This window comes from Streptomyces sp. 150FB (genome assembly GCF_000818195.1).
Taxonomy (GTDB): Bacteria; Actinomycetota; Actinomycetes; order Streptomycetales; family Streptomycetaceae; genus Streptomyces.
In genome coordinates, this window is sequence record NZ_JTHL01000001.1 from 4,638,614 (window position 1) to 4,692,162 (window position 53,549).

Annotated in this window: 51 protein-coding genes, 1 tRNA gene and 2 pseudogenes; 30 read left to right on the plus strand and 24 right to left on the minus strand. The window is 70.3% G+C overall.

Going from position 1 to position 53,549, the window contains the following annotated elements; translation table 11 throughout:
• Positions 1–89 precede the first annotated feature (89 nt).
• The 5 genes and pseudogenes from QR77_RS19830 to QR77_RS47825 all read left to right on the plus strand — a co-directional run bounded on the left by QR77_RS19830 (position 90) and on the right by QR77_RS47825 (position 2,940).
• Positions 90–589 (plus strand): annotated as a pseudogene (locus tag QR77_RS19830) (methylated-DNA--[protein]-cysteine S-methyltransferase).
• Positions 590–652: 63 nt separating this feature from the next.
• Positions 653–1,213: a sigma-70 family RNA polymerase sigma factor gene (locus tag QR77_RS19835; protein ID WP_201778816.1), complete on the plus strand. Its 561-nt coding sequence runs from the start codon at positions 653–655 to the stop codon at positions 1,211–1,213.
• On the plus strand, positions 1,210–1,854 hold the full coding sequence (locus tag QR77_RS19840; RefSeq protein ID WP_078876906.1) for a methylated-DNA--[protein]-cysteine S-methyltransferase: 645 nt from the start codon (positions 1,210–1,212) through the stop codon (positions 1,852–1,854). The genes QR77_RS19835 and QR77_RS19840 overlap by 4 nt, the downstream gene beginning before the upstream one ends.
• A 142-nt stretch (positions 1,855–1,996) precedes the next feature.
• Positions 1,997–2,209 carry an EF-hand domain-containing protein gene (locus QR77_RS19845; RefSeq protein WP_040023335.1) on the plus strand — a complete coding sequence of 71 codons (213 nt, stop codon included), beginning with the start codon at positions 1,997–1,999 and terminating at the stop codon, positions 2,207–2,209.
• Positions 2,210–2,421: 212 nt separating this feature from the next.
• On the plus strand, positions 2,422–2,940 hold the full coding sequence (locus tag QR77_RS47825) for a DUF6344 domain-containing protein (RefSeq protein WP_063798053.1): 519 nt from the start codon (positions 2,422–2,424) through the stop codon (positions 2,938–2,940).
• Between the two features lie 58 nt (positions 2,941–2,998).
• Here the strand turns inward: QR77_RS47825 and QR77_RS19855 are convergent, their stop codons facing one another.
• Positions 2,999–3,709, minus strand: a complete 711-nt coding sequence (locus tag QR77_RS19855; protein ID WP_040023337.1) for a DUF5324 family protein — start codon at positions 3,707–3,709, stop codon at positions 2,999–3,001.
• Between the two features lie 370 nt (positions 3,710–4,079).
• Here QR77_RS19855 and QR77_RS19860 point away from each other — a divergent pair, with 370 nt between their 5' ends.
• Positions 4,080–4,607 carry a peptidylprolyl isomerase gene (locus QR77_RS19860; protein WP_040023339.1) on the plus strand — a complete coding sequence of 176 codons (528 nt, stop codon included), beginning with the start codon at positions 4,080–4,082 and terminating at the stop codon, positions 4,605–4,607.
• Positions 4,608–4,844: 237 nt separating this feature from the next.
• Positions 4,845–5,747 carry a rhomboid family intramembrane serine protease gene (locus tag QR77_RS19865; protein WP_040023340.1) on the plus strand — a complete coding sequence of 301 codons (903 nt, stop codon included), beginning with the start codon at positions 4,845–4,847 and terminating at the stop codon, positions 5,745–5,747.
• Between the two features lie 289 nt (positions 5,748–6,036).
• Here QR77_RS19865 and crgA read toward each other — a convergent pair whose 3' ends face one another.
• On the minus strand, positions 6,037–6,294 hold the full coding sequence (gene crgA / locus QR77_RS19870) for a cell division protein CrgA (RefSeq protein WP_040023342.1): 258 nt from the start codon (positions 6,292–6,294) through the stop codon (positions 6,037–6,039).
• Between the two features lie 252 nt (positions 6,295–6,546).
• Between crgA and QR77_RS19875 the strand changes: the two genes are divergently transcribed.
• From QR77_RS19875 to QR77_RS19895, 5 genes are all read left to right on the plus strand, one after another.
• Positions 6,547–7,251 (plus strand): DUF881 domain-containing protein, encoded by a 705-nt coding sequence (locus QR77_RS19875; RefSeq protein ID WP_107069095.1) that lies wholly within the window; start codon positions 6,547–6,549, stop codon positions 7,249–7,251.
• 144 nt (positions 7,252–7,395) lie between these two features.
• On the plus strand, positions 7,396–7,578 hold the full coding sequence (locus QR77_RS19880) for a hypothetical protein (protein WP_040023345.1): 183 nt from the start codon (positions 7,396–7,398) through the stop codon (positions 7,576–7,578).
• A complete protein-coding gene (locus QR77_RS19885; protein WP_040023347.1) occupies positions 7,575–8,213 on the plus strand; it encodes an aminodeoxychorismate/anthranilate synthase component II in 639 nt (212 codons plus the stop codon). The genes QR77_RS19880 and QR77_RS19885 overlap by 4 nt, the downstream gene beginning before the upstream one ends.
• Positions 8,210–9,610 carry a class E sortase gene (locus QR77_RS19890; protein ID WP_040023349.1) on the plus strand — a complete coding sequence of 467 codons (1,401 nt, stop codon included), beginning with the start codon at positions 8,210–8,212 and terminating at the stop codon, positions 9,608–9,610. Before QR77_RS19885 ends, QR77_RS19890 begins: the two co-directional genes overlap by 4 nt.
• A 32-nt stretch (positions 9,611–9,642) precedes the next feature.
• Positions 9,643–10,404, plus strand: a complete 762-nt coding sequence (locus tag QR77_RS19895) for a class E sortase (protein ID WP_078876907.1) — start codon at positions 9,643–9,645, stop codon at positions 10,402–10,404.
• 55 nt (positions 10,405–10,459) lie between these two features.
• Here the strand turns inward: QR77_RS19895 and QR77_RS19900 are convergent, their stop codons facing one another.
• From QR77_RS19900 to QR77_RS19930, 7 genes are all read right to left on the minus strand, one after another.
• Complete coding sequence (locus tag QR77_RS19900; protein ID WP_040023353.1) at positions 10,460–11,527, minus strand: restriction endonuclease; 1,068 nt, start codon at positions 11,525–11,527, stop codon at positions 10,460–10,462.
• Between the two features lie 251 nt (positions 11,528–11,778).
• The gene (pknB, locus tag QR77_RS19905; RefSeq protein WP_040023356.1) at positions 11,779–13,824 is read right to left on the minus strand and encodes a Stk1 family PASTA domain-containing Ser/Thr kinase; all 2,046 of its coding nucleotides are present in this window, start codon (positions 13,822–13,824) and stop codon (positions 11,779–11,781) included.
• A gap of 167 nt (positions 13,825–13,991) precedes the next feature.
• On the minus strand, positions 13,992–15,458 hold the full coding sequence (locus QR77_RS19910; RefSeq protein ID WP_040023358.1) for a penicillin-binding transpeptidase domain-containing protein: 1,467 nt from the start codon (positions 15,456–15,458) through the stop codon (positions 13,992–13,994).
• Positions 15,459–15,573: 115 nt separating this feature from the next.
• Positions 15,574–17,010, minus strand: coding sequence for an FtsW/RodA/SpoVE family cell cycle protein (locus QR77_RS19915; protein ID WP_040023360.1), 1,437 nt, complete (start codon positions 17,008–17,010; stop codon positions 15,574–15,576).
• A 27-nt stretch (positions 17,011–17,037) separates the two neighbouring features.
• Entirely contained in the window at positions 17,038–18,555 is a 1,518-nt protein-coding gene (locus QR77_RS19920; RefSeq protein ID WP_040023361.1) for a PP2C family serine/threonine-protein phosphatase, read from the minus strand.
• A 138-nt stretch (positions 18,556–18,693) separates the two neighbouring features.
• A complete protein-coding gene (locus QR77_RS19925; RefSeq protein WP_040023362.1) occupies positions 18,694–19,209 on the minus strand; it encodes an FHA domain-containing protein in 516 nt (171 codons plus the stop codon).
• Positions 19,210–19,219: 10 nt separating this feature from the next.
• Positions 19,220–20,035, minus strand: coding sequence for a DUF3662 and FHA domain-containing protein (locus QR77_RS19930; RefSeq protein WP_040023363.1), 816 nt, complete (start codon positions 20,033–20,035; stop codon positions 19,220–19,222).
• A gap of 330 nt (positions 20,036–20,365) precedes the next feature.
• On the opposite strand from QR77_RS19930, the gene QR77_RS19935 reads away from it, so the two are divergent.
• Positions 20,366–20,452, plus strand: a tRNA-Leu gene (locus tag QR77_RS19935).
• A 258-nt stretch (positions 20,453–20,710) separates the two neighbouring features.
• Here QR77_RS19935 and QR77_RS19940 read toward each other — a convergent pair.
• Both QR77_RS19940 and QR77_RS19945 read right to left on the minus strand, forming a co-directional pair.
• The gene (locus QR77_RS19940; protein ID WP_040023365.1) at positions 20,711–21,985 is read right to left on the minus strand and encodes an LAETG motif-containing sortase-dependent surface protein; all 1,275 of its coding nucleotides are present in this window, start codon (positions 21,983–21,985) and stop codon (positions 20,711–20,713) included.
• Positions 21,986–22,176: 191 nt separating this feature from the next.
• A complete protein-coding gene (locus tag QR77_RS19945) occupies positions 22,177–22,791 on the minus strand; it encodes an NAD(P)H-dependent oxidoreductase (protein WP_040023367.1) in 615 nt (204 codons plus the stop codon).
• Between the two features lie 118 nt (positions 22,792–22,909).
• Here QR77_RS19945 and QR77_RS19950 point away from each other — a divergent pair, with 118 nt between their 5' ends.
• The 4 genes from QR77_RS19950 (at position 22,910) to QR77_RS19965 (ending at position 26,399) form a co-directional block, all read left to right on the plus strand.
• Complete coding sequence (locus QR77_RS19950; RefSeq protein ID WP_040023369.1) at positions 22,910–23,275, plus strand: helix-turn-helix domain-containing protein; 366 nt, start codon at positions 22,910–22,912, stop codon at positions 23,273–23,275.
• A gap of 154 nt (positions 23,276–23,429) precedes the next feature.
• Positions 23,430–24,965 carry a DUF2252 domain-containing protein gene (locus QR77_RS19955; RefSeq protein WP_040023370.1) on the plus strand — a complete coding sequence of 512 codons (1,536 nt, stop codon included), beginning with the start codon at positions 23,430–23,432 and terminating at the stop codon, positions 24,963–24,965.
• Between the two features lie 60 nt (positions 24,966–25,025).
• Positions 25,026–25,967 carry a J domain-containing protein gene (locus QR77_RS19960; RefSeq protein WP_040023371.1) on the plus strand — a complete coding sequence of 314 codons (942 nt, stop codon included), beginning with the start codon at positions 25,026–25,028 and terminating at the stop codon, positions 25,965–25,967.
• A gap of 90 nt (positions 25,968–26,057) precedes the next feature.
• Positions 26,058–26,399, plus strand: a complete 342-nt coding sequence (locus tag QR77_RS19965; RefSeq protein WP_040028304.1) for a rhodanese-like domain-containing protein — start codon at positions 26,058–26,060, stop codon at positions 26,397–26,399.
• A 27-nt stretch (positions 26,400–26,426) separates the two neighbouring features.
• On the opposite strand, the gene paaE is transcribed toward QR77_RS19965, so the two are convergent.
• From paaE to paaA, 5 genes are read right to left on the minus strand one after another with little or no spacing between them, the layout of a single operon-like run.
• Complete coding sequence (gene paaE / locus QR77_RS19970) at positions 26,427–27,497, minus strand: 1,2-phenylacetyl-CoA epoxidase subunit PaaE (protein WP_040023373.1); 1,071 nt, start codon at positions 27,495–27,497, stop codon at positions 26,427–26,429.
• Positions 27,498–28,061: a 1,2-phenylacetyl-CoA epoxidase subunit PaaD gene (gene paaD, locus QR77_RS19975; protein WP_078876909.1), complete on the minus strand. Its 564-nt coding sequence runs from the start codon at positions 28,059–28,061 to the stop codon at positions 27,498–27,500.
• Positions 28,055–28,759, minus strand: coding sequence for a 1,2-phenylacetyl-CoA epoxidase subunit PaaC (gene paaC, locus QR77_RS19980; protein WP_040023375.1), 705 nt, complete (start codon positions 28,757–28,759; stop codon positions 28,055–28,057). The genes paaD and paaC overlap by 7 nt, the downstream gene beginning before the upstream one ends.
• On the minus strand, positions 28,756–29,055 hold the full coding sequence (gene paaB, locus QR77_RS19985) for a 1,2-phenylacetyl-CoA epoxidase subunit PaaB (RefSeq protein WP_040023377.1): 300 nt from the start codon (positions 29,053–29,055) through the stop codon (positions 28,756–28,758). The genes paaC and paaB overlap by 4 nt, the downstream gene beginning before the upstream one ends.
• Entirely contained in the window at positions 29,052–29,915 is an 864-nt protein-coding gene (paaA, locus tag QR77_RS19990) for a 1,2-phenylacetyl-CoA epoxidase subunit PaaA (protein ID WP_347359822.1), read from the minus strand. Before paaA ends, paaB begins: the two co-directional genes overlap by 4 nt.
• Before the next feature lie 245 nt (positions 29,916–30,160).
• Here paaA and QR77_RS19995 point away from each other — a divergent pair, with 245 nt between their 5' ends.
• The 3 genes from QR77_RS19995 (at position 30,161) to QR77_RS20005 (ending at position 32,879) form a co-directional block, all read left to right on the plus strand.
• Positions 30,161–30,922 (plus strand): DUF5819 family protein, encoded by a 762-nt coding sequence (locus QR77_RS19995; protein ID WP_040023390.1) that lies wholly within the window; start codon positions 30,161–30,163, stop codon positions 30,920–30,922.
• Positions 30,919–32,142, plus strand: coding sequence for an HTTM domain-containing protein (locus tag QR77_RS20000; protein WP_040023392.1), 1,224 nt, complete (start codon positions 30,919–30,921; stop codon positions 32,140–32,142). Before QR77_RS19995 ends, QR77_RS20000 begins: the two co-directional genes overlap by 4 nt.
• A gap of 125 nt (positions 32,143–32,267) precedes the next feature.
• On the plus strand, positions 32,268–32,879 hold the full coding sequence (locus QR77_RS20005; protein ID WP_107069096.1) for a TrmH family RNA methyltransferase: 612 nt from the start codon (positions 32,268–32,270) through the stop codon (positions 32,877–32,879).
• Between the two features lie 62 nt (positions 32,880–32,941).
• On the opposite strand, the gene paaN is transcribed toward QR77_RS20005, so the two are convergent.
• Complete coding sequence (gene paaN / locus QR77_RS20010) at positions 32,942–34,633, minus strand: phenylacetic acid degradation protein PaaN (protein WP_040023398.1); 1,692 nt, start codon at positions 34,631–34,633, stop codon at positions 32,942–32,944.
• A gap of 169 nt (positions 34,634–34,802) precedes the next feature.
• Between paaN and QR77_RS20015 the strand changes: the two genes are divergently transcribed.
• From QR77_RS20015 to QR77_RS20025, 3 genes are read left to right on the plus strand one after another with little or no spacing between them, the layout of a single operon-like run.
• Positions 34,803–36,326: a 3-hydroxyacyl-CoA dehydrogenase gene (locus tag QR77_RS20015; protein WP_040023400.1), complete on the plus strand. Its 1,524-nt coding sequence runs from the start codon at positions 34,803–34,805 to the stop codon at positions 36,324–36,326.
• Positions 36,323–36,922: a TetR/AcrR family transcriptional regulator gene (locus QR77_RS20020; protein ID WP_040023402.1), complete on the plus strand. Its 600-nt coding sequence runs from the start codon at positions 36,323–36,325 to the stop codon at positions 36,920–36,922. The genes QR77_RS20015 and QR77_RS20020 overlap by 4 nt, the downstream gene beginning before the upstream one ends.
• 18 nt (positions 36,923–36,940) lie before the next feature.
• Complete coding sequence (locus QR77_RS20025; protein WP_040023404.1) at positions 36,941–37,912, plus strand: helix-turn-helix domain-containing protein; 972 nt, start codon at positions 36,941–36,943, stop codon at positions 37,910–37,912.
• A 267-nt stretch (positions 37,913–38,179) separates the two neighbouring features.
• Here the strand turns inward: QR77_RS20025 and QR77_RS20030 are convergent, their stop codons facing one another.
• The gene (locus tag QR77_RS20030; protein ID WP_040023405.1) at positions 38,180–38,707 is read right to left on the minus strand and encodes an Lrp/AsnC family transcriptional regulator; all 528 of its coding nucleotides are present in this window, start codon (positions 38,705–38,707) and stop codon (positions 38,180–38,182) included.
• A 189-nt stretch (positions 38,708–38,896) separates the two neighbouring features.
• Here QR77_RS20030 and pdhA point away from each other — a divergent pair, with 189 nt between their 5' ends.
• The 6 genes from pdhA to QR77_RS20060 all read left to right on the plus strand — a co-directional run bounded on the left by pdhA (position 38,897) and on the right by QR77_RS20060 (position 46,048).
• Positions 38,897–40,066: a pyruvate dehydrogenase (acetyl-transferring) E1 component subunit alpha gene (pdhA, locus tag QR77_RS20035; protein WP_040023406.1), complete on the plus strand. Its 1,170-nt coding sequence runs from the start codon at positions 38,897–38,899 to the stop codon at positions 40,064–40,066.
• Positions 40,063–41,067 (plus strand): alpha-ketoacid dehydrogenase subunit beta, encoded by a 1,005-nt coding sequence (locus QR77_RS20040; protein WP_040023407.1) that lies wholly within the window; start codon positions 40,063–40,065, stop codon positions 41,065–41,067. Before pdhA ends, QR77_RS20040 begins: the two co-directional genes overlap by 4 nt.
• Entirely contained in the window at positions 41,067–42,446 is a 1,380-nt protein-coding gene (locus QR77_RS20045; protein WP_040023408.1) for a dihydrolipoamide acetyltransferase family protein, read from the plus strand. Before QR77_RS20040 ends, QR77_RS20045 begins: the two co-directional genes overlap by 1 nt.
• 154 nt (positions 42,447–42,600) lie before the next feature.
• A complete protein-coding gene (locus QR77_RS20050) occupies positions 42,601–43,491 on the plus strand; it encodes an NTP transferase domain-containing protein (protein WP_040023410.1) in 891 nt (296 codons plus the stop codon).
• The gene (locus QR77_RS20055; protein ID WP_052488909.1) at positions 43,488–44,978 is read left to right on the plus strand and encodes a molybdopterin molybdotransferase MoeA; all 1,491 of its coding nucleotides are present in this window, start codon (positions 43,488–43,490) and stop codon (positions 44,976–44,978) included. Before QR77_RS20050 ends, QR77_RS20055 begins: the two co-directional genes overlap by 4 nt.
• Complete coding sequence (locus QR77_RS20060) at positions 44,975–46,048, plus strand: potassium channel family protein (RefSeq protein WP_052488910.1); 1,074 nt, start codon at positions 44,975–44,977, stop codon at positions 46,046–46,048. The genes QR77_RS20055 and QR77_RS20060 overlap by 4 nt, the downstream gene beginning before the upstream one ends.
• Before the next feature lie 49 nt (positions 46,049–46,097).
• Here the strand turns inward: QR77_RS20060 and QR77_RS20065 are convergent, their stop codons facing one another.
• The 4 genes from QR77_RS20065 to QR77_RS20080 all read right to left on the minus strand — a co-directional run bounded on the left by QR77_RS20065 (position 46,098) and on the right by QR77_RS20080 (position 50,246).
• Positions 46,098–47,060, minus strand: a complete 963-nt coding sequence (locus QR77_RS20065) for a ribose-phosphate pyrophosphokinase (RefSeq protein ID WP_040023413.1) — start codon at positions 47,058–47,060, stop codon at positions 46,098–46,100.
• A gap of 128 nt (positions 47,061–47,188) precedes the next feature.
• The gene (locus tag QR77_RS20070) at positions 47,189–48,982 is read right to left on the minus strand and encodes an ABC transporter permease (RefSeq protein ID WP_040023414.1); all 1,794 of its coding nucleotides are present in this window, start codon (positions 48,980–48,982) and stop codon (positions 47,189–47,191) included.
• 5 nt (positions 48,983–48,987) lie between these two features.
• A complete protein-coding gene (locus QR77_RS20075; protein ID WP_040023416.1) occupies positions 48,988–49,725 on the minus strand; it encodes an ABC transporter ATP-binding protein in 738 nt (245 codons plus the stop codon).
• Positions 49,722–50,246, minus strand: coding sequence for a PadR family transcriptional regulator (locus QR77_RS20080; protein ID WP_040023417.1), 525 nt, complete (start codon positions 50,244–50,246; stop codon positions 49,722–49,724). The genes QR77_RS20075 and QR77_RS20080 overlap by 4 nt, the downstream gene beginning before the upstream one ends.
• A gap of 209 nt (positions 50,247–50,455) precedes the next feature.
• Here QR77_RS20080 and QR77_RS20085 point away from each other — a divergent pair, with 209 nt between their 5' ends.
• Positions 50,456–51,445, plus strand: coding sequence for an NAD(P)H-quinone oxidoreductase (locus tag QR77_RS20085; RefSeq protein ID WP_040023418.1), 990 nt, complete (start codon positions 50,456–50,458; stop codon positions 51,443–51,445).
• 106 nt (positions 51,446–51,551) lie between these two features.
• Here QR77_RS20085 and QR77_RS20090 read toward each other — a convergent pair whose 3' ends face one another.
• Both QR77_RS20090 and QR77_RS20095 read right to left on the minus strand, forming a co-directional pair.
• Positions 51,552–52,103 (minus strand): proteasome activator, encoded by a 552-nt coding sequence (locus QR77_RS20090; protein WP_063798054.1) that lies wholly within the window; start codon positions 52,101–52,103, stop codon positions 51,552–51,554.
• A 101-nt stretch (positions 52,104–52,204) separates the two neighbouring features.
• A pseudogene (locus QR77_RS20095) lies at positions 52,205–53,549 on the minus strand (ABC transporter permease); the annotation flags it as partial.

Consider the following 53,549-nt stretch of genomic DNA (forward strand, 5'->3'; position numbering starts at 1 on the left):
CGCGGCGGCTCACGTTCCGGGCCGCTCGCGCGTCTACCCGGTGAAGGGGCGGTCGTCAGCGGACCGCCGGATCTGAGAGGAGCGCGGTCGTGAGGACGCATACGGTCATCGATTCACCCGTGGGGGACCTCACCGTGGTCGCCGAGGACGGCGCGCTGGTGGGCCTGTACTTCGAGGGACACAAGCGGCAGCCGGCGGTGGAGACGTTCGGCGTCCGTACAGATGAGGGCTTCGGGGAGGTACGGCAGCAGCTCAAGGAGTACTTCGCCGGTGAGCGGCGCGACTTCGACCTGCCGCTCGCCCCGCAGGGCAACGACTTCCAGCGCCGCGGGTGTGGGATCTGCTGGCGGCGATCCCGTACGGCGAGACCCGCTCGTACGGCGACCTCGCCCGTCAGCTCGGGGACCCGGCACTGGCGCAGGCCGTCGGCGCGGCCAACGCGCTCAACCCCCTGTCCGTCGTCGTGGCGTGCCACCGGGTCGTGGCCGCCGACGGCAACCTGCGGGGGTACGCGGGCGGGCTGGAGCGGAAGCGTTACCTGCTGGACCTCGAAGAGCCCGCCGCCGAGAGCGCGGCGCGACTGTTCTGAGGTGGCGTCCGACGTTTCCCGGGCCGCGTCTCACGTTTCGCGCGGCCCGATCGTTTACCTGATGTGAGCAAGCCATTGTTCGAACAGATCGTGAGCGACCACGGGCCCATGGTGCTCCGCGTCGTACGGGCCGTAGTGGGGCCGCACGACGCGGAGGACGCCTGGTCGGAGACGTTCCTCGCGGCGCTGAAGGCGTATCCGGACCTGCCCTCCGACGCCAATGTCGAGGCATGGCTCGTGACCATCGCGCACCGTAAGGCCATCGATGTCACGCGGGCCGACGCGCGCCGTCCGACGCCCACCGACGATCTTCCGGAACGGCCGAGCCGCATCGGCCGGCCGCAGGACTGGGATCCGGATCTGTGGAAGGCGCTCAAGGCGCTTCCCGAGCGCCAGCGCCAGACGGTCGCCTACCACTACCTGGCCGGGCTGCCCTACAAGGAGATCGCCGCCCTGACCGGCGGAAGTACGGACGCGGCGCGCAGAGCCGCCGCCGACGGGATCAGGACGCTGCGCGGCACGTACCCCCGCGGGGACGACGAAGAACACCCCGCGGGACAAGCCGGGAGCAGGGACAACGGCGTGCCGAACGCCATGAACACGATGGGAGGGTCCGGACGATGATCAGTACGTCCGATTTCAACTCCGATTCCACCTCTGATTTCGACAGCGAACGGCTGTTCGCGGCGCTGCCCGAGCAGGACGAGCCGGCTCTGGAACGCCTGCGCGCCCGCCTGGCCACCGAGGCGCACGACGCGGGACTGCTCGACATCGCCTACCGCACCCTGGACACCCCGGTCGGCCCGCTGTTGCTCGCCGCGACGGGGAAGGGTCTGGTCAGGGTCGCCTTCGCGGTGCAGGACCACTCCGCGGTGCTCCGGCAACTGTCGGACACGATCAGCCCCCGGATTCTGCGCGCCCCCGCCCGGCTGGACGAGGTGAGCAGGCAGCTCGACGAGTACTTCGCCGGTCGGCGCCGTCAGTTCGACGTCCCGCTGGACTGGCGTCTGTCGAAGGGCTTCCGCCGCGAGGTCCTGGCCCACCTCCCCGACATCGGCTACGGGAACACGGCGAGTTACGCGCAGGTCGCCGCCGCATCGGGGAGCCCCAGAGCCGTACGGGCCGTGGGCACGGCGTGTGCGACGAATCCGCTGCCGCTCGTGGTGCCGTGCCATCGGGTGGTGCGTTCCGACGGGTCGATGGGGCGGTACGCCGGCGGGGCCGACGCCAAACATCTGCTGCTCGACCTGGAGACGGCCGCCTGACAGCCGGATAGCAGCCGCCTGACCGCCGGATGACGGTCGGTCACCGCACCGAGGGGGCCCGGATCGGGGCCCGGGGGCCCGACGGTACGGTGACCGGCGTCACGAACCACCCATCCGAGGCAACAGGCGACAGGGGATACACATGGCGGACATCGAGGCACTGCGGGCGGCGTTCGACCAGTTCGATCTGGACAAGGACGGCGCGATCACCGCGACCGAATTCCGGAGCGTGCTGGCGGGGCTGGGCGACACGACCATGTCGGAATCGCAGGCGCAGGCGCTGCTCGACGGCGCCGACAGCGACGGCGACGGCCGGATGACCTGGGACGAGTTCCTGGCGCTGCGCAGCCGCTGAGCGGGCTGATCGACGGCCGGACCACTCGCTTCCGACCGCGTCCGCCGGGCAGCTTTCGCCCCGTACTGATCGGGTTTGTCCACTGCGGTTGGACCGTACGAGTGGTGTTCATCCGAAGAACTGCGCGCGTGCGGCGTTGGTCCCTCGGTTCTCGGGATGCGTACACATCATGAGGAAGGTATGTAGATCGCTCAACCCGAAAGCGAGGGGTCATGGCCGCCTTGAAGGTCAAGAAACTGTGGACCGTTTTCATCACCGCGTTCTTCGCGGTGCTCGCCTCACTGGGGCTCACCACCCCGGCCGGGGCCACCGGCAGTGTCGTGCGCCGGCCCGCCGAGCAGCCGGCCGGCGGGTCCGCTGCCGCACCGGTCGTCCGTCCCCGGGCGGCCGAGACAGCACATGTACGGGCGGCACTGCCACGGCAGGTCCAGCGCGACCGCTCGCTGCCGCCGACCATCAAGCAGCGCATCCGCGCCGAGGCGCACGGATCCTCACCGTCCGTCCGCCGCATGCCGGTCGACACATCCGCCGGTGGCGCAACCGACAGCGGAGACGCCGGGAACATCGCCGACATCAGGCCCGCCGCGACCACCAGTGCGGGAACGGCCGCGGGTAGCGGTACGGGTGCGGACAGAGGTGCGCGTACGGATAGAGGTGTGCGGACGGATAGAGGTGCGCGTACGGCGATCGGCGCTTCCCGCGCCGCCGACGCCGCGCTCACCGCAGCGTGAAGCGCCGGGGTTTCTCAACTCACCCGGCGCCCCACGCACGCACGGCCGAAGCCGTTGATCAGGGACGGTCGTCCCGGTCCGAACCTCCAGGACCTGACTTCCCCGGCCCCGAGTCCCCCTGCTTCGCCCGCGCATCCGGATCCAGCGGATCGAGAGCGGCGTCATGGCTGCCGTCGACGGACGTCAGCGAACCGCGCTCCGAGACCTCGGTAGCGGCGGGCGGCTCCACCAGCCAATCCGGATTCGCCTGCTTGTCCCACCACTTCCAGGCGGCGAAAGTGCCGCCGGCGACCAGACCGAGGACCGCCAGACCCTTGGCGAGCCGTCCGGCCCTGGCCCGCCGTTCATGCCTTCTCACCAGCTTCTGCACCTGTTTGGCCGTGATCCCACCGCGCAGTGCGGCCAGCGCCGCGGCCGAACGCGCCGCGGCTTCCTCGGCCACCGGCTGTGCGACCGCCCGCACCTGCTCCACCCGGGGCACCGTGTAGTCCGCCGCCTGACGGGCGGCCTTACGGGTGCTGACGGCGGCGCGGTGTGCGACGTCATCGACCTTTGGGGGCACATGGGGCGCCACATAGGCGCCGTACTGAACACGGGCCTGCTGAGCGGCCTTGGTCATCGTCGGGGCGAGCTTCACGCGCGCCTCGTGGGCGTACTGAGCTGCCTGCTCCTTGGCTGTTCCGGCGTAAGGTGCCACCGCTTCCGCGGCGTGCTGCACGCTTTCCTTGGCCGAACCGGTAGCGGCGCGCACGCTGTCCATGCGGGTCACAGGATCATCCTCCTCGGTGGCGTTCCGTATTTCGCCTATCCACCCTTTTCGAGATCATGCCTGTTGGGCTCGGCCTCGGCATGCGTTACTGGCATACGGGTCATGGACGGCGACTTGCCCGTCTGGCCTGTTCTTGTCGTCTGTTCCGGGGGTTTCCGCTCCCTGTCTGTTCGCTTCCTGTTCGCTGTCCGCCCTCTGCGTGTGTCCACCGCGAGCGGCTTTGACACCTCTGAACACCCGGTGAGCATTCGCGTACCCCAAAACGTACCCAAAGTGGTCGTACGACCCGTCGAAGGGCACTGCCCGGAGAGCCGGTCCGCCTTCCGTGCGAGGATCGTGAGAGTCAGAGAAGACTTACGGAAGGCAGATTGTGGCCGAGCAGCTTTATGCCACCCTGAAGACCAACCAAGGCGACATCGAGATCCGGCTCCTGCCGAACCACGCGCCGAAGACGGTCAAGAACTTCGTGGAACTCGCCCAGGGCGAGCGCGAGTGGACCAACCCGAGCACGGGCCAGAAGACCAAGGACCGCCTGTACGACGGCACGGTGTTCCACCGTGTCATCGGCGGCTTCATGATCCAGGGCGGAGACCCCCTGGGGAACGGCACCGGTGGTCCGGGCTACAAGTTCGAGGACGAGTTCCACCCGGACCTCGCCTTCGACAAGCCCTACCTGCTGGCGATGGCGAACGCGGGCCCCGGCACCAACGGCTCGCAGTTCTTCATCACCGTCTCGCCGACCTCCTGGCTGACCCGCAAGCACACCATCTTCGGTGAGGTCAGCAGCGAGACGGGCAAGAAGGTCGTGGACGCCATCATCGCGACGAAGACGGACCCGGGCACCGACCGGCCGCTGCAGGACGTCGTGATCGAGTCGGTCGTCATCGAGAATCGCTGATCCTCGGAATCGATCGATCAGAAGCGATCGGTGCCGATCGGTTTTTCGGCAGAACCGGCATACCGGCAGTATCGGCACCATACGGATCCCCGCTCAGGGGAACCATCCCGCCCTGCCCATCCGTAGTGGTTACATACCGGATGGGCGGGGCGGTGCGCTTCGCGCCGCCTGCCCGCCCGCCGCTTGCCGTACCCGCCGCACCCGCCGTCACGAGGGACAGAAGGACCGAGGGGACCGATGGACCAGCCACCCGGGGGCCATGAAGGCCAGGATCAGCCCGTCGTAGCCGAGGGGCAGGCCGCGTGCTACCGCCATCCGGGGCGTGAGGCCGGCGTCCGCTGCACCCGCTGCGAGCGCCCCATCTGCCCCGCCTGCATGGTCGACGCGTCCGTCGGATTCCAGTGCCCCGAGTGCGTACGGCAGGGGTCGGGTACGGGACACGCCCCCTCGGCCAACCGCCCGCGTACGCTCGCCGGCGGCTCGATCGCGGCGGACCCCCGGCTGGTCACCAAGATCCTGCTGGGTCTCAACGTCGCGGTCTTCATCCTCGTCAGCGTGGTCGGCGACCGGCTGGTCAACGACCTGCTTCTGGTCGGGCACGCCTCCGACGGGCGCGGGAGCCTCATCGGCGTCGCCGACGGCCAGTACTACCGGCTGCTCACGTCGATGTTCCTGCACCAGCAGGTGTGGCACATCGCCTTCAACATGATCAGCCTCTGGATGCTCGGCGGCCCGCTGGAAGCGGCGCTCGGCCGGGCCCGCTATCTCACGCTCTACCTGATCTCGGGGCTCGCCGGCGGCGCCCTCACGTATCTGATCGCCAGCCCGCTCCAGGGCTCGCTCGGTGCTTCGGGCGCGATCTTCGGCCTCTTCGGCGCCACAGCGGTTGTCGTCCGCAAGCTCAACTACGACATGCGGCCGGTCATCGCCCTGCTGGTGATCAACCTGATCATCACCTTCGCCTGGGCGGGCATCGCCTGGCAGGCGCACGTCGGCGGTCTGGTCGCGGGCACGATCGTCGCCATAGGCATGGTCTACGCGCCGCGCGAGCGCCGGACCCTGGCGCTGTACGGGGTCAGCGGGCTGATGCTGCTGGTGACGGCCGTACTGGTCGTCATCAGGACGTCGAACCTGAGCTGAAGCGGGGCGGAGCGGCCACCCCCCTTTAAAGTTGTCCACAGAGTGTGCCGGATCTTGTGCATGCTGTGGGGAACATCAGTGCCCCTTGTCGTCAATGTGGGTTTGACCAGCGGCGACAAGGGGCGTGCGCTTCATCAGAACGGCGGATGCAGTCACACCGGCGTCAACATCCCCTGAAGTTATCCACAGATCGTCTGACCTTTTCCCCTGCTGTGGACAGCGCTGTGGATAACTTCAGGGCAGAGCTTGACGGCCGAGGCCCGGACGGGCTAGATCGGGGTGCTCCGGGCTACTTCCACTGGGTGGAGACGCCGAAGCCGGCGGCGATGAAGCCGAAGCCGACCACGATGTTCCAGTTCCCCAAGGCGTCGACCGGGAGGTCGCCTTCGGTCACGTAGAAGACCACGATCCAGGCCAGCCCGATCAGGAACATGGCCAGCATGACGGGAGCGACCCAGGTGCTCCGGTTGGTCAGCCTTATACCGGCCGTCTTCGCCGCAGGGGGCGGCGTGAAGTCGGCCTTCTTGCGGATACGTGACTTCGGCACGAGGAACTCTCCTGTCGATGCGCTGCGTGACCGCGCAGGGAACTGAAACGGTCGCCGGGGCCGGGAGCAGGGGGAACGCCGCCACTCCCCGGGCGTCCGTTAGCGTAGTGCTTCCGTGGCGCCTAAGGAGATAAGGGTACGTTGAGCAATTCTGCCGACTCCCCTCAAGGGGCCTCCGAAGAGCCGCCTCCGGCACCCGTAGAGGACCCGGCGAGCCGCCCGGCGGGGCCCAGGGTCCGCCGGCCGCTCCGGCTGCTCACCGGCGCCGTCTTCGCGCTCGCCGGGCTGATCTTCGTGACCAGCTTCAACACGGCCAAGGGCACCGACATCCGGACCGACGCCTCTCTGCTGAAACTCTCCGACCTGATCCAGGAGCGCAGCCGTAAGAACGCCGAGCTGGACGAGTCGACCGCGGGTGTACGGCGGGACGTCGACGCGCTCGCCCGGAGGGACAACGGTTCCACCAGTGCGGAGGACGCCCGGCTGCGGGGTCTGGAGAACGCGGCCGGCACGGAGAAGGTCGCCGGCCAGGCCCTCAGCGTCACCCTCGACGACGCCCCGCCCGACGCGGTGGCCGCCCCCGGCTACCCCAAACCGCAGGCCAACGACCTCGTCATCCACCAACAGGACCTCCAGGCCGTCGTCAACGCCCTGTGGCTGGGCGGCGCGGCGGGCATCCGGGTCATGGACCAGCGGCTGATCTCCACCAGCGCCGTGCGGTGCGTGGGCAACACGCTGATCCTCCAGGGCCGCGTCTACTCACCCCCGTACAAGATCACCGCCGTCGGCGACAAGGCCGCGCTGCACAAGGCCCTCGACTCCTCCTCGGCGATACAGAACTACCTGCTGTACGTCAAGGCGTACGGGCTCGGCTGGAAGGTCGACGACGAGGGGAAGACCACGCTCCCCGGCTACGCGGGCACGGTCGGACTCCACTACGCGAGCCCCGCGCCGTAGCCACGGCTGTGACGAACAGCAAACCCGAACTGTCATTCAGCCTGACCATGCGCCGCCCATGTGTCGGTGTCGCCCTTTAGTCTGGTCCTGGACCACTCGGTGCGGTAACGCCTGGTGCGGTGGAGCGTGAACGGAAGGGACAGCATGTACGGCTGGTTCTGGCGGCATCTGCCGGGCAACGTCTGGGTACGGGCGGCGATCTCGCTCGTGCTGGCGCTGGCTGTCGTCTACGTACTGTTCCAGTACGTCTTCCCGTGGGCGGAGCCGCTGCTGCCGTTCAACGACGTGACGGTGGACGGCGGATCAGGAGCGGGGGCCGCCGGATGAGCGCGCGGATCCTGGTCGTCGACAACTACGACAGCTTTGTCTTCAACCTCGTCCAGTACCTCTACCAACTCGGCGCCGAGTGCGAGGTGGTGCGCAACGACGAGGTGGTGCCCGGCCACGCGCGCGACGGGTTCGACGGCGTGCTGCTCTCGCCGGGGCCCGGCACCCCCGAACAGGCCGGTGTCTGCGTCGACATGGTGCATCACTGCGCGGGCACCGGGATCCCGGTCTTCGGTGTCTGCCTCGGCATGCAGGCGATGGTGGTGGCGTACGGCGGTGTCGTGGACCGCGCCCCCGAACTGCTGCACGGCAAGACGTCCTTGGTGACGCACGAGGGCGGCGGCGTCTTCGCCGGACTGCCCTCGCCGTTCACGGCGACCCGCTACCACTCGCTCGCCGCCGAGCCCGAGGCGCTGCCCGACGAGCTGGAGGTCACCGCGCGGACGGCGGACGGGATCATCATGGGCGTACGCCACCGTGAACTGGCCGTCGAGGGCGTCCAGTTCCACCCCGAGTCGGTCCTCACCGAACACGGGCACCTGATGCTCGCCAACTGGCTCGCGCAGTGCGGCGATCCGGGTGCTGTCGCCCGGTCGGCCGGGCTGGCGCCGGTGGTGGGCAAGGCAGCCGCGTGACAGCGCTCCGCCCCGAGAACGAAGCGGGGTACGGCGGTCCTTACGAGGACGCCGAGGCGTTCGAGGCGGCCGTGGGCGGGCTCGCCGACCCGCTGAACGACCCGTTGCCCGAGCAGCAGCCGGGGGCGGGGGCAGGGGGCGGTACGGGCGCGGGGCCGGGGTCGCCGTGGTTCCGTGACGACGCGGCGGGACACGAACAGCAGGCGCCGGTGCCGGGGCCTGGTCCCGTACGGGCGTCGGTGCCGAAGCACGCGGCGCCCGCGTCCGCGCCGGCGCCGGTGCCCCCGGCTGAGCCCGTGCCTGTGCCTGTCGCTGCCCAGGACCCGGTCTCGGAGTGGTCCGACGACTACTACAACCAGTACGTGAGCGAGGAGCCGCAGCCGGACCTGGAGGCGATATCCGCTCCCGCCCCGGCGGACCCCGTGCCCGCCGCGCCCGTTCCCGTACGGCAGCCCGACCCCGTACCCCGCCTCGACGACGAGACCGTCGCGCTCCGTACGGCGGATGTGCCGGCCCTCGCCGAGCCGCGGCCCGAGCCGCCTGCGGCCGGGGGGGCCACCGGGGGCCGTGCGGAGCGCCGTAAGGCCGCCAAGGGGGGCAGCCGGGCCCGTAAGGGGCCGGAGGCCGCGTCGTCGTCCCTACAGGACGGGAGCGGCGCGCCCGCGAAGCCGCTGTCCCGGGTCGAGGCGCGCCGCGCCGCCCGCGCGCTCAAGGACAGCCCCGGGGTTGTCATCAGCCGTGTTGTCGGCGAACTGTTCATCAGTTTCGGTGTCCTGATGCTGCTGTTCGTCACCTACCAGCTCTGGTGGACGAACATCCGCGCCGATCAGTACGCGGGCAACGAGACGAACAAGATCCAGGACAACTGGGCGCACGGCTCGGGGTCGAAGAACCCGCAGGCCGGTGCCTTCGCGCCGGGCCAGGGTTTCGCCATCATGCACATCCCCAAGCTGGATGTGGTCGTGCCGATCGCCGAGGGCACCAGCAAGGCGAAGGTCCTCGACCACGGCATGGTCGGCCATTACTCCGAGGGCTCGCTCAAGACGGCGATGCCCTCGGACAAGCAGGGCAACTTCGCCGTCGCCGGGCACCGCAACACCCACGGTGAGCCCTTCCGCTACATCAACCAACTGAAACCGGGCGACGAGGTTGTCGTCGAGACACAGGACACCTACTACACGTACGACATGACGAGGACTCTGCCGTCCACGTCGCCGTCGAACGTGAGCGTGATCGACCCGGTGCCGGTGGGGTCCGGATTCACCAAGCCCGGCCGCTACATCACTCTTACGACCTGTACCCCGGAATTCACCAGTACCTATCGTTTGATCGTGTGGGGCAAGATGGTTGACGAACAGCCACGCAGCCAGGGCCTGCCCAAAGCACTCCAGGGCTGAACGGAATCACGAAGGACGGGGGAGCGGGCGCGGTGTCAGCGAGGACCGAGCACGACGAAGAGACCGGTGCACCGCCTCCCGCCGCCCAGCCACCGGTGGCGGTCCGCAGGCGGCGCGGCCGGGTCGCCGCTGCGATCAGCGTGTTCGGCGAACTGCTCATCACCGTGGGAGTCGTTCTCGGGCTCTTCGTCGCGTACTCGCTGTGGTGGACGAACGTCCTGGCGGACCGCGAGGCCACCAAGCAGGGCAACGACGTACGCAGGCAGTGGGCGGCGGGCGGCGACGGCAAGGGCGACTCGGCCGGCTTCGACTCCAAGGGCGGCCTCGGCTTCCTGCACGTCCCGTCGATGGACAACGGTGAGGTGCTGGTCAAGAAGGGCACCGACACCAAGGTCCTGAACGAGGGCGTCGCCGGTTACTACACCGATCCGGTCAAGTCGGCCCTGCCCTCGGACGCGAAGGGCAACTTCACGCTGGCGGCGCACCGGGACGGCCACGGCGCGAAGTTCCACAACATCCACAAGGTGCGGGTGGGCGATCCGGTCGTCTTCGAGACGCGCGACACCTGGTACGTCTACAAGGTCTACAAGGAACTTCCGAAGACCTCGAAGTACAACGTCAACGTGCTGCAGCAGGTCCCGAAGGAGTCGGGCAAGACCACGCCGGGCCGCTACCTGACGCTGACGACGTGCACGCCGATCTACACGTCGGACTACCGGTACGTGGTGTGGGCGCAGCTCGTCCGCACGGAGAAGGTCGACGACCGCCGGACGCCTCCGCCGGAGCTGAACTGAGCGGCTGCGGTCGCGGTCCCGGTCCCGGTCCCGGTCGCGGTCGCGGTCGACGGCATCAGAGCGCTCCCCGGCGCAGGACCGGCAGCGCCGTACCCGCGCTCCAGGCCTCCAGCAGACCCCGGTGCACGGCCGTGACGCCGGCCTGGACGGCGATGGCCCCCGCCTCCTGGGAGAAGGGGCAGGTCGCCACGTACAGCGCCACCTCGGCGTGATGCAGCGTCATGGTGCCGATGAACTTCTGCATCTCGCCGCTCCATACGGAGCGGTGCGGCGCGAAGTTCTTGCACTGGACGACAATACGGCGGCCGTCAGGCGCGGTGGCGGTGATGTCGGCGCCCCGGTCACCGCTTCCCCCGTGCACGCGTACGCCGGTGCAGCCGTCGCGTCGGAGCAGCCCGGCGACATGCTGCTCGAACTCCCGCCAGTTCATGGCGTCCATCGCCGCCATGACGCCGGCGAGGGGCCGCTGCCCCCGTTCACGCTCCAGGCGGTACAGCCGCTGCTGGTGCTGGCTGAGCCTGCGCTGCGCGCGCCGCATGTCCTCCCGTACGGAGATCAGATCGCGGCGCTGCTCGCCGGCGGTCTCGATGAGGGCGTTGAGCATCGGGACGACGGCTTTGCCGAGGACGTTGGTGATGCGCCGGTCGATGTGGGCGTCGAGGTCGTCCGGATACGCGGAGGGTCTCTGGCCTGAGTTGCCCGCAGAGCCCGTCCGCGCGATGTACTCCATGTCGAGGAGGTACGTACGAACCTGGCGTGCGACCTCGCTGTCGCGGAGCAACATGGCGACGTTGAGCACGGCCCGTCGGGAGTACAGCGTCAGACTGGAACGGGGCTGTGGATAACTTCCTGGATAGCGTGACAGGACGTCACGCTTGAATTCGTCCAGGTCAGCGCCGTACAGGGTGATCACGCCATGGGACGTGAGTTCCTCCAGATGCCGGGACTTGAGCTGCCGGACGGTCTCAGCCGTGACATTGAAATACGCGGCCACCATCGCCGTCGTCACATGCATGCCGTCCGGCAGCAGCGACAGCACCTTGACCTTGTCGAGTACGTCCGTCCTCGCCCCGACACCTTCGCGCAGTGTCCTCGACTCCAGTAGAGCCGTCTCGTTGATCATGCTCCTGCCCCTTCCCGCTCGCCTCACGGCGGCCTGGCAGGGCGGAGCTGAATCCCCACCCCTAACCATTCAACGAGTCGGGACATATGAAGACACGACCGGTTTTTGGGGTACGAACCGGTGCGCGGGGGTACGACGCACGCGCACCCCCGCACACGCGTCCCGGCCCGCGCCCGGGCACGGAACAGCCCCGGCGTCCGTCAAGGGCGCCGGGGCTGTTCACGCGTTCATACCGTGAGGTGGCAGGCGCGTCAGTCGTCCTCGTCGTCGCGGAACGTGGCTCCGGACGGGCCGCCGAAGAAGCCGCCTCCGTGGTCACCGCCGTTGCCGTTGCCACCGCCGTTGCCGTTGCCACCGCCGTTGGGGAGGCCCACAGTGTTGAGCTGGACCGCCGAGCCCTTGTTCACCATGGTGCCTTCGGTCGGGGTGACCCCCGTGACGATGGCGTTGTCGTCGGTGGGCATGTTCGGGGCGAAGGTGGCCGTCAGTTGGACGGCCGCGAGTGCGGCCTTGACCTCGCCGACCCGCTTGCCGCCGAGTCCCCCCGGGACCGCGACCTGTTCCTGCTGGGGGCCCTTGGAGACCTGGAGGGTGACCTGGCTGCCCTCTTCCGCCTGGGTGTTGCCGTTCGGGGTCTGTGCGACGACCTCGCCCGCCGGCTTGTCCGAATCGACCTGGGTCGGCGGTGGCACCGTGAACTTGAGGCCCTGGAGCTGGGCCGTCGCGGTCGCCACTTGCTGGCCGACCACGAGCGGAACGGTCCGCTTGGCCTTGGTCGCGATCTTGAGCGTGACCAGCGAGTTCTGTTCGGCGTCCGTACCGGAGGCCGGGTCCTGGCTGACGACGTTCCCCTCGTCGACCTCGTCCGACTCGACCTGGACCTTCTTGACCCTGAACTTGGAGTTCTCCAGGAGCGTTTCCGCGCTGTCCTGGTCCTTGCCCGTCACATCGGGGACCTTGATGGTCGGTGCGCCTTCGGAGACGATGACCTTGACGGTCGCGCCCATGGCGATCTTCCCCGAGGCCGGGTTCTGGCTGCAGATCTGGTTCTTGGGTACGTCGCAGCGCTTCGTGCCCGTCTGGGCGACCTTGACGTCCGCGTTCTCCGCGGCCTGGTTGGCCTCCTGCATGGTCATGCCCCTGAACACGGGCACGTCCACCTTCTGGCTGTCGCCGTCGCCGCCGAACATGGCGCGGCCGATCAGTATCGCGCCGACCAGCACCAGGGCGCCCGCGGCGACCAGGAAGATCGTCGAGTTGTTGGACTTCGGCTTCTTGCCGCGGCGCCGGTCGGGGCGGTCGTCGTAACCGTCGTAGCCGCCGTCGTTCGGGTTCATCGGCGGGAGCATGGACGTCTGGCCGGCCGGGGCCTGGCCCATGGCCGTGGTGGGCTGGTCGTCGTGGCCGCCGTACGTGCCGTAGCCGGCCGAGCCCATGGCCGCCGTGGCGGCGACGGGCTGGCCGTCGAGGCAGGCCTCGATGTCGGCGCGCATCTCGTCGGCCGACTGGTAGCGGTAGTCCGGGTCCTTGACCAGGGCCTTGAGGACGATCGCGTCCATCTCGGGCGTGATCTCGGGGTCGTAGACGCTGGGCGGCTGCGGCTCTTCCCGTACGTGCTGGTAGGCCACGGCGACCGGGGAGTCGCCGATGAACGGCGGCCGGACGGTGAGCAGCTCGTAGAGGAGGCAGCCCGCCGAGTAGAGGTCGGAGCGGGCGTCGACCTGTTCGCCCTTGGCCTGCTCGGGGGAGAGGTACTGGGCGGTCCCTATGACGGCGGACGTCTGCGTCATCGTCATGCCGGAGTCGCCCATGGCGCGGGCGATGCCGAAGTCCATGACCTTGACCTGGCCGGTGCGCGTCAGCATGACGTTGGCCGGTTTGATGTCGCGGTGGACGATCTGGGCGCGGTGCGAGTACTCCAGCGCCTGGAGGATGCCGACGGTCATTTCGAGCGTGCGCTCGGGCAGCAGCCTGCGCCCGGAGTGCAGCAGCTCTCTGAGCGTCGAGCCGTCCACGTACTCCATCACGATGTACGGGATGGAGACCCCGTCGACGTAGTCCTCGCCCGTGTCGTAGACCGCGACGATCGCCGGGTGGTTGAGCGAAGCGGCGGACTGGGCCTCACGGCGGAACCGGGCCTGGAACGACGGGTCACGGGCCAGATCGGCCCGGAGCGTCTTCACAGCGACGGTGCGGCCGAGCCGGGTGTCATGGGCGATGTGAACCTCCGCCATGCCACCACGGCCGAGCACCGAGCCCAGCTCGTACCGGCCGCCGAGGCGACGCGGCTCTTCCATAACGTTCCGGCCCTCTCCGTCAGTCCCGACCGCACCGGTGTGTGGTCCGGCGGTGTGCTGTTCGCGCTTACGCTACCGGGCGCGCCGTATCCGTTCGGCCCGAGCCGGAGACCTGATATCCGACCGGTATCGCAATGTGCAGATATGGACGTGAACCGTGACCGGCGTCACCCCTTGCCGTCGATCACCGCTTTCATCACAGCCTTCGCGATGGGGGCGGCGAGCCCGCCACCGGAGATGTTCTCGCGGGTCGCGTCGCTGTCCTCGACGACGACGGCGACGGCGACGGGGGATCCGTTGGCCGTCTTGGCGTAGGAGATGAACCAGGCGTACGGGTTCTCTTCGTTGTTCTCGCCGTGCTGGGCGGTGCCGGTCTTGCCGCCGACCGTCACGTCCGGGATCTGGGCGATCTTGCCCGTACCGTCCTTGACGACCGACTCCATCATGGACTGGAGCATCTGTGCGTGCTCCTGTGTGAGGGGGCGGCTCAGCTCCTCGGGCTCCGTCTTACTGATGACGTCCAGGTTGGGCGCCACCAGCTTGTCGACCATGTACGGCTTCATCAGCTTGCCGTCGTTGGCGACGGCGGAGGCGACCATGGCCATCTGGAGCGGGGTCGCCCGGGTGTCGAACTGGCCGATGGACGACAGCGCGGTCTCCGAGGCGTTGATGTCCGTGGGGAATTCGGAGGCGGCGGCGCGCACGGGCACGAACTGTTCGACGTTGAAGCCGAACTTCTTGGCGGTCTCCAGCATCTGGTCCTTGCCGAGGTCGGCGCCGAGCTTGCCGAAGACGCTGTTGCAGGAGACTTCCAGCGCTACGCGGAGCGTGGCGTTCTCGCAGGGCAGGTTGCCTTCGTTCGGCAGCGGCGTCGTGGTGCCCGGCATGATGTACGGCAGGGGCGAGTCGGTCGGCGCGTCGGGTCCGGAGACCTTGCCGTGCTCCAGGCCCGCCGCGGCTGTGACCACCTTGAAGGTGGAGCCGGGCGGGTAGGTCTGGCGCAGTGCGCGGTTGAGCATGGGGTCGTCGGGGTCGGCGTCCTTCTGGAGCCCGACCCAGGCTTTCGTCGTGGATTCGTTGTTGCCGGCGAAGGAGCCGGGGTCGTAGCTCGGGGTGGAGGCCAGCGCGAGGATCTTGCCCGTCTTCGGGTCGATCGCTGCGACGGCGCCCTTCTTCTTGCCGAGCCCTTCGTAGGCGGCCTTCTGGGCGGCGCCGTCGAGGGTGGTGACGACGTCGCCGCCCTTTTTCTCCTTGCTGGTGAACATCGACAGGGTGCGGTCGAAGAAGAGCCGGTCGTCGTTGCCGGTGAGTATGCCGTCGTCGATGCTTTCGAGCTGGGTGGCGCCGAAGGCCTGGGAGGCGAAGCCGGTCACGGGGGCCCACATCGGGCCGTCGATGTAGGTGCGCTTGTACTTGAAGCTGGTGTCGTCGGTGACGGCGGAGCCGGTGATGGGCTTGCCGTCGACGATGATGTTTCCGCGCGGGGCGGCGTAACGCTCGATGCGGACGCGCTTGTTGTTGGCGTCCGAGTCGAGGTCTGTGCTCTGGATGAACTGCACCCAGTTGGTGCGGATCAGCAGGGCGAGGATGAGCAGCCCGCTGAAGATGGCGACTCGCCGCAACGGTTTGTTCACGTCCAGCCTTTCCGTGCGTTCTGGGGTGTTCTGGTGCGTTGTTCGGGCGTCGGCCCGTGGTTCTGGGTCTGTGGCGTTCCGGACGACGTGGGGCGTGCCCCCGCCTCGGTCCGCTTTATTCAGGCATGGGTTGGGATGCGTCGTATCTGACCATCTGGGTGGGTTCCGCGTCCGCCGGGGCCGGCGCGGGGGCCGGGCGGCGGGCGGTGTCGCTGATCCGGATGAGGATCGCGATGAGGGCCCAGTTGGTGATGACGGACGATCCGCCCTGTGCGAGGAACGGCATGGCCATACCGGTCAGCGGGATCAGGTTGAGGACACCGCCGGCGACGATGAACACCTGGAGGGCGAAGGCCGATGAGAGGCCGATCGCGAGGAGCTTGCCGAACGGGTCGCGGGCCGCGAGTGCGGTGCGGGTGCCGCGCTGGACGATCAGCGCGTAGACGATGAAGAGGGCCATCATCCCGGCGAGGCCCAGCTCTTCGCCGAACGTGCCGAGGATGAAGTCGCTCTTCGCGGCGAACCCGATGAGGTCGGAGTTGCCCTGGCCGAGGCCCGTACCGAACATTCCGCCGGAGCCGAAGGCGAAGAGCGCCTGTGCCGCCTGGTCGGAGACGAGGCCTGCGGGGCGCTGGGCGACCGGCAGGAAGATGTCCATGGGGTGCAGCCAGGCGACGACGCGGGCCTTGACGTGCGGCTCGAAGCCGGCGACGACGACGGCGCCGATCGCTGACATGAGGAGCCCGAAGACGATCCAGCTCGTGCGCTCGGTGGCGACGTACAGCATGACGATGAACATGCCGAAGAACAGCAGTGACGTTCCGAGGTCCGTCTCGAACACCAGGATGAGGATGCTCAGCATCCATACGGCGAGGATGGGACCGAGGTCACGGCCGCGTGGCAGATAGATCCCCATGAAGCGTCTGCTGGCGAGGGCCAGGGCGTCGCGTTTCACCATCAGATAGCCGGAGAAGAAGATCGCAAGGATGATCTTCACGAATTCGCCGGGCTGGAGGGAGAGCGGGCCGAGCCTGATCCAGATCTTCGCGCCGAAGTTCTGTTCGTCGGCGGGGAAGAACGCGGGCGCCGCGAGCAGGACGAGCGCGACCACCATGGAGATGTAGGTGTAGCGCTGGAGGACGCGGTGGTCCTTGAGGAAGAGCAGGACCCCGATGAACAGCGCGACGCCGAGGGCCGACCAGATGAGCTGCTTCGGCGCGGCGTCGCCCTGGCCCGCGAGCCTGGGTGACTGGTCGAGGCGCCAGATGATGACGAGGCCGAGTCCGTTGAGCAGGGTGGCCAGCGGGAGCAGCAGCGGGTCGGCGTGCGGCGCGAACTTGCGTACGCCGAGGTGCGCCATGCCGGCGAGCAGGGCGAGGCCGACGCTGTAACCGAGCATGCCGGTGGGCACTTTGCCGTCGAGCGCGAGACCTACGTTCAGGTAGGCGAACGCCGGGATGACGACGGCGAAGGCGAGCATGGCCAGTTCGGTGTTGCGCCGGCTCGGTGCTTCGATCGCGCCGATGGTGGTCGTGTTCGTGACTACGCTCATGGTGGTGAAAAGGCCCCCTACGGCCGGCTACTGCTTCACGCAGTTCGAGGCCAGCTTCTGCTCGTCCTCCGAGAGGCTGGGGCCCGGAGTGGGAGTCGGTGCTTTCGGCTTGTCGGTCGTTGTCTTGTTTCCGGGCGTGGTGGGGTCGGTGCCGGTGCCTCCGGCCGTGCCCGCCGTGGTGCCCGGTCCTGCCGCCACATCGGCCTCGTGGTCGGCCTTGCGGCGCTGCTCGTCCTTCTGGCAGGCGGTGGCCTGGGCGGCCAGTTCGTTGATCTTGGTGCGTGCGCTGCCCAGGCTGCCTTCGGCGATGGTGTCCTCCACCTGCTTGCGCTGGTAGGGAGGGAGGTACTTGAGTTCGATCTTGGGGTAGTTGTTCTCCACCTTGGAGAGCGAGATCCACGCCAGGTCCTGGCTGATGCCGCGGTACAGCGCGACGTTCTCCTCGTTGGAGCCGACGTAGTACTGCGTCTGCGTCCACCGGTAACCGCCGTACACGCCGCCGCCGACGACGGCGAGCGCGAGCACCACGTACAGGGACCGCTTGATCCACTTGCGTCCCTGCCGCGGTTTGGTGAAGTCCTCGTCGGTGTACGGTCCGAAGCCGCCGTCGGGCGGCATGGAGCCGTAGTCGTGGTCGCCGCTGCCGGGCGGCCCGAAGCCGCCCGCCTGCTGCTGGTGCGGTACGGGGCGACCGAGGCCGGCCGCCCGCCCGGCGGGGGTCTGCATCGACGGGTCGTTCTCGGCGGCGATGAGCTGGTTCTCGGCGACGGCTCCGACGACGACCGGGGTGTCGTTGAGCTGGGCGGCGAGGGTGTCCGTCGAGTCGACGTCGAGGACGTCGGCGACGATGCAGGTGATGTTGTCGGGGCCGCCGCCGCGCAGGGCGAGCTCGATAAGGGTCTGGATGGTCTCCTGCGGGCCCTGGTAGCCGGCGAGGGCCTCTTCCATCGTCTGGTGCGAGACGACGCCGGAGAGGCCGTCGGAGCAGATCAAGTAGCGGTCGCCGGCCCGGACTTCCCGGATGGAGAGGTCGGGCTCGACATGGTCGCCACTGCCCAGGGCGCGCATCAGCAGGGAGCGCTGCGGGTGGGTGGTGGCTTCTTCCTCGGTGATCCTGCCCTCGTCGACGAGGCGCTGCACCCAGGTGTGGTCCTGGGTGATCTGCGTCAGTACGCCGTCGCGCAGCAGGTACGCGCGGGAGTCGCCGACGTGTACGAGGCCGAGGCGCTGTCCCGTCCACAGGAGGGCGGTGAGCGTGGTGCCCATGCCTTCGAGCTGCGGGTCCTCCTCGACCATCAGGCGTAGCTGGTCGTTGGCGCGCTGTACGGCGCTGCCGAGCGAGGTGAGGATGTCGGAGCCGGGGACGTCGTCGTCGAGCTGGACGAGGGTGGAGATCACCTCGGAGGAGGCGACCTCACCGGCCGCCTGTCCGCCCATGCCGTCGGCGATCGCGAGCAGCCGGGGTCCGGCATAGCCGGAGTCCTCGTTCCCCTCCCGGATCATGCCTTTGTGCGATCCGGCGGCGAACCGCAGGGAGAGGCTCATGCGCACCTCACCTGTCGACTCGCCAGTCGAATGTGGCGCCAGCCGGTCTCGAGCCACCCTGCCCACCCTCCGGTCGGGAGCCTGCGCCGGTCCGCTGTCGGGACCGTCGCGCGCTCGCTCCGCTCGCTCATTGTCGTACTACTTCCGCAGCTCGATGACGGTCTTGCCGATGCGGATCGGAGCGCCCAGCGGAATCGGGGTCGGGGTGGTGAGTCGGGTCCGGTCGAGATACGTGCCGTTGGTGGACCCGAGATCCTCGACGATCCACTGGCCGTCACGGTCCGGGTAGATCCTGGCATGCCTGCTGGACGCGTAGTCGTCGTCCAGCACGATCGTTGAATCGTGCGCGCGGCCCAGCGTGATGGTCTGTCCCTGGAGGGCCACCGTGGTGCCGGTGAGGATGCCTTCGGAGACGACCAGCTTGGTGGGGGCGCCGCGGCGCTGCCGGTTGCCGCCCTGCTGCTGTCGCTGGGGTGGTGGTGCGGCGTTCGGACGTGCTTGTGCGGGACGGGCGTCGGCGTTGCGGCGTGAGCCGCGTTGCGTGACGCGCGTTCCGAACAGATCGCTGCGGATGACCTGGACGGCCACGATCACGAACAGCCACAGAACGGCTAGGAAACCTAGCCGCATGACCGTCAGGGTCAGCTCTGACATTGCCCCCGCTTCACCCTTCGGCTTGCCGGTAAACGATGGTGGTGTTGCCCACGACGATCCGCGAGCCGTCGCGGAGCGTAGCGCGGGTGGTGTGCTGTCCGTCCACCACGATGCCGTTGGTGGACCCGAGATCCTGGATCGTCGAGGGCATTCCGGCCCGGATCTCGCAGTGCTGGCGCGATACTCCAGGGTCGTCGATGCGGACGTCGGCGTCCGTGCTGCGGCCAAGTACGAGGGTGGGCCGGGAGATCTGGTGGCGGGTGCCGTTGATCTCGATCCAGCGCCGTACCTGGGAGTGCTGTGACGGTCCTGGGGCATGCGGCGGTGCCGCGTGTGACTGGTGGGGCGCGCCGGGCGGAGGGGAGGCCGGCATGGGGGGCACCGCGCTGGGCGGATGGCCGTATCCGCCTGGGGCGCCTTGGGGCGGGGCGGGTGCGGCCGCGTGTGACGTACTCGACGCCAGGGTGCGGCTGCGGACCCGGTAGAGGCCCGTGTCGAGGTCGTCGGCCTTCTCCAGATGGACCTTGATGGGGCCCATGAAGGTGTAGCGCTGCTGCTTCGCGTAGTCGCGTACGAGGCCGGACAGTTCGTCGCCGAGCTGGCCGGAGTACGGGCTGAGCCGCTCGAAGTCGGGCGTGCTCAACTCGACGATGAAGTCGTTGGGTACGACTGTCCGCTCGCGGTTCCAGATTGTTGCGTTGTTGTCGCATTCGCGCTGCAGCGCGCCCGCGATCTCGACCGGTTGGACCTCGGACTTGAACACCTTCGCGAAGGTGCCGTTGACCAGACCTTCGAGTCGCTGCTCGAACTTCTTCAGGACTCCCATGAGGCACCTCCTCCGTCGTTGCCGTCCTGGTACTGCTTACTGATCGTATCCACGCACCGGGAAAACGGCTGGTTCCCCTTGGCCGCCCCGTCGATGAGTGTCACCTGTCACACGGATCGTAGAGGCGGTTACCTGACAGTGTCCCGCACCCCGGGTCCACTCTGGAGGAGTGGGTACGGCCGTTCTTCGTTCCCTGTTCCACCGCTGGCCCGGGTAAACAAAGGGATGTGAACCCACCCCCTGCTGCGTGCTAATCTTCTCGATGTCGCCAGGAGCGCACACCAGCAGGTCAACAGGTCAGCAGGTGAAGCACCGGACGGCACACCCAATGCGCGGGTGGCGGAATAGGCAGACGCGCTGGATTCAGGTTCCAGTGCCCGAAAGGGCGTGGGGGTTCAACTCCCCCCTCGCGCACCAGAAGTACCGAATATGCGGGTCTTCACCAGTGACGAAAGTCCGGGTGGGGGCCCGTTTTTCGGTTGTCCCGGGGCTGGTGCGGGCTGGTGCCGGCTGATCCGGTCGGGGCCGTCGGTGGTGCCTGTGGCGGTGGGTGCCATGTGACGGAGCACTCGAAGTGACGCATGTCACTTCGAGTGCTCCACTGTTGTTCGGTTCGTCCGCGGGTGCGTGCGGTGCGCCGGTCAGCCTGCTTCGGCTGCTACGAGGTGCCGGCCGTCATCCCAGGCCCTGGGACCGGCGGCGGCGCACGACGAGGATGCTGCCCGCGCCTACGGCCACAGCGGCCGCTCCCGCGCCCGCGATCGGCAGCGTCGACGAGGAGGAGCCGGTGGAGGCCAGGTTGCCGCCGGTCGAGGCCGACCCGTTGCCGGCGGTGGAGGACGAACCTGAGCCACCGGTCGACGAGGAGCCGTCAGCCGGGCCGGCTGCGCCGCCGGTCGTACTGTCGGCGGAGCCGCCCGAGCCATTGGCCGGGCTGCCCGTCGAGCCGCCGGCCGAGCTGCCGGTCGATCCGGTCGATCCGCCGCTCGTGACGTCCAGCGTGATGTCGGCCTTGTCGTTGGCCTTGTCCGAGTCGAACGGTCGCGCCTCGGTGCTCAGTGCCACCGAGCCCTTGGCGCCGGCCACCTGCTTGTCGATCCTCAGTTGGAACGTGTAGGTCTGCCCGTCGCCCTCATTGACCCACGCCTGGCCGGTGCCGCAGTTGTACGCGCCGCCCTCGGCCTCGCAGTACCCGTCGGACTTGACGACCGAGGTCCCGGCGGGAGGGGTGATCAGTACGTGGAGGAGCGGGTCCCCCTCCTTGGTCAGCACCCAGGCGGGCCCGGCGTTGGTGAACTTCGCCTTCAGCGTGACCGTGTCGCCGACGCGGCCCTTCAGGCCGGCTCCCGTCACCTGGTAGTCGGCCGTGTTGACCGAGGTGACGGGCACGTCGACGGCGTCCTTGGTGCCCTCGCCCCCGGCCGGGCCCTCGACCAGCTTGACCGCCGGCGCCGTCCCGGCCACCGGCGGTGTGGCGGCGTCGTCAAGATCCGGAGCCCTGTCCCAGACGCTCACGCGCAGGTCGTCGTTGAGCGCGCGGCTCAGCGCCTTGATCGCGAGAGGCTTCTCGGGTGTGTAGACGGCGCCGGGCTTCACCGCCTGGTCGAACTCGCACACCACGTTCGACTTGGCGGTCATCTCGTCGTACGAGGGGACCTGGTGGGCCTGGCAGTTGGACGGGATGTCCGAGTAGTCGAGTCCTCGGGTGACGGAGTAGAAGACCCAGACCGCGTCGGCGGCCTTGGTGCCCTTGTTCGCCACAGTGACCGGCTGGTCGAAGCTGCTGCCCGGCTTCACGCCGTCGATCGGGGCGATGTTTCCTACGACCAGCTCGGGCCCGGCCTCATCGGCGAAGGCGGCGGGGGCCGCTCCCAGGGCGATCAGGCCCGCGGCGCCCAGTGCGGCGACGGCGGTACGGGAGGTGCGGCGGCTGTGGGGGGGAATCGGCATGAAGGGAACCTCTGCGAGACACGGGTAAACGGACGGTGTCCTCTGGGAGAACATTCATTCGATACCCAAGACTCTTGCCGATGCCGAACGGTTGCACCCGCGCGGTACTTATGGCCTGGCGCGCGGTGCGGCGGGCTCGCGGGGCCCGGCGGCCCGGGCGCCCGGGCTGAGCCGGGCGCCTGGACCGGGGGTCACGCGGCGAAGCGGGCCGCGAGGACCTTGGCCTTGCCGGCGGCGTCGCTCTGAGCCTTCTCGCGGGAGGCCTTGGCCATCGGGATGAGGTCGGTCATCGCCTCCACGACATGGGCCAGGGTCAGTTCGGGGACGATGAACTCGATGTCCGTGGCACCGAACATGCCGGTCAGGACCTTCTCCATGTAGGTCTGGACGAACTCGAAGTCCTCGCGCGGGGTGCCCGGGGCGTACGAGCCGCCACGGCTGGCGACGATCGTGAACGGGGTCTTCGTCAGCTTGCTGTCCGGGCCCGAGTTGAAGCCCGTGATGATCACCTGGTCGAGCCACGCCTTGAGCGTCGAGGGGATCGTGAAGTTGTACATCGGGGCGCCGATCAGCACGGCGTCGGCCTCGGCCAGCTCGGCGGCCAGCTCGGCCCGCAGCGGGTCGTTGGCGGACGCGACCACGCCGTCGATGGCGAGGTGCGGGACGGGCGTGGCGGCGAGGTCGCGGTAGATGACCTTGCCCGTCGGGTGCTGATCCCGCCAGGACTTCACGAAGGCGGCTGTGACCTCGCGTGAGGCGGAGCCCTCGGGGGCGATGGCGGAGTCGATGTGCAGCAGCGTGGCCATGGTGTTTCTCCATACGGTGAGCGGTGGGGGCAACGAGCGGAGTTTCCGTTCGTACCTATGAATAACATAGTCCCTTACTTTTTTTCATCCCGGTCTCGCGGGCCGGTACGCTAGGGATATGGCTGACCGAAGCGCAGACCCGTGCAAGCCAGACCCCTGCAAGCAGGTCGATGTCGGGATCACTCGCGTCTTCGAGCTGCTCGGCAAACGCTGGACCGGGCCGATCGTGTCGGTGCTGATGGAGCGCGCGGTGTACTTCGCCGAGCTGCGGCGGGCGATCCCGGGTATCAGCGAGCGCATGCTCTCGGACCGGCTGAGCGAACTCGGCGCCGCCGGACTGGTGCTGCGGGAGGTCGACGACGGGCCGCCGCTGCGTGTCGCGTACCGGCTGACGGAGGCCGGGGCGGCCATGGAGCCGGCGCTCAAGGAGCTGTCGACGTGGGCGCAGTCGTATTTGCGGATGCCGCCCGACAGCCCCTGCTGAGCCTCTCCGGCCCCCCGAGCCTCTCCGGCGCCCTTCCCGCCGCCCTGCTTCCGGCCCAGGGCCAAAGTTGTCCACAGGGGAGGCGGGGTGCTGGACCCCGGCGGTACGGTCGGAACCAGTTGATGTTGGCCGAGTGCGGGGGAGGCGGCACGCGATGAACGATGTCGGGTCGGCGGTGCCCGGACGGCTGCCGGGGCGGTTCACGACGGGTGGGGCGGGGCGTGTGCCCGCTGTGCCGGGGTTCGCCCGGGCGCCCGGTCATCTCCGCACGGGCGGGGGCGGGCAGGACGGACCGGACGGGCCTGGAGGCGACCGGGGGCGGTCGCCCAGAGCCAGAGGCAAGGCGCTGCGGGCCCGGGTGCCGCGCTCTTCGCACGACTCGGTGCTGTTCGCAGCGGGGCGGCCCGGTGCGGTCGGTGCCGTCGAGGAATCGAGCCGGGGGCGGGTGCCGGAGCTCACGCCGATCCGCGTGGGGCGGATGGCGGCGACTCCTTTCGCGTTCCTGCGCGGCGCCGCGGGGCTCATGGCACACGACCTGGTGAGCACCCCGGTGACCGGGCTCGGTGCGCAGATCTGCGGAGACGCCCATGCGGCCAACTTCGGTCTGTACGGGGACGCTCGGGGCCGGCTCGTCATCGATCTGAACGATTTCGACGAGACCGTCGTCGGTCCCTGGGAGTGGGACGTCAAGCGCCTCGCCACCTCGCTGGTGCTCGCGGGGCGTGAGGCGGGGGCGGACGAGGAGACCTGCCGGCGCGGCGCCCAGGACACGGTGGGTGCCTACCGGCGGACGATGCGGCTGCTGGCGAAGTTGCCGGCGCTCGACGCGTGGAACGCGATCACCGACGAGGAGTTGGTGTCGCACACCGACGCGCGGGATCTGATCGGCACGCTGGAGCGGGTCTCGGAGAAGGCCCGCAACAACACGAGCGCGCGGTTCGCCGCCAAGGCGACCGAGACGGTGCCGGGACCGGAAGGATCGGCCGGAGGCGGCGGGAGGGGCGCGGCCCGGCGTTTTGTCGACGCGCCGCCCGTCCTGCGCCGGGTGCCCGACGAGGAGGCGGCCGCGGTTGCGGCGTCCCTGGAGGAGTATCTGAGCACCCTCTCCGAGGACCGGCTGCCGCTGCTCGCGCGGTACGCGATACACGACGTGGCGTTCCGGGTGGTCGGTACCGGCAGCGTCGGGACCCGGTCGTATGTGGTGCTGCTGCTCGACCACCGGGGCGAGCCGCTGGTGCTCCAGGTGAAGGAGGCGCGGCACTCGGCGCTGCTGCCGCATCTGCCGGCCGCCGGGTTCACGGTGCCCGAAGTGGCGCACGAGGGACGCCGGGTGGTGCTCGGCCAGAAGCGCATGCAGGTGGTGAGCGACAACCTGCTGGGCTGGACGACGGTGCGCGGAAGGCCGTACCAGGTGCGGCAGTTCAGAAATCGAAAGGGGAGCGTCGACCCGGCGGCGCTGCCCGCCGGCCAGATAGACGACTACGGCCGGATGACCGGCGCGCTGCTGGCCAGAGCCCATGCGCACAGCGTGGACCCGAGGCTGATCGCCGGTTACTGCGGGAAGAACGAGGAGCTGGACACGGCGGTGGCGGCCTTCGCCGTGGCGTACGCGGACCGGACCGAGGCGGACCACGCCGAGCTGGTGGCGGCCGTGCGGAGCGGGCGCATACGGGCCGAGCTCGATGTGTGACGGCGCGGCCGGAGCCCGGGGTGGCTCGGAGGACGTCGCGATCGCCCGTACGCTGGACGGGTGACGCAGGACGCCCCCGGGGAGCCGACGATCCGTAACGACGACGAGCAGGACGTGCCAGACGTGCCGGACGCGCCGGAATCCACAGAGACCACGGAAGCCGCGGGGACCGCTGGGAGTGCGGCCCGGAGCGCGGACGGTGCGGCGGACGCGGGGACGGCCGGGGTGCCTCGTCCCGAGGCACGGCTGGAGAAGGCCGTACGCGCCGCCGAGCAGGCGCTCATCGAGTACGAGATCGCGGTCGAGACCTTCCGGGTCGAGGTGGAGAACTTCTCCCGGCTGCACCACCAGCGGCTGGGCCCGGTGTACGCGCGGCTCGACGAGCTGGACGCGATGATCGCCGAGGCCAGGGCCGCCCGCACCGGCGACCCGGAGGATGTGCGCAGGGCGCAGGAGCTGCGCGCGATGGTGCAGCCGATGCCCGGCATCGAGGAGCTGTTCAGCGAGTGGCTGGACTCGGACGGCCTGTCACCCGAGGCGTCGGCGATGCTGACCGGCCAGCCCGTCCGGCCGCCCAAGCGGGTTCGGCCCAGCGACGAGGCCCGCAAGCTCTACCGTGACCTGGCGCGCAAGGCGCACCCGGACCTGGCGCAGGACGAGACGGAGCGGGCGCGGCGCGAGGAGTTCATCACGCGTGTGAACGCGGCGTACGGACGCGGGGACGAGCCGCTGCTGCGGGAGCTGGCCGAGGAGTGGGCCGCCGGTCCGGCGCCGCAGGAGCAGCGGGCGAGCGAGAGCGAGGAGCTCTACGCCCGTCTTGAGTGGCTTTCGCGGCGCAAGGAGATGCTGACGATGGTCGCGCAGGAGTTGGAGGAGAGCGCGATCGGCGCGATGCTGAAGATGGCGCCCGACGATCCCGACCGGTTGCTGGAAGAGGTCGCCGAGCAGTTGCTCGCGGACGTCTCCGCACGTGAGACGGAACTCGCCGGGCTGGTGCAGTAGGTTTTCAGGACGTCCGTCGTTCCGTGGTTCTCCGCGGGATCCGTACGACCTGTGCGGGTTCCGCGTGCTGTACGAGAGAAGGCAATGCTCATGACTTCAGCCCCGCTGCCCTCGGTGGATGTCGCGGCGGTTCCGGCCGACGGCTTCGTGCTGGACGTCCGGGAGGACGAGGAGTGGGCCGCCGGTCATGTCGACGGCGCGCTGCATGTGCCGATGAGTGAGTTCACCGGCCGCCTCGCCGAGGTCACCGAAGCCGCCGACGGGCGGACGGCGTATGTGATGTGCCGGGTCGGCGGCCGGTCGGCGCAGGTCACCCAGTATCTGGTGCAGCAGGGCGTCGAAGCGGTGAACGTCGACGGCGGCATGCTCGCCTGGGACGGCGCCGGGCGCCCGATGACCACGGACGACGGAAGCCCGGCGTTCGTCCTCTGAGAGCCGGGCCGCCCGCCCGGCTCGGCGTCACCGGTCGAAGTCCAACTCGACCCGGGCGGTGGCCGGGTGGGACTGGCAGGCCAGCACATAGCCCGCTTCGGTCTCTTCCGGTTCGAGCGCGAAGTTCCGGTCCATCCTGACCTCTCCCGAGACCAGGAACGCCCGGCAGGTTCCGCACACCCCGCCCTTGCAGGCGTACGGCGCGTCGGCGCGGGCGCGCAGCACGGTCTCCAGCAGCGATTCGCCGTCCTGGACCGGCCAGTTGCCCGAGCGGCCGTCGAGGGTCGCGGTGAGCGTGGAGACCGCGGGGGCCCGGTCCGTAGCGGTGGCGGCCGCGGAGAGCGCTCCGGCCGGCACGTCGTCGACGTGGAAGATCTCCTGGTGGATACGGCGGCGGGGCACCCCGAGACCGCGCAGCGCCCGCTCGGCGCCGGTCACCAGCCCCAGCGGCCCGCACAGGAACCAGCCGTCGACGGCGTCCACCGGGAGCAGCGCCGGCAGGAGCGAGGTCAGCCGCTCGCGGTCGAGACGCCCCGACACCAGCCCTGCCTGCTGCTCCTCCCTGGAGACGGCCGTGACGAGCTGGAAGCGGTCCGGGTAGCGGTCCTTGAGGTCGGCGACCTCCTCCAGGAACATCGTCGAGGACACGCTGCGGTCGGCGCGGACCAGGCAGAACCTTGCCTCGGGCTCCCGCGCCAGCAGGGTGGCGGCGATCGACAGCACCGGGGTGATGCCGCTGCCGCCGACGACGGCGGCGAAGCGCCCGGCGCGCGGCTCCAGCACGAACCGGCCGGTGGGCTCCATGACCTCGACGGTGTCGCCGACGGCGAACTCCTTGAAGGCGTACGTGGAGAACTCACCGCCCTCGACGAGCCGGATGCCGACCCGCAGCACCGGATCGGCGCCGGCCGGGGCGGCGGGCGCGCAGATCGAGTACGTACGCCGGATCTCCCGGCCGTCTACCGTGCGGCGCAGGGCGACATGCTGGCCGGGGGTGTGCCGGAAGGTGTCGCGCAGGCCGGGCGGCACCGCGAACGTGACGGCGACGGCGTCGTCCGTGAGCCGTTCGACCTCGCTGATCCGGAGCGGATGGAACATCTACAACTCCTTGAAGTGGTCGAACGGTTCACCGCAGGAAGTGCAGCGGCGCAGCGCCTTGCAGGCGGTGGAGGAGAACCTGCTGAGCAACTCGGTGTCGGTCGAGCCGCAGTTCGGGCAGCGGATGGACAGCGAGAGCGGGACCGGACCCTCCGCGCTGTGCGGGCGGGGCGGTGCGATCCCGAACTCGGCGAGCTTGCGCCGGCCTTCCGCGCTGATGTCGTCCGTCGACCAGGCAGGGGAGAGGACCGTGACGACCGAGACCTCCGCTATCCCGTCCGCACGCAGAACGCGCTCGATGTCCGAGGACATGGCCTCGATCGCCGGGCAGCCGGTGTACGTCGGCGTCAGCTCGACCCGGACCTTCCCCGGGCCCGACACCTGGACGGCGCGCAGCACGCCCAGCTCCTCCAGCGTCACCACGGGCAGCTCGGGGTCGGGCACGGATCCCGCGAGCCGGCGCAGCCGCGTCTCCAGCTCCGTCTCGGCCGAAGTCGAAGCCGAAGCCGAACCCGAAGCCGCCGACGCCGGGGCCGCGACCGGGGCGCTGTGGTCCTTCACCATGACGCCCCCGGGTGGCTCCGGTGCAGGTGCTGCATCTCGGCGATCATCCGGCCGAACGATTCGGTGTGCAGGCCCTGCCTGCCGGCGCCCGCCGCCCAGGCGCCCGACCTCGGCCCGTCCGGCAGGGGCAGGGTCGCCCGCTCCAGCACCCCGCCGACCGAGTCGAGCCACCGCGACTCAAGGGCCGGCAGGTCGACGTCCAGGCCCTCGACGGGCTCGAACATCTCGCCCGTGAAGCGCCACAGCACCGCACAGGCCTCCCGCATCCGCTCATGGCTCCCGGCCGTGCCGTCGCCGAGGCGCAGCGTCCAGTGCTCGGCGTGGTCCTGGTGGTAGGCGACCTCCTTGACGGCTTTCGCGGCGAGCGGGGCGAACGCGCTGTCCCCGGCCGCGAGTTGCTCGTACAGGAAGAGCTGGTAGGTCGAGAAGTAGAGCTGGCGGGCGATGGTGTGCGCGAAGTCGCCGTTCGGCTGCTCGACGAGCTGGAGGTTGCGGAAGGCCCGCTCCTCGCGCAGGTAGGCGAGCTCGTCCTCGTCGCCGACCAGGGAGAGCAGGATCCTGGCCTGCCCCAGCAGGTCCAGCGCGATGTTGGCGAGGGCGACCTCCTCCTCCAGCACCGGGGCGTGCCCTGCCCACTCCCCCAGCCGGTGCGAGAGGACCAGTGCGTCGTCGCCGAGGGCGAGAGCGGCGCTGCTCACAGGTGCTTCACCCCGTCCGGGATCTCGTAGAAGGTGGGATGGCGGTACGGCTTGTCGCCGGACGAGGCGAAGAACGGGTCCCTCTCGTCGGGGGAGGAGGCCGTGACCTCCGACGAGGGCACCACCCAGATCGAGACGCCCTCGCCGCGCCTGGTGTAGAGGTCGCGTGCGTTGCGCAGGGCCATCTCGGCGTCCGGGGCGTGCAGGCTGCCGGCGTGGGTGTGGGAGAGCCCGCGGCGGGAGCGTACGAACACCTCCCACAGCGGCGAGTCGGCCGGCCTGCTCGTGTCGGTCATGCCGCTGCCTCTCCGGAGTGCTTCGCCGCGTACGCCGCGGCTGCTTCCCTCACCCAGGCGCCCTCTTCGTGCGCCTGGCGGCGCTGGGTGATCCGCTGCTCGTTGCACGGGCCGTTGCCCTTCAGGACGTCACGGAACTCCGCCCAGTCGATCTCGCCGAAGTCGTGCGCCCCCCGCTCCTCGTTCCACCGGAGGTCCGGGTCGGGGAGCGTCAGGCCGAGCGCCGCGGCCTGCGGGACGCAGATGTCCACGAAGCGCTGCCGCAGTTCGTCGTTCGAGTGGCGCTTGATCTTCCAGATCATGGACTGCGCCGAGTGCGCCGACTCGCCGTCGGGCGGGCCGAACATCATCAGCGAGGGCCACCACCAGCGGTTCACCGCGTCCTGCGCCATCTCGTGCTGCGCGGGGGTGCCGCCGCTCAGGGCGAGCAGCAGCTCGAAGCCCTGGCGCTGGTGGAAGGACTCCTCCTTGCAGACCCGGACCATCGCCCGCGCGTAGGGGCCGTACGAGCAGCGGCACAGCGGGACCTGGTTGGTGATCGCGGCGCCGTCCACCAGCCAGCCGACCGCTCCGACGTCCGCCCAGGTCAGCGTCGGATAGTTGAAGATCGACGAGTACTTCTGGCGGCCCGAGTGGAGCTTGTCGAGCAGTTCGTCCCTGCCGGTGCCCAGCGTCTCGGCCGCGCTGTAGAGATACAGGCCGTGTCCCGCCTCGTCCTGCACCTTGGCCATCAGGATCGCCTTGCGGCGCAGCGAGGGCGCGCGGGTGATCCAGTTGGCCTCGGGCTGCATGCCGATGATCTCGGAGTGGGCGTGCTGGGCCATCTGGCGGACCAGCGAGGCGCGGTAGGCCTCGGGCATCCAGTCGCGCGGTTCGATGCGCTCGTCGGCGGCCACGGCGGCGTCGAAGGCCGACTCGTACCTCTCCGCCGCGTCCCCCGCCGTCCCCACCGCCGCCTCCGCCGCTGTCCCCGCGGTCACTGCCGTCATCCCGGGCTCCCTACCGACCGATCGTTCGGTCCATCGACTTCAATGGTCGGTCGGCGGCCCGTAGGGTGTCAACCCTGTGGATAACCGAGTGGGGCACGAACGGTGATCGGGGCGGGATGGATCCGTACGACGACAAGAGCCGGTATCCCGAGCCGGAGCCCTCTCCCGACCCCGGCGGCGCACCCGAACCTCACCCCGCACCCGGGCCCCACCCCCGTACCGGGATAGCCGGCCTCTCCCGTCCCTACCAGGCGGTGGCCGCCGCCGGGCTCGCCGTCATCGGTGTGCTGGCCTGCGTCCACCTGGGCATGGTGTTCCTGTACATCGCGCCGGCCAACACGATCACCAAACAGCACGGCGACGCCGTGAACGCGTGGGTCCTTCCCGAGTTCGAGCAGAACTGGAAGCTCTTCGCCCCCAACCCCCTCCAGCAGAACGTCTCCATCCAGGTCCGTGCCGAGGTCGACAGGCCCGGCGGAGGGGCGACGACCACCGACTGGATCGACCTCTCGGCCCAGGACGGGGCCGCGATCCACGGCAACCCGCTCCCCAGCCATGTCGACCAGAACGAACTGCGCCGCGCCTGGGACTTCTTCACCGGCTCCCACAACAACGACAACCGCCCGGTCGGCGAGCGCGGGCAGCTCTCGGAGAGCTACCTCCACCGCCTCGTGATGCTGCGCCTGAACGGTCACCATCCGAGCGGCCAGGTGACCCGCGTCCAGCTCAGGTCGGCCACCAGCACCCTTCCCGCCCCGCCGTGGAGCGATGAGAAGATCAACACGCAGCCCTACTACCGGGTGCTTCCCTGGTGGACGGTGACCGCGTCGGACCTACCCGGAGGCGTGCGGAACGGCTCCATGGAGGTCGCCGGATGAACGCGACCGCCACCGCCGCCCGCGCCGTGCACCGCGTCAGCTCCACGGCCCTCGGCCCGTACCAGAGCGCGGTCGTCCGGATCGGGTTCGCCGGCACCTGGCTGTTCTACCTGCTGCGCGAGCTGCCGAACCGCCGCGAGCTGTACGGGCCCGACGGGCCCTGGAGCTGGGACCTGGCGCGAAGGCTGATCGCGGGCAACGGCGCCTTCAGCGGACTCATGTGGTCCGACAGCACCCTGTGGTTCGAGATCGTGTACGGCGTGGCCGTGCTGTCCAGCCTGCTGCTGGTTCTCGGCTGGCGGACCCGCACGATGTCCGTGGTCTTCATGTTCGGCGTGCTCTCGCTCCAGAACCGCAGCATTTTCGTCGGCGACGGCGGCGACAACGTCATCCACCTCATGTCGATCTACCTCGTGCTGACGCGCTGCGGCCAGGTCTGGTCACTGGACGCGCGGCGCGCGGCGCGCGCCGGGGCCGAGGACGGCGCCGGGACCCGAACCGGGGCGGAGGACCGTACCGACCGGGTCGGTCCCGTCCTCTGGGCTGTGCTGGGCGCCCTGCTGTTCGTCGGCTCGGTGACGGACCAGGTCCACTTCGCCGTCTGGATGCTGATCCTGCTCTGGGGGCTCTGGGTCTGCCAGGCGCTGTGGTGGGCGGCCAACCGCTTCTCCCCCGGCGGCGAACCGCGCGCCCTGCTGGACGTCCTCGCCAATCTGCTGCACAACGCGGGCCTGGCCGTGATCATGGCCGAGGTCTGCCTCGTCTACGCCACCGCCGGCTGGTACAAGATCCAGGGTTCGCGCTGGGAGGACGGCACCGCCCTCTACTACCCGCTGAAGCTGGACTACTTCGCGCCGTGGCCCGCGCTCTCCGACATCCTGGCCGCCAACGGCGTCATCGTGATGATCCTGACCTACGGCACGGTCATCGTGCAGGTCGCCTTCCCCTTCACGCTCTTCAACCGGCGCGTCAAGAACGTCCTGCTGGTCTCCATGATGCTGGAGCACGCGGGCATCGCGGTGCTGCTCGGGCTGCCGTTCCTGTCGCTGGCGATGATCGCCGCCGACGCGGTGTTCCTGCCGACGGCCTTCCTGCGGTGGCTCGGCGGGCGGATCGGGAGAGTGCGCGACCGTTTCCGGCCAGGCGGCGGGAGCGGGGCCGGGGCCCTGCCCGAGCAGCGGCGTGGGGGCCAGGAGGAGGCCCGTACGCTCGTCGGGTGAACAGCGAAGCATCCGCCGGTCCCGCCGAACCGCAAGCTGAACCGCAAGCCGGTCCGCAAGCCGGTCCGCAGGCCGAAGCCACCGCCGGTGAGCCGGCGCAGTACGACGACGGCTTCGGCGCCGAGATCGGCGTCGGGCCGTATCCCGGGCCCTGGCCGTCCGGCGAGCGCTACGACCGCGAGCTGCTGGCGGCCGGCGACCGGCGCAATGTCGTCGACCGCTACCGGTACTGGACGCGCGAGGCGATCGTCGCCGACCTCGACACCCGCCGCCACGACTTCCACGTGGCGGTCGAGAACTGGGGCCACGACTTCAACATCGGCTCGGTGGTCCGGACCGCCAACGCCTTCCTCGCCCGGGAGATCCACATCGTCGGGCGGCGGCGCTGGAACCGGCGCGGCGCCATGGTCACCGACCGCTACCAGCACGTACGCCACCACCCCGGCACCCGGGAACTGACCGACTGGGCCGCGTCCGAGGGCCTGCCGATCATCGGGATCGACAACCTGCCGGGCGCCGTGCCGCTGGAGCGCACCGAACTGCCGCGCCGCTGCGTGCTGCTGTTCGGGCAGGAGGGGCCCGGTCTTACGGAGGAGGCCAGGGCGCACGCGTCGATGGTGTGCTCGATCGCGCAGTTCGGCTCGACCCGCTCGATCAACGCGGGGGCGGCGGCGGCCATCGCGATGCACGCGTGGGTCCAGCGGCACGCGGACATCCCGGCGCCGCCGGCCCCCTGAAGGCCGCCGCGAGGGGCCGCAAAGGCCCTCGCAAGGGCCCCGGGGGCCTCAGCGCGCCTCGCTCACGCCCCCCGCCGCACCTCCACCACCCGGAAGCGGTTCGCCACGAACGCCGCGTCGCACAGCGCCGCGTTCGCCGCCGGGTTTCCGCCCGAGCCGTGGAAGTCGGAGAACGCCGCCGTCTGGTTCACGTACACCCCGCCCGTCAGGTTCAGCGAGAGCTGCGCGGACTCCTCGAAGCAGACGTCCTCCACGGCGCGCTCCGTCGTTTCCGACGTGGTGTAGGCGCCGACCGTCATCGCGCCCTTGTCGCGCACCGTGCGCCGCAGCAGGTCCAGCGCGTCGTCCGTGGAGTCCACGGCGACGGCGAACGAGACCGGACCGAAGCACTCGGCGAGATACGGCACGCTCTCCTCGTCCCACGCCTTGCGCGAGCCGTCCGCCTTCACCACCAGCGGGGTACGGACCACCGCGTCGGGGAAGTCGGGGTGGCTGACCTCGCGGGAGGGCAGCGCGACGTCGCCGAGGCCGGACGCCGCGTCGAGACGGGACTTCACATCGGGGTTGACCAGCGCGCCCAGCAGCGCGCTCGCCCTGGCGTCGTCGCCGAGCAGTCCGCTCACCGCCGCCGCGAGGTCGGCCACCACCTCGTCGTACGACTTGTCGCCCGCGTCCGTCACGATGCCGTCCCGGGGGATGAGCAGGTTCTGCGGGGTGGTGCACATCTGGCCGCTGTACAGCGACAGCGAGAAGGCCAGGTTGGCGAGCATGCCCTTGTAGTTGTCGGTGGAGTCGATGAGGACGGTGTTGACCCCGGCCTTCTCCGTGTAGACCTGCGCCTGGCCGGCGTTGGCCTCCAGCCAGTCGCCGAAGGCGGTGGAGCCGGTGTAGTCGATGATCCGGATCTCGGGGCGCACGGCCAGTTCCTTGGCGATGCCCTCACCGGGCCGCTCCACGGCCAGCGCGACCAGATTCGGGTCGAAGCCGGCGTCGGCGAGCACCTCGCGGGCCACCCGTACGGTCAGCGCCAGCGGCAGTACGGCGCGCGGGTGCGGCTTGACCAGCACCGGATTGCCGGTGGCGAGGGAGGCGAAGAGGCCGGGGTAGCCGTTCCAGGTGGGGAAGGTGTTGCAGCCGATCAGCAGCGAGATGCCGCGCGGCACGGCGGTGAACGTCTTCCGCAGCTCGAGCGGGTCCCGCTTGCCCTGCGGCTTGGCCCAGTGGGCCTCGGCGGGGGTACGGGTCTGCTCCGCGTACGCGTACGCCACGGCCTCCAGGCCGCGGTCCTGGGCGTGCGGGCCGCCCGCCTGGAACGCCATCATGAAGGCCTGCCCGCTGGTGTGCATCACCGCGTGGGCGAACTCGTGGGTGCGGGCGCTGATCCGCGCCAGGATCTCCACACAGACCAGCGCGCGCGTCTCGGGCCCGGCCTCGCGCCAGGCGGCCGTGCCGGCGCGCATGGCGGGCAGCAGGGCGTCGATGTCGGCGTGCGGGTACTCGACCTCCAGGGGGAAGCCGTACGGCGAGACCTCGCCGCCCGTCCAGCCGTCGGTGCCGGGCTGGTCGAGGTCGAAGCGGGTCCCGCGCAGCGCCTTGAAGGCGGCGAGTCCGTCGGCGGGGGCGCTCTCGCCGTACGCCTTCGGGTGTTCGGGGTGCGGGGACCAGTAGGCGCGGGTGCGGATCACTTCGAGGGCCTGGTCGAGAGTCGGCCTGTGCTTCTCGGAGAGCTGCTGGGGGCTGAGCTGGGCGGCCATCAAGGACCAACTCCTCGTCGAGCTGGGCGGGAACAGGGACATGAGCGGACAGACAGAGTTAGAGTAACCGAACGATCGGTCGGGACAAGGGGTACCACCGGATCGCCGCCGGACCCGTGTCCGCCACCTAGGCGATGCCCCGCCCGCCTCGTACGGGAGGATCGCGTCCATGACTGCAATCGAGGCATGCCGTGTCGTCGCGGTTGTCGGCACCGGCACGATGGGCCGGGGCATCGCCCAGGTGGCCCTGGTCGCCGGCCATCCGGTGCGGCTGTACGACGCGGCGCCGGGCGGCGCCGAGGAGGCCGCGAAGGCCGTGAGGGCGCGGCTGGACCGGCTGGTCGAGAAGGGCCGGATGGAGCCGGGGGCGCGCGACGAGGCGCTGGCGCGGCTGTACCCCGTCGTGACCCTCGCCGAACTCTCCGACGCGGCGCTCGTCGTCGAGGCCGTCCTGGAGCGCCTCGACGTCAAGAGGCCGCTCTTCGCGTCCTTGGAGGAGATCGTCGGCGAGGACTGCGTGCTCGCCACCAACACCTCGTCCCTCTCGGTCACGGCGATCGCCGGCCCCTTGCGCCACCCCGGCCGCTTGGTCGGACTGCACTTCTTCAACCCGGCGCCGCTGCTGCCGCTGGTGGAGGTCGTCAGCGGCTTCGCGACGGACGAGTCGGTCGCGCGGTGCGCCGCCGACACGGTGCTGTCCTGGGGCAGGACGCCGGTACGGTGCGCCGACACGCCGGGCTTCATCGTCAACCGCATCGCCCGGCCGTTCTACGCGGAGGCGCTGCGCGTGTACGAGGAGGGGGCCACCGACCCCGCCACGATCGACGCGGTACTGCGCGAGGGCGGCGGCTTCCGGATGGGCCCCTTCGCGCTGACCGACCTGATCGGCCAGGACGTCAACGAGGCGGTCACCCGGTCCGTCTGGGACTCCTTCTTCCAGGACGTGAAGTTCACGCCGTCGCTCGCGCAGCGCAGGCTCGTGGAGTCGGGACGGCTGGGCCGTAAGTCGGGCCGGGGCTGGTTCCCGTACGGCGAGGACGCGGCCGCTCCGGCGCCGGCCACCGCTGAGGTGTGCGAGGCGCCGGAGGTCGTGGGCATCCACGCGGACCTCGGTCCCGCCGGGGTGGTGCGCGAGATGATCGAGGAGGCGGGCATCCGGATCGTCCGCGACCGCACCCCTGCGGCCTCCGAGGGCTTTCTCGTACTGCCTGCCGGGACGAGACTCTGCCTCACCGGCGGCACGACGGCGACGAGCGACCTGTCCGGTACGTACATCCACTTCGACCTCTCCCTGGACTACCGCTCCTGCGCGCGGGTGGCGCTCGCGCCGGGCGCCGGGGCCGACCCCGGGGACGTACGGGCCGCCGTCGGGCTGTTCCAGCGGCTCGGCAAGAAGGTCAGCGTCATCGGCGAGACGCCTGGCATGATCGTGGCCCGTACGGTCGCCATGCTGATCGACTTCACCGTGGAGGCCGCGGCGCGCGGGGTGGCGGACGCCGAGGACATCGACACCGCCATGAAGCTGGGCGTGAACTACCCCGGCGGGCCCGGCGAGTGGTGCGACCGGCTCGGCGCCCGGTGGGCGTGGCGGTTCCTGCTCGCCATGGACGGCGAGTACCCGGGCGGCCGTTACGCGCCGTCCACGGCGCTGAGGCACCGCGCCGCCCTCGAAGAGAGGCAGGCCCGCTCATGACCACTCCCCGGCGGGACACGTACACCCCGGAGACCCTGCTCGCCGTCGCGGTCAGCGTCTTCAACGAACGCGGCTACGACGGCACGTCCATGGAGCATCTCTCCCGGGCGGCCGGCATCTCGAAGTCCTCGATCTACCACCATGTCGCCGGCAAGGAGGAGTTGCTGCGCCGCGCGGTGAGCCGCGCGCTCGACGGGCTGTTTGCCGTCCTCGACGAGGACGGCGCGAAGCGCGGCCGGGCCGTCGCTCAGGTCGAGTACGTGACCCGGCGCACGGTGGAGGTCTTGATGGCTGAGCTGCCCTATGTGACGCTGCTGCTGCGCGTCAGGGGGAACACCAGGACGGAGCGCTGGGCGCTGGAGCGGCGCAGGGAGTTCGACCAGCGAGTGGCCGATCTTCTGAAGGCCGCGGCGGCGGACGGCGATCTCCGCTCCGACGTGGACATACGGCTGGCCACGCGGCTGCTCTTCGGCATGGTCAACTCCCTGGTGGAGTGGTACAGGCCGCAGGCCGCGGGGGGCTACGGCAGCCGGGAGGTCGCCGACACCGTCGTACGGCTGGCCTTCGACGGGCTGCGCACGGACATCACGTATTGACCGCCAGGAGGCGGAGAGTTGATCGAGACAGTCTTCAGTACCGACGACGTGCCGATGGCCGACCGCTTCGACTACTGGCGCGAGTGCATGACGAAGATGATGTGTCCCACGGAGATGGGGAGCGAGTTCGAGGGTGAGTTCCGGGCGCAGTCGCGGCACATCGAGTTAGGAGCGCTCTCCGTGTGGCCCGCCGAGATGCGGCCGCTGAGCTGGCGCAGGACGCCCAGCCTGATCCGGCTGTCCGATCCGGAGCTGTACCACCTCTCACTGCCGCTGCGCGGTTCCATAGCCATTTCGCAGGGCTCCACCGACGCCGTGCACGGCGTCAGCGAGATGTACATCGTCGACACCTCGCTGCCGTTCTACTGCCAGGTCCCCGACACCACCCTCGCGGGGGTGGGCTTCGAGATCCCCAAGGCGCTGGTGTCGCTGCCCCCCGACAGGGTCCGGAGTCTGCTGACCCGGCGGCTGCCCGCCGGGGACGGCTTCGGCGCGCTGCTCGCCGGGTTCCTCAGACGGCTGGCCGACGACACCGGCTCCTACGGGCCCGCCGACGAGGAGCGCCTCCAGGGCATCCTGGTCGACCTGTTCACCGCGACGCTGGCGCACCATCTGGAGGCCGACGACGCGCTGTCGCCCGAGGCGCACCGGCGGACCCTGCTGCTGAGTATCCAGGCCTTCATCCGGCGGCACCTGCACGACCCCGACCTGTCGCCGGACGGCATCGCGCTGGCGCACAACATCTCGACCAGCCACCTGCACAGCCTCTTCGGTACGCAGGACCTCACCGTGTCGGCCTGGATCCGCCGTGAGCGGCTGGAGCGGGCCCGCCGGGACCTGGCCGACCACCGGCAGTACGCCGTTCCCGTGCACCGGATAGCGGCGCGCTGGGGCTTCAGGTACCACGCGGTCTTCAGCCGCGCGTTCTGCGAGGCGTACGGGCTGCCGCCCCGGGACTACCGGCACGCGCGGCTCACGTCCGGGGCGTAGCCGGGGATCGAACTGGCGTGCGGCGTTCGGTCGTGTGGACGGAGCGTCAAGGAAGAGTGGACTCACAGTCAAGGACATCCTGGCGCGCCCACGCCATTCTGGAGCGGTAGGAACCCGCTCAGGGGACCTTCGCACAGGGGCGTTACGGGGGGCGTCACCAGTGCATCACTGTGGATGCCGTAAGTCTTGATCGCCGGACGGGCCTCTTGACCAGGGTCGTCCGGTGGTCGAGGGCATCCGCCCCAGCCGTTCCCGGCCCTGGGGGAGCTACCGGATCTCCGGGGCCTCGGGCCCCGGATCGAGATCGGTCTCCTCGAACACCAGCAGTGTGCGGGTCGACAGCACCTCGGGGATGGCCTGGAGCCTGGTCAGGACCATCTCGCGCAGCGTTCTGTTGTCCGGCATGTGCACCAGCAGCAGAACGTCGAAATCTCCGCTGACCAGCGCGATGTGGGCGGTGCCCGGCAGCTCTTCGAGCTGTTCGCGGACGGTACGCCAGGAGTTCTGCACGATCTTGAGGGTGATGTAGGCGGACGTGGCCTGGCCGGCCCGCTCGTGGTCCACCCGGGCGCTGAAGCCGCGTATCACCCCGTCGTCGATCAGCCGGTTGATCCGCGCGTACGCGTTGGCGCGCGAGACATGGACGCGCTCGGCGACCGACCGTATCGAGGCGCGGCCGTCCTTCTGGAGGATGCGCAGGATGTCGCGGTCTATGGCATCCAGGGGGCGTGCGGGGAGGGAGTGAAGCGCCTGGTCGCGCACCGGATCCCCCGGGTGGTTCGTGGCGTCGGCCATTTGTTCAGCTCCCATGTCTCCCCACCTCTCTACCATGGACGACCTGTTCCCATCCCAGGCTGTGCAGAACCGTTTGTCCACAGGCTGAGGGCACGTGTAGCCAAAATGCCCGGGCGACCGAACAATCGGTAGGTGAGGTGCTGCTTCCCCGGCACTCTCCCCTTGCCCGCTCCCACGAGGAGGTGCCGCGTGCAGAACAGCCGTACGCCGGTCCAGGAACCGCCCGGTGCGCCGGGCCGGTCGGCGGAGACCCCGCCGTCGGTACGCGCGCTCGGCGCCGACCCCGCCCCGCTGCTCCCCGACGCCGAGCCGTTCCGCGTACTCGGCACGGACGCCGCCGCCGGCGCCGATTCCGCGCTGCTGCTCAGGCTGTACGGCGAGCTGGTCAGCGGCCGCAGATTCAACGCGCAGGCCACCGCCCTCACCAAGCAGGGCAGGCTCGCCGTCTACCCGTCCAGCACGGGTCAGGAGGCCTGCGAGGTCGCGGCGGCGCTCGTCCTGCGGGAGCAGGACTGGCTCTTCCCCAGCTACCGCGACTCGCTGGCCGCCGTGGCGCGCGGGCTCGATCCCGTCGAGGTGCTGACGCTGCTGCGCGGCGACTGGCACACCGGCTACGACCCGCACCTGCACCGCGTCGCGCCGCTCTCCACACCGCTCGCCACCCAGCTTCCGCACGCCGTCGGCCTCGCGCACGCCGCCCGGCTCAAGGGGGACGACGTGGTCGCGCTCGCCCTGGTGGGCGACGGCGGCACGAGCGAGGGCGACTTCCACGAGGCGCTGAACTTCGCCGCCGTATGGCAGGCGCCGGTCGTCTTCCTCGTCCAGAACAACGGCTTCGCGATCTCCGTACCGCTCGCCAAGCAGAGCGCGGCGCCCTCGCTCGCCCACAAGGCCGTCGGGTACGGCATGCCGGGCCGGCTGGTCGACGGGAACGACGCCGTCGCGGTCCACACGGTGCTCGCCGAGGCCATCGAGCGGGCCAGGAGTGGCGGCGGCCCGACCCTAGTCGAGGCCCTCACCTACCGCATCGACGCCCACACGAACGCCGACGACGCGACCCGCTACCGCGACGCTGCCGAGGTCGAGGCCTGGCGCGCGCACGACCCGATCCGGCTGATCGAGGACGAGCTGACCGGGCGCGGGGCGCTGGACGAGGACGGCATCAGGGAAGCGGCCCGGACGGCGGACGAGATGGCGGCGCGGCTGCGCGAGCGGATGAACGCGGATCCGGTGCTCGACCCCATGGACCTCTTCGCGCACGTCTACGCCGAGCAGACGTCCCAGCTCCGCGAGCAGGCGGCGGCGCTGCGGGCCGAACTGGAAGCGGCGGACGGCCAGGACACGGGTGAGGGGCGATGACGACAGTCGCTGTGAAGCCGGCCACGATGGCCCAGGCCCTGCGGCGCGCGCTGCGCGACGCGATGGCGGAGGACCCGGCGGTGCACGTCTTCGGTGAGGACGTCGGCACGCTCGGCGGGGTCTTCCGGATCACCGACGGCCTCGCCGCCGAGTTCGGCGACGACCGCTGCGCCGACACCCCGCTCGCCGAGGCCGGCATCCTCGGGGCGGCTGTCGGGATGGCGATGTACGGGCTGCGGCCCGTGGTGGAGATGCAGTTCGACGCGTTCGCCTACCCGTCGTTCGAGCAGCTCGTCAGCCATGTGTCGAAGATGCGCAACCGTACGCGGGGCGCGATGCCGCTGCCGATCACCATCCGGATTCCGTACGGCGGCGGGATCGGCGGCGTCGAGCACCACAGCGACTCCTCCGAGGCGTACTACATGGCGACGCCGGGACTCCATGTCGTCACCCCGGCGACGGTCGACGACGCGTACGGGCTGCTGCGGGCGGCGATCGCCTCCGACGATCCTGTGGTCTTCATGGAGCCGAAGCGGCTGTACTGGGCGAAGGCGGACTGGTCCCCGGACGCCCCCGCAGCGGTGGAGCCGATCGGCCGGGCCGTCGTCAGGCGCCGGGGCAGCAGCGCGACGCTGATCACCTACGGCCCCTGTGTGCCGGTCTGTCTGGAGGCGGCGGAAGCGGCGCGCGCGGAGGGCTGGGACCTGGAGGTGGTGGATCTGCGCTCGCTGGTGCCGTTCGACGACGAGACCGTCGCGGCTTCGGTGCGGCGCACCGGGCGCGCGGTTGTCGTCCATGAATCCACCGGTTTCGGCGGTCCCGGCGGAGAGATCGCCGCCCGGGTCACCGAGCGGTGTTTTCATCATCTTGAAGCACCTGTGCTCAGGGTGGCCGGATACGATATTCCGTATGCGCCTCCCATGTTGGAGAGGCACCATCTGCCGGGAGTCGACCGGGTGCTGGACGCGGTCGCACGGCTCCAGTGGGAGGCGGAGAGCTGATGCCCCATGTCCTCGAATTCAAGCTGCCGGACCTCGGCGAGGGTCTGACCGAGGCGGAGATCGTCCGCTGGCTGGTGGCGGTGGGCGATGTCGTCGCCGTCGATCAGCCGGTCGTCGAGGTCGAGACGGCCAAGGCGATGGTGGAGGTCCCGTGTCCGTACGGCGGCGTGGTGACGGCGCGCTTCGGCGACGAGGGCACGGAGCTGCCGGTCGGCGCCCCGCTGCTGACGGTGGCGGTGGGGGCGTCCGGCACGGAGCCGTCCCCGGCGCCGGCGGCTCCCGAGCGGACGGGTTCTGAGCCGGCCGACTCACCGGGCGACTCGCCGGGCGCGGATTCCGGTTCCGGCAATGTGCTCGTCGGGTACGGCACGGGGGCCCCGGCGGCGCGCAGGCGGCGCGTCCGCCCCGAGCCGTTCCGTACGCGTGCCGCTCCCGCGTCTGTCCCCGCACCGGTCGCCGCACCGGTCACCCCGGCGGCGAACGGTACGGCGGTGGCGGGCCCTGTCCAGGTCGTGTCGCCGCTGGTGCGGCGGCTCGCCAGGGAGAACGGTCTCGATCTGCGGGCGCTGTCCGGATCGGGGCGCGACGGCCTGATCCTGCGCTCCGACGTCGAGCAGGCGATCCGGCAGTCCGCCACGAGCACACCGCCCGCCACGCCCGCACCCGGCGCGGGTACGTCCGCACAGGCCGGTGCCGTCCGGGTGCCGCTGAAGGGCGTACGGGGCGCGGTCGCCGACAAGTTGTCCCGCAGCCGGCACGAAATCCCGGACGCCACCTGCTGGGTCGACGCCGACGCGACGGAACTGCTGGCGGCGCGCTCGGCGATGAACGCGCCGGGCGGCCCGAAGATCTCGCTCCTCGCCCTCCTGGCGCGTATCTGCACGGCGGCGCTCGTCCGCCATCCCGAGCTGAACTCCACGGTCGACACGGCCGCCAGGGAGATCGTGCGGCTCCCCGAGATCCATCTGGGCTTCGCCGCGCACACCGACCGGGGCCTGGTCGTCCCCGTCGTACGGGACGCGCACGCGCGCTCGGCCGAGTCGCTGAGCGCGGAGTTCGCGCGGCTCACGGAGGCGGGCAGGGCGGGGACGCTGACGCCGGGCGATCTGACCGGCGGCACCTTCACGCTCAACAACTACGGCGTGTTCGGCGTCGACGGCTCCACCCCGATCATCAACCACCCGGAGGCCGCGATGCTCGGGGTCGGCCGGATCATGCCCAAGCCATGGGTCCACCAGGGCGAGTTGGCGGTCCGCCACGTGGTACAGCTCTCCCTCACCTTCGACCACCGTGTCTGCGACGGCGGCACGGCGGGCGGCTTCCTGCGCTATGTGGCCGACTGCGTCGAACAGCCGGCGGTGCTGCTGCGCAGCGTGTAGCGGCTCTGCGGGCGGCAGGCTGCGGGCTGCGGGCTGCCGCCGGCGGGGGAATTCTCCGGAAATCGACGGGAGCGCGCAGCGAAGTCCCCCTACGGGATCAGCACACATCACTGAGCGGGGCTTCGAATAGGCGATCGCGGATCATACTTCAGCCATGACCGCGTATGACGTGATCGTGCTCGCCGGAGGTGCCGCGAAGCGGCTCGGCGGCGCCGACAAGCCAGGGGTGCGGGTCGGCGGCCGCGCGCTGCTCGACCGGGTGCTCGGCGCCTGCGAGGGCGCCGGCCGCTCCGTCGTCGTGGGCGGCAGACGCCCGACCGTACGACCGGTGCGGTGGACCCGTGAGGACCCGCCCGGTGGCGGACCGCTCGCCGCGCTCGACGCGGGGGTACGGTGCGTCGACGCGGCGACCGTTCTTGTCCTCTCCGCCGACCTTCCCTTCCTGGGGGAGGAGACGGTGAGCCGGCTGATCGGGACGCTGGAGACCAGTGGCAAGGAGGCGGCGCTGCTCACCGACGCCGACGGCCGCGACCAACCGCTGGTCGCCGCCTACCGCACCGAGCCGCTGCGCCGCGAGATCGCCCTCCTCGCCACTGAGTACGGCGGCCTCGCCGGGCTGCCGCTGCGTCTGCTGTCACACGAACTTGACCTTGCCCGGGTCGATGCCGATCCCTTCGCTTCCTTCGACTGCGACACCTGGGAAGACATCTCCACAGCCCGGGCCCGCATCAGGGAGCATGGGATCGTGCTGGACGAATGGATCACCGCAGCCAAGGACGAACTCGGCATCGAACTCGATGTCGACACGGGCGTCCTCCTCGACCTCGCCCGCGACGCCGCGCACGGCGTCGCGAGGCCGGCGGCGCCGCTGACGACCTTCCTGGTCGGCTACGCGGCGGCCAAGGCAGGCGGAGGCCCCGAAGCGGTCGCCGAGGCCTCCCGCAAGGCCGCCGCGCTCGCGCTGCGCTGGGCGGACGAGGGCGAATCCGGTACCGAATCCGGGTCCAAGAAGGCCGACGGGTCCAAGGGGGCCGATGCCGGATGATGCCCCAGGACCACGAGGTCGAGGGAATCGAGGACGCGCTGGCGCTGGTCGGCAGGCGTCCGGCGCGTGAAGCGGGCCGGTCGCGCGACAACGCCGAGTCGTACGACACCGGCCCGCCGCGCGGCCCGGGTCCGGGCCAGGGCGGTCAGCCGCCCAAGGCGCCCCGGCAGGACGGCACCCCCTGGGCCGCCGCCCGCGCTCTCGCGGCGCGCTCCGGACGCTCCGGCAGGCCGGAGCCGGACACGCGCTCCCATCGTGTCCCCCTCGGCCGGGCCTTGGGTGAGGTGCTCGCAGAGCCGCTGGTAGCCCTCACGGATCTGCCGTCCTTCGACACCTCGGCGATGGACGGCTGGGCGGTCTCGGGCCCCGGCCCGTGGACCGTACAGAAGCCGGAGACGGACGCGGGGACGACGAAAAAGGCGCCGAAAGACGCGCCGAAAGACGCGCCGAAAGACGCGCCGAAGGACGCGGCAACGGGCCAGGAGGGCGACGGCATCAGTGGCATCCTCGCCGGTCACGGCCCCTCGGAGCCGCTGCCCGACGGCGCGGCCGTACGGATCGCAACCGGCGCCCGGGTCCCGCCCGACACGACCGCCGTGATCCGCAGCGAACACTCCCGTACGGACAACAGCGGCCACCTCCACGCCCGGCACGAGGTGATCCCCGGCCAGGACATCAGGCCGCGCGGCCAGGAGTGCGGTTCCGGCGACCGGCTGCTGCCGGCGGGTACGCAGGTGACGCCCGCCGTACTCGGTCTCGCGGCGGCGGCCGGGTACGACGAGCTGGTCACCGTCCCGCGCCCGCGCGTCGAGGTGCTCGTCCTCGGCGACGAGCTGCTCACCGAGGGGCTCCCCCACGACGGGTTCATCCGCGACGCCCTCGGCCCGATGATCGAACCCTGGCTGCGCGGACTCGGCGCCGAGGTCATCGCCACCCGCCGTATCGGTGACGACGCCGAGGCGCTGTACCGCGCGGTCACCGAGTCCACCGCCGAACTGGTCATCACCACGGGCGGTACCGCCGGCGGCCCCGTCGACCATGTGCACCCGGTGCTCGCCAAAGCGGGCGCCGAGCTGCTGGTCGACGGTGTCGCCGTACGCCCCGGCCACCCGATGGTGCTCGCGCGACTGCCATCGGGACGCCATCTCGTGGGCCTGCCCGGCAATCCGCTGGCCGCGGTCTCGGGTCTGCTGACGCTGGCCGAGCCGCTGTTGCACGCGTTGGCGGGGCGTACGGGCACGGGTCCGTACCCCGAGGCCGTACGCGACGACGTGAGTGGCCACCCGTACGACACGCGCCTTGTGCCCTTCGTACACGGTGATAACGGGCTCGTACCGCTGCACTACAACGGCCCGGCCATGCTGCGCGGGATCGCCGCCGCCGACGGCCTCGCGGTCGTGCCACCGGGCGGTGCGCGGCGAGGCGAGGAGCTGGAAGTGCTCGAACTGCCCTGGGCGTCCTCGGCCGACGGCGGGTGTTTCACGTGAAACTTCCCGGCCATGACGCGATAGCCAGGAACGCCGATGACCATCTGGTCGCCGCCCGGGTGAGACTCCCGCGCCGCAAGATAAACAAGCCGCTGGTCCAGGTGGGGCGCCGTCTGGTGATGGCGCTGCTGGTCCTGTTCGCCACGGTGTTCATCGTCTGGATCGACAGAAGCGGCTATCACGACAACTCCGACGACGCCGTCGACTTCCTCGACTCCGTCTACTACGCGACCGTCACCCTCTCCACCACGGGGTACGGCGATATCGTCCCGTACAGCGACGGCGCGCGGCTCGTGAACGTGCTGCTGGTGACCCCGCTGCGGGTGCTCTTCCTCATCATCCTGGTCGGTACCACTCTCGAAGTGCTCACGGAGCGCACCCGTGAGGAGTGGCGGCAGAACCGCTGGAGGTCCCACTTGCGCGACCACACCGTCATCGTCGGCTACGGCACCAAAGGCCGTTCGGCGATGCAGACTCTGTGTGCCACGGGCATCAAGAAGGACCAGATCGTGGTCGTCGACCCGTCCGGCAAGGTGATCGAGGCAGCGAACGCCGAAGGCTTCGTCGGTGTCATCGGCGACGCGACCCGCAGCGATGTCCTGCTGCGGGCCGAGGTGCAGAGAGCCCGTCAGATCGTCATCGCCACCCAGCGCGACGATACGGCGGTCCTGGTCACGCTGACCGCGCGTCAGCTCAACAGAGGCGCGAAGATCGTCGCCGCGGTACGCGAGGAGGAGAACGCGCCGCTGCTGCGCCAGTCCGGCGCCGACGGAGTGATCACCAGCGCCAGCGCGGCGGGCCGGCTGCTCGGCCTCTCCGTACTCAGCCCCATGGCGGGCACGGTGATGGAGGACCTGATCCAGCAGGGCAGCGGCCTCGACCTCATCGAACGCCCCGTCATAAAGGCCGAGGTGGGCCGGAATGTGCGGGAGACGGACGACTTGGTGGTGAGCGTGGTGCGGGGCCACCGGCTGCTCGGGTACGACGACCCGGCGGCGAGCCCGCTCCAGCTCACGGACCGTCTGATCACCATCATCCGGGCGCATGGGGCCACGGCGTCCGGCGCCTGACGGACAACTCGGGACGGCAGCTCCGGACGGCTGGACAGCTCCGGACGTCTCAGGAGGAGGAGGCGTCGTCGAACAGGGCGCTCACCGACTCGCCGTTGTGGATCCGGCGTACGGCCTCGGCCAGCGCCGGAGCGATCGACAGCACCCGCAGCTTCTCGGTGTGCTCAGCGATCGGGATCGGCACGGTGTTCGTGCACACGATCTCCAGCACGTCGGGCTGATCCGAGAGCCGCTTGAGCGCGCCTCCGGCGAACAGGCCGTGGGTGCAGGCGACCCGGATGGAGCGCGGGCCCATCTCCCGCAGCCGGTCGAGGAGTTCGAGGACCGTACTGCCCTTGGCGATCTCGTCGTCCAGGACGATCACGTCCCGGTCCGTGATGTCGCCGATGACGCTGCTGATGCTGACCCGGTCGTCGGCGAACCGCTGCTTGGCCCCGGCGGCGACCTGTGCCCCCAGCATGCGCGCGAAGGCCGCAGCCTCCTTGGCGTTGCCCAGGTCGGGCGAGACGACCGTGGTCCTCGACGGGTCGTGGCCCGGGAAGCCGCGGAAGTGGTCGGCCAGCTCGCGCAGCGCGTGGAGGTGGTCGACCGGTACGGAGAAGAACCCGTGCACCTGCGGGGAGTGCAGCGTCATCGCCAGCACCCGGCCGGCCCCCGAGGCGACCAGGAGATCGGCCACCAGCCGCCCGCCGATGGAGATGCGCGGCGCGTCCTTCTTGTCGGAGCGCGCGTACGAGTAGTGCGGCATGACGACGGTGATCCGCCCGGCCGACGCGCCACGCGCCGCGTCGCACATCAGCAGCAGTTCGACCAGGTTCTCCTGCACCGGTGTGACCAGCGGCTGCACGAGGAAGACGTCGCGTTCACGGCAGTTGGCCTGGAGCTGCACCTCCAGACAGTCGTTGGCGAACCGGCTGACCCGTGCGGGGCTGAGAGGGACCCCCAGATGCGCACAGACCTCCTTCGCCAACTCGGGATGAGCACTACCGCTGAATACAGCGATATCTCGCACGAAAGGCTCCTCGCCTGGTGAATCGGGGTGCACTCCTCATGCTAGTTGGCCCGGGGCAGGCGTTCTCCCTGAGCGTCCCAGGTCCTCCCGGGCGCCCGTCTCCGCTGGTCAGGGGTGGGGAGCGGCGCTCACGTCGCTTCGGCGCTGAGGGTCTGTGCCACGGACCGGTGGGCCGCGACGCGGGCGGGCAGGGCGGTGAGGAGCGCTGTCGCCAGTACGGCGGCGAGCGCTGCGGCGAACAGCGACGACACGGGCGGGTAGACCGTCCCCGCACCCGTGAAGGGCAGGCAGAAGAGTATGCCCATCGGGATGCCGACGAGGGCGCCGGGCACGGTCGGCAGGAGTTGTGCGGTGGACAGTCCGGCCGTGACCTGCCCGGGGGTGGCGCCCAGCGTGCGGGCGACGGCCATGGTGGGCCGGGCCTCCAGTGCCGTGGTCCAGGTGATCGTGAGGGTGTTCACCGCGGCGAGTGTGATCAGCGCGGCCGTGACGGCGACGATCAGATGTCGCTCCTGACCGGCCTTCAGATTGATCAGCTCGGTCGAGCCGAGCCCGTATGCCTTCACGGGCTGGGCGAAGATCATCAGCAGGCCGGTGGTCATGATCCCCGTGGCCGTGACGCTGCACGCCTGGAGGAAGGCACGACCGGGCCGGCGGGCGACCAGGCGCAGCCCGAGCAGGAGCGGGACAGGCAGCAGCGCGGACACCGAGGTCAGCCGGGCCCGCTGGACGGGCCGGCGGGCGGTGTCGGCCAGCGCGGCGACGGTTTCGGTGCGCAGGGCGTGCACGGTCGGGCCGAGGGTGGTGACCATCGCCACGGCCAGGGCGACGGCGGTCGTGATGGCGACGGTGGTGCCGGTCAGTCCGGTGCCGGTGCTGATCAGGCTGCCGGTGGGGTTGATGACGGTGGGCGCCAGCAGATGCGCCGCGGTCAGTCCCAGTGCGTCGGCGACGAGTGCCAGGATCACGTACTCGGCGAGCAGGGCGGCGGCGATAAGGCCGGGTGTGGCGCCCACGGCCTTGAGCAGTCCCACCCGGCGGGTGTGCTTGGCGGCGCGTCCCGCGGCCAGCGCGGCCATGCCGGCGATGGCGAGGAAGCTGAGCAGCCAGCTACCGACGACCAGGATGGGCTGGGTGCCCTGGAGTATCACGTCGTCCTGGGCGGCGATGAACTGCCAGGTGAAGGTGTGCACCCGGATCGCGGACGCGTGGAGGGGGTCACGGACGGAATCGGTGAACGCCTGGGTCGCGTCCGGATCGCGCAGCTTCAGATCAAGGACGGAGGTCACTTCGAGGTCCGTGGCGGCCAGCGCCCCGGCATCCGGTTCGCTCAGCCAGACGAGCCCGGCGAGGTCGCTCGGCCCGCCGCCCGGACCGATCATCTCCGCCCAGGGGTAGATGTGGTCGGCGGCGGTCACGGCTGTGCCCACGACCGGCCGTGAGCGTCCCGCGACGGTGACCTGGTCGCCGACGTGGACGCCCAGAGCGTTGGCGAAGCCGCGTTCGACCACGACGCCCCCGGGGCGTATCCAGGAGCCCGACGTCACCGACGGACGATTGATCGGGCCGGGTGTCGCTGGGGCGCCTTGCGCCACCACCTTCGCGGTGGAGCCGTGCGCGGTGAACTCCGTGTAGTACCGGAGGTACGGTCCGTTGTGGCCGACGACCCCGGGGGCGTGTTCCAGCGTCTTCAGGTGAGCGGTCGTGGCCGGGTCGCCGCCGGGCGCGAGCGCGACCATGTCCGGCCCGGCCGTCGCGGCACGCGTCTGCCGGTAGAGCGCGTCCGTCGCCCCGAGCATCGTGCCGCCCAGGGCCAGCGTGGCACTGGCGACGGTGATCGAGAGCAGGAGGATCGCGGCCTGGACGGGATGGCGGCGTACGTCGGCCACGACGAGGCGGAGCACGAGCAGGATGCGGCCCATGGCGCTCAGCCCCCCAGCCCGAGCAGGCCGTCGGTCAGCCCGGTGCTGCCCGCCAGCCAGGTGTCGTCGTCGAGTCTGCCGTCGCGCATCGATATCAGCCGGTCCGCGGTGGCGGCGACCCGCTCGTCATGCGTGACGATCACGAGCGTCTGCCCCGCCGCACGCAGGTCCTCGAAGAGCCGCTGCACTTCGAGGGTCGCCGCCGTGTCCAGATTCCCGGTCGGCTCGTCGGCCAGCAGCACCAGCGGCTCGTTCGCCAGGGCACGGGCGATGGCCACCCGCTGGCGCTGTCCCCCGGAGAGCTGCCAGGGCAGATGCCGGCCCCGGTCGGCCAGCCCGACCCGCTCAAGGAGCACGTCCGCGCGGCGCCTGGCCGCCCGCGGCGAGCGCCCGGCCAGCAGCGCGGGCAGCTCCACGTTCTCCGCCGCCGACAGCTCCTCGACCAGGTGGAAGGCCTGGAAGACGAACCCCACCGACCGGCGTCGCAGCCGGGCGAGAGCGCGCTCGCTCAGGTCGTCGATGCGCCGTCCCGACAGCCACACCTCCCCCTCGGTGGGCCGCTCCAGACCGCCCAGCAGGTGCAGCAGCGTGGACTTCCCGCAGCCGCTGGGCCCCATCACCGCCAGCATCTGTCCGGCGAACACGTCCAGGTCGACGCCGTCGACCGCGCGCACCAGACTCTCCCCCCGGCCATGACTCCTCGACAGGCCACGGGCCCGGAGCACCCCGTTGAACTCGTTCATTTGTCCTCGGATTCGTATCTGACCTTCGACCAGAATTGGTCGCAGGCCGCCAGCCAGCGCAGGTCCGCCTGAAGTCGCAGAGCGACCCCCTCCAGCAGCAGGCCGGTGGGCGAGCCGCTCGGCTCGGCCAGCAGCGCGCGCTGCGCCTCACCCAGGCGTCGCATCAGCTCGCGGCGGTGGGCGGCCACCAGCTCCACCGGGTCGGCGAGCCGGGCCGCGCTCGCCGCGGCGAGCTTGAGATGGAACTCCGCCAGATCCGGCTTCGGCCAGTCCACCTCGGTCAGCCAGGTGGCTGCCCGCTGCTGTCCGGCCGGCGTCAGCGCGTACACCTTGCGGTCCGGCGGCCCGTCCGTCCGTTCGTGGACGACCAGTCCCGCTTTTTCCAGCCGGGCGAGGGTTACGTAGACCTGGCCCGCGTTCATCGACTCGCCGAGCGGACCGAGTGCCCGCCGCAGCAACGTACGCAGGTGGTAGCCGTGCGACGGCTCCTTGGCGAGCATCGCCAGCACTACGTCTTGCATGCATCCCCCTAACGGCTAGCTAATGAATAGCGGTTATCTGTCGAAGGTGTCAACGTCGGGCTGCCGCGCGGGTCGTCACCGGCTTTGCTGAGCAGCCGAGTTGGAGTGCGAGAGGCCGAACCCCTCGGTGTACGCGCCTGGTTGGCGGCCACATACGCGAGACCGTGCTAACGGGGAGGAGCCCGGTGCCGGGGAGTAGCCTCACGGCCATGCATGCGATCACGATTCCGGAATCCGGTGGCCCCGAGGCGCTCGTCTGGGCCGAGGTGCCAGACCCCGTACCCGGCGAGGGGGAGGTGCTCGTCGACGTCGCGGCGAGCGCGGTCAACCGCGCCGATCTGTTGCAACGCCAGGGCCACTACGAGCCCCCGCCCGGCGCTTCCCCGTACCCCGGCCTGGAGTGCGCGGGGCGGATCAGCGCGCTCGGGGCCGGGGTCTCCGGCTGGGCCGTCGGGGACGAGGTGTGCGCGCTGCTGTCCGGCGGCGGGTACGCGGAGAAGGTCGCCGTCCCGTCGGGGCAGTTGCTGCCCGTACCCGACGGCATGGAGACGGCCGTCGCCGCCTCGCTCCCCGAAGTGGCCTGCACCGTCTGGTCGAACGTCTTCATGATCTCCCACCTGCGGCCCGGTGAGACGCTGCTGCTGCACGGCGGCGCGAGCGGTATCGGCACGATCGCGATCCAGCTCGCCAAGGCGCTGGGGGCACGGGTCGCCGTCACCGCAGGCAGCCCCGAGAAGCTGGCGCGCTGCGCCGAGCTGGGTGCCGACATTCTGATCAACTACCGCGACCAGGACTTCGTGGAGGAGATCCACAAGGCCACGGACGGCGCCGGCGCGGATGTCATCCTCGACATCGTCGGCGCGAAGTACCTCCAGCAGAACGTGCGGGCCCTGGCCGTCAACGGCCGCCTCGCGGTGATCGGCATGCAGGGCGGGGTGAAGGCCGAGCTGAACATCGGCGCCCTGCTGAGCAAGCGCGGAGCCATCACGGCGACCTCGCTGCGTGCCCGTCCGGCCGCCGAGAAGGCGGCGATCGTGGCCGCCGTACGCGAGCACGTGTGGCCGCTCATCGCCGACGGACACGTGCGTCCCACCGTGGACCAGCGCCTGCCGATGTCCGAGGCCGCCGAGGCGCACCGCGCCCTCGACACCGGCACCCACTTCGGCAAGATCCTGCTGATCGCGCCCTCGGCCGCCTGAGCCGAGCCCCTGCGCCCCTGAGCCGCGAGCGGCCCGGCACCCCCACCAGGTGGGTGTGCCGGGCCGCTCTCCGTCGTCCTGCCGCCGGTGTCCGCGCCGGAAGGGCCTAGAGGTACGGTCCCGAGCGGATCGCGCCGTGGCCACCCTGGCCCTCGTCGCCTTCCTCCTCCTGGACCGAACCGGGCGGCAGCGCGCGGCGCATCTGTTCGAGCTGGGCCCTGGCCGCCATCTGCTGGGCGAACAGCGCCGTCTGGATGCCGTGGAAAAGGCCCTCCAGCCAGCCCACGAGCTGCGCCTGCGCGATCCGCAGCTCAGCCTCCGAGGGGATCGCCTCGTCGGTGAAGGGAAGCGAGAGCCGCTCCAGTTCCTCGACGAGTTCCGGCGCGAGGCCGTCCTCCAGCTCCTTCACGGAGCCGGCGTGGATCTCCTTGAGCCGTACCCGGCTCGCCTCGTCAAGGGGCGCGGCCCGCACCTCCTCCAGGAGCTGCTTGATCATGCTGCCGATGCGCATGACCTTCGCCGGCTGCTCGACCATTTCCGTCACAGGGATCTCTCGCGGGTGGTCATCCCCCGCACCACCGCCGAGCGCCATCCCGTCCTGTCCCACCACGAGGACAGGGGGGCTGTCCTGCGACCGTTCGTTCCTCGGCATGTCCATGGGTCCATTGTCTCGCACATGCGCATGGGGCACGCGGTGTGCCCCCGTACGAAGGTGTTCGCACCTGTCGTACGGGGGCACACGGCCGTCTCACCCGGCGCTCACGCCTCCGCCCGGCGGGCCAGCGAGCCGCGCGAGCGTGTGACCAGGGCCGCCAGCAGCGCCGCGCCCAGCGGTACGGCGATCAGCAGAGCCGCCAGCGTCCCCCACGGCACGACGATCGGGACGTACGGCAGCGTCGCGCCGCCCGAGCCGCTGTTCAGCGCGTTCTCGTACATGGCCATCTGATGCCTGCGGTCCGTGAGCCGCAGCCCGATCGCGGGCAGGACGCCCGCCAGCGAGCCGAGCACCACACCCATCACGGCCACCACCCCGCACTGGAACCCGCTCAGTGTCCTGCGTACGCGGGTCGGCGCGCCCACGGCGGCCAGTGTCTTGAGGTCGGCCTCGGCGTCGGCCTGGGCGAGACCGGTCGCGATACCGGCGGCGCCGATGGTGATCAGCCCGGCGAAGACGGACAGCGCGAGCAGCACGATGTTGTTCTTGCTCGTGTAGCCCTTCTCGATCCGGAGGTTGACCTGGCTTCCTGTCTTGTCCAGTTCGGAGCTGAGCTGCTGTTCCTGCGCGCTGGTGGGCATGCTCGTGGTCGAGAAGAACGCCCCCACCGGGGCAGTGCCGAGGCCGGCGGCCTTGGCCGTCGCCGGTGACATCAGCGCCGAGATGCCGTAGGGGTTCTGGTCCGCCGGGATCTGGTGTGCCGTGAACTGCTTGACGACGCCCGGGTACTCCTTCCCCTGGTCGCGGGCCTTCTGCTCCTTGTCGATGTCGTCGACGATCTTGATGTCGGCCTTGTCGCTCTTGGTCTTGTCGGTGTTGTCGGTGTTGTCGGTTTTTTCAGTGTTATCGGTGTTGTTGACGTATCTCTTGTCGAGGATGACCAACTGCCCCGCCGCCAGCGCCTTGCCGGCCGTCGGGTCGTCGATGCCGAGCACCTTCAGCAGCTTCGTGTCACCGACCGCCACATCGATGCCGCTGAAGACGTCGCTGCTCTTGCAGCGCCAGTCGCCGACGAGCTTGCGGCGCTCGGCCGTGCTGAACTTGGCTGCCGGATCCACGCCGTCCGGCGTGCTGTCATCGCTCCACAGCGGGCACTGGTTGGCCTTGGGGACGACCAACTCGTAGCTTCCGCACCCGGCATCCCTCGCCATGGACTGCGAACAGCTCGCGTTGCCGACGACGATCCGGTCGACGTCGGCCTCCACGTCCACGGGCAGGTTCTTCTGGATCGCCGACCGGGCGGCAGGCACGTCCCGGCCGCCGTCCTCGTTGATCATGACGGAGACCGCGCCGTACGGAAGCGACGGCTGGTAGGCGGCCTTGTTCTGGGCGTCGTCGCTCGCCGCGTACATGGCCACGGCCACGGTGCCGGCGACGGCGGCCAGCACG

Bases quoted from the DNA above. Each gene is read 5' to 3' on its own strand.
- QR77_RS19840 (WP_078876906.1), top strand. From the start codon at position 1,210: ATGATCAGTACGTCCGATTTCAACTCCGATTCCACCTCTGATTTCGAC.
- QR77_RS19845 (WP_040023335.1), top strand. From the start codon at position 1,997: ATGGCGGACATCGAGGCACTGCGGGCGGCGTTCGACCAGTTCGATCTG.
- QR77_RS47825 (WP_063798053.1), top strand. From the start codon at position 2,422: ATGGCCGCCTTGAAGGTCAAGAAACTGTGGACCGTTTTCATCACCGCG.
- QR77_RS19865 (WP_040023340.1), top strand. From the start codon at position 4,845: ATGGACCAGCCACCCGGGGGCCATGAAGGCCAGGATCAGCCCGTCGTA.
- QR77_RS19880 (WP_040023345.1), top strand. From the start codon at position 7,396: ATGTACGGCTGGTTCTGGCGGCATCTGCCGGGCAACGTCTGGGTACGG.
- QR77_RS19885 (WP_040023347.1), top strand. From the start codon at position 7,575: ATGAGCGCGCGGATCCTGGTCGTCGACAACTACGACAGCTTTGTCTTC.
- QR77_RS19900 (WP_040023353.1), bottom strand. From the start codon at position 11,527: ATGATCAACGAGACGGCTCTACTGGAGTCGAGGACACTGCGCGAAGGT.
- pknB (WP_040023356.1), bottom strand. From the start codon at position 13,824: ATGGAAGAGCCGCGTCGCCTCGGCGGCCGGTACGAGCTGGGCTCGGTG.
- QR77_RS19915 (WP_040023360.1), bottom strand. From the start codon at position 17,010: ATGAGCGTAGTCACGAACACGACCACCATCGGCGCGATCGAAGCACCG.
- QR77_RS19920 (WP_040023361.1), bottom strand. From the start codon at position 18,555: ATGAGCCTCTCCCTGCGGTTCGCCGCCGGATCGCACAAAGGCATGATC.
- QR77_RS19925 (WP_040023362.1), bottom strand. From the start codon at position 19,209: ATGTCAGAGCTGACCCTGACGGTCATGCGGCTAGGTTTCCTAGCCGTT.
- QR77_RS19930 (WP_040023363.1), bottom strand. From the start codon at position 20,035: ATGGGAGTCCTGAAGAAGTTCGAGCAGCGACTCGAAGGTCTGGTCAAC.
- QR77_RS19940 (WP_040023365.1), bottom strand. From the start codon at position 21,985: ATGCCGATTCCCCCCCACAGCCGCCGCACCTCCCGTACCGCCGTCGCC.
- QR77_RS19945 (WP_040023367.1), bottom strand. From the start codon at position 22,791: ATGGCCACGCTGCTGCACATCGACTCCGCCATCGCCCCCGAGGGCTCC.
- QR77_RS19950 (WP_040023369.1), top strand. From the start codon at position 22,910: ATGGCTGACCGAAGCGCAGACCCGTGCAAGCCAGACCCCTGCAAGCAG.
- QR77_RS19955 (WP_040023370.1), top strand. From the start codon at position 23,430: ATGAACGATGTCGGGTCGGCGGTGCCCGGACGGCTGCCGGGGCGGTTC.
- QR77_RS19965 (WP_040028304.1), top strand. From the start codon at position 26,058: ATGACTTCAGCCCCGCTGCCCTCGGTGGATGTCGCGGCGGTTCCGGCC.
- paaE (WP_040023373.1), bottom strand. From the start codon at position 27,497: ATGTTCCATCCGCTCCGGATCAGCGAGGTCGAACGGCTCACGGACGAC.
- paaD (WP_078876909.1), bottom strand. From the start codon at position 28,061: ATGGTGAAGGACCACAGCGCCCCGGTCGCGGCCCCGGCGTCGGCGGCT.
- paaB (WP_040023377.1), bottom strand. From the start codon at position 29,055: ATGACCGACACGAGCAGGCCGGCCGACTCGCCGCTGTGGGAGGTGTTC.
- paaA (WP_347359822.1), bottom strand. From the start codon at position 29,915: ATGCCCGAGGCCTACCGCGCCTCGCTGGTCCGCCAGATGGCCCAGCAC.
- QR77_RS19995 (WP_040023390.1), top strand. From the start codon at position 30,161: ATGGATCCGTACGACGACAAGAGCCGGTATCCCGAGCCGGAGCCCTCT.
- QR77_RS20000 (WP_040023392.1), top strand. From the start codon at position 30,919: ATGAACGCGACCGCCACCGCCGCCCGCGCCGTGCACCGCGTCAGCTCC.
- paaN (WP_040023398.1), bottom strand. From the start codon at position 34,633: ATGGCCGCCCAGCTCAGCCCCCAGCAGCTCTCCGAGAAGCACAGGCCG.
- QR77_RS20015 (WP_040023400.1), top strand. From the start codon at position 34,803: ATGACTGCAATCGAGGCATGCCGTGTCGTCGCGGTTGTCGGCACCGGC.
- QR77_RS20020 (WP_040023402.1), top strand. From the start codon at position 36,323: ATGACCACTCCCCGGCGGGACACGTACACCCCGGAGACCCTGCTCGCC.
- QR77_RS20030 (WP_040023405.1), bottom strand. From the start codon at position 38,707: ATGGCCGACGCCACGAACCACCCGGGGGATCCGGTGCGCGACCAGGCG.
- QR77_RS20040 (WP_040023407.1), top strand. From the start codon at position 40,063: ATGACGACAGTCGCTGTGAAGCCGGCCACGATGGCCCAGGCCCTGCGG.
- QR77_RS20045 (WP_040023408.1), top strand. From the start codon at position 41,067: ATGCCCCATGTCCTCGAATTCAAGCTGCCGGACCTCGGCGAGGGTCTG.
- QR77_RS20050 (WP_040023410.1), top strand. From the start codon at position 42,601: ATGACCGCGTATGACGTGATCGTGCTCGCCGGAGGTGCCGCGAAGCGG.
- QR77_RS20055 (WP_052488909.1), top strand. From the start codon at position 43,488: ATGATGCCCCAGGACCACGAGGTCGAGGGAATCGAGGACGCGCTGGCG.
- QR77_RS20070 (WP_040023414.1), bottom strand. From the start codon at position 48,982: ATGGGCCGCATCCTGCTCGTGCTCCGCCTCGTCGTGGCCGACGTACGC.
- QR77_RS20075 (WP_040023416.1), bottom strand. From the start codon at position 49,725: ATGAACGAGTTCAACGGGGTGCTCCGGGCCCGTGGCCTGTCGAGGAGT.
- QR77_RS20080 (WP_040023417.1), bottom strand. From the start codon at position 50,246: ATGCAAGACGTAGTGCTGGCGATGCTCGCCAAGGAGCCGTCGCACGGC.
- QR77_RS20085 (WP_040023418.1), top strand. From the start codon at position 50,456: ATGCATGCGATCACGATTCCGGAATCCGGTGGCCCCGAGGCGCTCGTC.
- QR77_RS20090 (WP_063798054.1), bottom strand. From the start codon at position 52,103: ATGGACATGCCGAGGAACGAACGGTCGCAGGACAGCCCCCCTGTCCTC.